Raw genomic sequence first — 57,671 nt, 5'->3', positions numbered from 1 at the left:
TGCCGGCCGGCGGGGGCAGGGGTGTCCCGGTGGCGGGGGTTGAGCAGCATGGACCACCGCTACCAGCGCCCGCCCGCCGTACGGCGGCGACGCGCGCCCGGCCCACCCGAACGGATTGCCCGCGGTGAGCGGGTGCCGGAACGTACGGCCCGCCGCTCGCGGGCCGCCCGGACGTACGGCCCGCCGGGGGGACCGGGGTACCGGTGCCCGGTCGTCCGTCAGGGGAGCCTCGGGGCCAGTGCCTGGTGCCGGGTGCGGCTCACGTCGTAGACGCCCGGGACGTCCCGCATGGCGCGCATCAGGGACGGCAGGTCCGCGGCGTCCGGGAGCCGGAGGGTGTAGGTGTGGCGCACCCGCTGCTCGCTCGGTGGCTCCACCGTGGCGGAGACGATGTCGCCGCCCGCCAGCGCGATGGCCTCGGTGAGGTCGGCGAGCAGCCCCCGGCGGCCGAACGATTCGGCGACCAGGGTGACCCGGCACGCGGTGCTCTCCCCCCAGCGCACTCCGATCTCCGTGCGCCCCCGGCTCTTCATGTGCGCCACCGCGGCGCACTCCGCCCGGTGCACGGTCACCACTCCCCCGCGTACCGGGAAGCCGGTGATCTCGTCGGGCGGCACGGGCGTGCAGCATCCGGCGAGGCGTACCGCGGCGCCGGGGCGGTCGGTGCGGACGTCGGCGCTCCGGGGGCGTCCTCCGGGCCGGGTCTCGTGGGCACGACGTTCGCGGAAGTCCGCGTCGGCGCGGTAGCCGGCCGGCTCGTCGGCCGGGGTGCCACCACCGGGGTGCGTGGTCAGCCAGCGCTGGATGGCGATGCGGGCGGCCGGGGTGTGGGCGTGCTCCAGCCACTCGCGGGAGGGCTCCGAGGCGGGGTCCTGGCCCATGAGGAGTTCGACGGTGTCGCCGTCCTTCAGGACCGTGCTCAGCCTGGCCAGGCGGCCGTTGACGCGGGCGCCGATGCAGGCGTGCGCGTCCTCGCCGTACTGCCCGTAGGCCGCGTCCACGCAGCTGGCGCCCTCGGGCAGGCCCAGGGTGCCGCCGTCCGGGCGGAAGACGGTGATCTCGCGGTCCTGGGCGAGGTCCTCGCGCAGGGTCGACCAGAAGGTGTCCGGGTCGGGCGCGGCCTGCTGCCACTCCAGGAGGCGGGAGAGCCAGCCGGGCCGGGTGGGGTCGGCGCGCTCGCCGTCGGCGGGCTCGTCGGCACCGGGGGCGTCGGTGGCGGAGGCGTAGGGGTTGCCGAGCGCGACGACGCCGGCCTCGGCGACCTTGTGCATCTGGTGGGTGCGGATGAGGACTTCGACCACCTGGCCGTCGGGGCGGGCGACGGCGGTGTGCAGCGACTGGTACAGGTTGAACTTGGGAACGGCGATGAAGTCCTTGAACTCCGAGACCACCGGTGTCATACAGGTGTGCAGTTCGCCCAGCACGCCGTAGCAGTCGGCGTCCTCGCCCACCAGCACCAGCAGCCGGCCGAAGTCGGTGCCGCGCAGCTTCCCGCGCTTGCGGGCCACTCGGTGCACGGAGACGAAGTGGCGCGGGCGGATGAGGACTTCGGCGGAGATGCCGGCCTCGCGCAGCACCCCGCGCATCTCCTCGGCGACGGCGGCGAGCGGGTCGGCGGCGCGGGCGGCGTTCTCCGCGATGAGTTCCCTGGTGTGCTCGTACTCCTCGGGGTGCAGGATGCCGAAGACCAGGTCCTCCAGTTCGGTCTTCAGGGCCTGGACGCCGAGGCGTTCGGCGAGCGGGATGAGGACGTCGCGGGTGACACCCGCGATGCGCGCCTGTTTCTCGGGGCGCATCACGCCGAGGGTGCGCATGTTGTGCAGCCGGTCGGCGAGTTTGATCGACATCACGCGCACGTCACTGCCGGTGGCGACGAGCATCTTGCGGAAGGTCTCGGGCTCGGCGGCGGCCCCGTAGTCGACCTTCTCCAGCTTGGTGACGCCGTCGACCAGGTAGCGGACCTCCTCGCCGAACTGCTCGCGCACCTGATCCAGCGTCACCTCGGTGTCCTCGACGGTGTCGTGCAGCAGCGAGGCCGTCAACGTCGTTGTCTCGGCGCCGAGTTCGGCGAGGATGAGGGTCACGGCGAGCGGGTGGGTGATGTACGGCTCGCCGCTCTTGCGCGTCTGGCCGCGGTGCGAGGACTCGGCCAGTACGTAGGCGCGGCGCAGGGGTTCGAGGTCCGCCTCGGGATGGTGGGCGCGGTGCGCCTCCACCACGTGACCGATCGCGTCGGGCAGTCTGTCCCGGGCGGTCGGCCCGAGCAGCGCGGCCCGGCCGAGCCGGCGCAGGTCGATCCTGGGCCGGGACTTCCGGCGCACCGACGCGGGTGCCACCGCGGCCGTCGCGGCCGTGGGCACTACCGGGACCGGGGTCGAAGGGTTCGTGGCCTCCGCACTCATGGGCACCTCCGGCTCGTGGACCGGCGGACGGATCCCCAGGGCATGCGCGGCTCAGGTTGCCGACGCTCCCCCGTCCGTGCCGGTGCTTGATGCTACCGAGCCCACCACGTGCGACAGACCGCCTCTCGCCGAGCGTGAAACGGATCACCCAATCGAGCGACGAAAAGGAGGTTTAAGTTTTGCGCCACCTGCCCTGGCATCGCCCGTGGATTCGATCCGGCCCCGGGCCCGGGAACCGCTGCTCCGGGTGCCCGAGGCCGTTCCGAGGGCGACTTCGGCAGGTCAGCGAAGGGCGTTTTCCAGCCACTCGCCGTCGATCGTGCCTTCGGCGACGATCACCGCGGGGCCGGTCATCTCGATCTGCCCGTCCGGCCGTTCGGTGATGACCAGGCGGCCGCCGGGCACGTCCACGGTGTACGTGGCGGGGGTGCCGGTGACGGCCGGGTCGGCGCCGTCGCGGCGGGCGGTGGCCACGGCGACGGCGCAGGCACCGGTGCCGCAGGAGCGGGTCTCGCCGGAGCCGCGCTCGTGCACCCGCATCGCCACGTGGCGGGGGCCGCGGTCCACGACGAACTCCACGTTGACCCCCTCCGGGTAGGCGCCCTCGGGGCTGACCGGCGGCGGGGTGTACAGGTCGCCCGCGTGCGCGAGGTCGGCCACGAAGGCGACCGCGTGCGGGTTGCCCATGTTGACGTTGCGCGCGGGCCAGCTGCGCTCGCCGACGCGCACCGTGACGTCCCCCTCGGGGAGGCGGGAGCCGCCCATGCCGACGGTCACGTCCCCGTCCTTGGCGATGTGCGCGCGCTTGACACCGCCGCGGGTGGCGATGGCGAGGTCGCCCTCGGCGACATGCCCGGCGTGCTGGAGGTAGCGGGCGAAGACGCGGACGCCGTTGCCGCACATCTCCGCGATCGAGCCGTCGCTGTTGCGGTAGTCCATGAACCACTCGGCCTCGCCGGCCATCCGCCGTGCCTCGGGGTGCGCGGCGGAGCGCACCACGTGCAGTACTCCGTCGCCGCCGATGCCGGCCCGGCGGTCGCACAGGGCGGCCACGGCGGCCGGGGACAGCTCGATGGCGTTGTCGGGGTCCGGCAGGATCACGAAGTCGTTCTCCGTGCCGTGCCCCTTGAGGAAGGCGATCCGCGTGCTCATTCCTCGATCGTACGGGGTCGGTACGACAGCGGTTCGACGGCGACCACGGGGCACGGGCCACGGGGGCTCGGCGGGTTTCTCCGGCGCGGTCAGCGCAGCCGGGCCACGCGCCCCACGGCGAGTACGGCCACCACGGCGACCAGCAGGACGTAGCCGAGGACGACGCGCCAGTCCGGGCGGCGGCCCGAGCCGCGCGGGGGCAGGCCGGGCCAGGTGTAGCCCACGCGGCGGGCGGCCATCATGCCCCAGCCGGCGGCGCAGCAGCAGATCAGCAGGCCGAGCATGGCGATGACCGCGCCGCTGTCGCCGTCGAAGGCGAGCGGGAAGGCGAACATCAGGGAGCCGACGGCGGAGAGGCCCACGATGGGCGCGAGCTGCCAGATGCGCAGCCGGCGCTGCGGGCGCAGCTCGACCTCGACCTCGGGACCGCTGGTGTACATCTCCTCGGGCGCCGGACCGTCCTCGGTCACGCCGTCCGTGCTCTCGTCGGGCCCGTCGTCGGCGAGCCGGTCCTCGGCCTCGGTCACGAGACCGTCGTCGAGGTCGTCCTGGGGACCTTCTCCGAGGTCCTCCCGACGATCTTCCCGACGGTCCTCCCGGAGGTCTTCCCGACGGTCCTCTTGAAGTCCCTCGCCCTGGTCCGGTCGCTCACCCTCGGTGGTGACGCGCTCGGCACCCGGTGCGGTGTCGCGAGGGCCGGCCTCCATCGCCACGCGCCCTCCCAACTAGGACTCCACTTGGTCGATCGAAGCACGATGATGGCACGGCGCCGGAGGCGCCGATGACCGGCGGCGCATCCCGATGCCATCACGTGATCAGGCTGTGACCGGTCGTTCGACCAACGTCAGGGCCTGCCGCGGAAGTTCCCCGCGGTCGGCCGCGGCGCCGCTCAGCCAGTGCACACGGGGGTCGCGCCGGAACCAGGAATCCTGCCGGCGCGCGAAGCGCTTGGTGGCGCGCACGGTCTCGGCACGCGCCTCCGCTTCGGTGCATTCACCGGCCAGCGCCGCGAGCACCTGCTGGTATCCCAGCGCACGCGAGGCCGTGCGCCCCTCGCGCAACCCCCGCGCCTCCAGCGCGCGCACCTCGTCCACCAGACCGTCGTCCCACATCCGGTCGACGCGGCGCGTGATCCGGTCGTCCAGCTCCGGGCGGGCCACGTCGACGCCGATCTGGACGGTGTCGTAGACCGAGTCATGACCGGGGAGGTTGGCGGTGAAGGGCTGCCCGGTGATCTCGATCACCTCGAGGGCGCGGACGATACGGCGGCCGTTGCCGGGCAGGATCGCGCGGGCGGCCTCGGGGTCGGCGGCGGCCAGGCGGGCGTGCAGGGCGCCGGAGCCGCGCAGGGCCAGCTCCTCCTCCAGGCGGGCGCGGACCTCGGGGTCGGTGCCGGGGAACTCCAGGTTGTCGACGGCGCCGCGGACGTACAGCCCGGAGCCGCCGACGAGGATCGGCCAGCGGCCCTCGGCGAGCAGCGCGTCGATGTGGCCGCGGGCCAGCTTCTGGTACTCGGCGACCGAGGCGGTGACCGTGACGTCCCAGACGTCCAGGAGGTGGTGCGGCACGCCGCCGCGCTCCTCGGGTGTCAGCTTGGCGGTGCCGATGTCCATCCCCTGGTAGAGCTGCATCGAGTCGGCGTTGACGACTTCGCCGCCGAGTCGCTGGGCCAGGAAGACGCCGAGATCTGACTTTCCGGCCGCGGTGGGTCCGACGACGGCGATGACGCGGGGGGCGGGGGATGCGCTGCTCACCGCACCAGTCTCGCAAACCTCGCGGCGCGGTCTCGAACGAGTTACGTGACGGAGCCGGCCGCCGGGTCGTTGCCCGAGGTGAGGTGTCCTGTACGGGCCGTCCGACGCGGTGACCCGGGCGGCGTGGCCGTACGCACCGCGTGACGCGGGAAATCGCCCGCGCGAGTACCGTATGGAGTGGATATGGGCATGATTTCACGGCTCCTGGGCAGGTCGAGGACGATTCGGCGGACGTCGGCGGAGGCGGCCGGGGCGGAGGAACCGGAGCCGGCGAGGACGACCGGTGCGCAGGAGTCGTCCGAGGCCACCCAGATCCCCCGGCAGCAGTCCGCCAAGGGCGTCCGCGAATAACCCCCGACGGAAGGTGGACCATGGGTCTGTTCGACAACATGAAGGCCAGGCTCGGCCCGGCCAAGGACAAGGTGTCCGACCTGGCGCGCCAGCACGGCGGCAAGGTGTCGCAGGGCCTCGACAAGGCGGCCAAGGCCGTCGACGAGCGCACCAAGCACAAGTACAGCGACAAGATCCAGGCGGGCACGGGCAAGGCGAAGGACGCCATGGACCGCCTGGCGCAGAAGGACGAGCATCCGGACGGCACGCCGGGCGCCCGGCCGAATCCCCCCGCGCCGCCGCAGGGACCGCCGCCGGCCTCGTGAGCCGGCGGCCGGGCGCGCGTCCCCGCCGGTACGCCAGGGCCTCTCCGGAAGAGAGGTCCTGCTAGGACCAGGTGGCGACCATGTATCCCACGCCGTACGGCGCGTCCTCGTACAGCAGGTCGCCGTCGAGGTCCGCACCCTCGGCGGCGCCGGCCAGGATCTGCCAGGGGGCGCGGCCCGACGACTTCAGGGCGCGGGCGAGGGCGGCGTCCAGGGAGAGCAGGGCGGGGAGGTCGGCCGCGGCCAGGGCGCGGGCGGCCGCGGCGTCGTAGGGGGCCGCGCGTTCGTCCAGGTAGCCGGGGGCCTTGACCGTGCGGCACGCGCTGCCGTCGCCCAGGACCAGCAGGGCCACGCGGTCGGCGCGGCCCCCGAGTTCCCGGCCGGTCCCGGCGCACCGCTCGGGCGCGAGCGTCTCCTCGGCGCCGAGCCCCTCCACCGGGGCGTCCGCCCAGCCGGTCCGCTCCAGCAGCCAGGCGCCGACGGCCAGCGAGGACGGCAGCTCGCGCTCCGCCGCCGCGGCCTGGGCGGCGGCCCCCAGACGGACGTCCAGGTCGACGCCGTACCCCTTGAAGGAACCCCGGGTGCCCTGCGGGAACGTCCCGCCGTCGCCCGGCCCCGCGGGTCCGACGACGACCAGCAGCTCCGGGCGGGCGGCCGCGAGCACGCCGAGCGCGTCCGTGCAGGCCGCGCGCGCGGTGTCCATCTCGGGAGCGGCACCCGCGGCGACCTCGGGCACGAGCAGCGGCGGGCAGGGGCAGACGGCGGCGGCGAGAAGCATGATCGGCAGGGTAACCCGGCACCGCCGCGACCGGGCGGCCCGGGATCCAGGGACCCCCCGGAGCCGGCACGGCTCATGGGGGCGGCCACCGGGGGCCGGCGCCACCTCGGCACCCGGCCTAGGCGCGACCGCTCACGCCAGCCCCCTCGGCACCGGCGTAGCTTCACGACCGGTGCCCCACGAGGGCCGGCGCCGCCTCACCGAGCCGCTCCCGCCGGCCGGGAGCGGCTCGGTCGGTCCGCTCGCTCCCGTCAGTCGCAGCCGCAGCCGCTGGTCGCCGCCAGCAGCGGCGCCGGGACGCCGACCTTCGGCAGGCCCAGCATGACGCCGGCCGGCTCGGCGGCGGCCACGGCCGTGCGCTTCTCCCAGGCGTCGCCGGCGCGCGTACGGCGCACCGCGAGGACCTCGCCCTCGGCGAGCAGGTGGTGCGGGGCGGCGTACGTCACCTCGACGGTGACCACGTCACCGGGCCGCACCTCCTGCTCCGGCTTGGTGAAGTGGACCAGCCGGTTGTCGGGGGCGCGTCCGGAGAGCCGGTGCGTGGCACCGTCCTTGCGGCCCTCGCCCTCGGCGACCATCAGCTCCAGCGTGCGGCCGACCTGCTTCTTGTTCTCCTCCCAGGAGATCTCCTCCTGGAGGGCGACGAGCCGCTCGTAGCGCGCCTGCACGACCTCCTTGGGGATCTGGTCGTCCATGGTCGCGGCCGGCGTCCCGGGCCGCTTGGAGTACTGGAAGGTGAAGGCCTGCGCGAACCGCGCCTCGCGCACGACGTGCAGCGTCTCCTCGAAGTCCGCCTCGGTCTCGCCGGGGAAGCCCACGATGACGTCGGTGGTGATCGCCGCGTGCGGGATCGCCGCGCGCACCTTCTCGATGATCCCGAGGTAGCGCTCCTGCCGGTAGGAGCGGCGCATCGCCTTGAGGACCTGGTCCGAGCCGGACTGGAGCGGCATGTGCAGCTGCGGCATCACGTTCGGCGTCTCGGCCATGGCGGCGATGACGTCGTCGGTGAAGTCGCGCGGGTGCGGGGAGGTGAAGCGGACCCGCTCCAGACCGTCGATGGCCCCGCAGGCGCGCAGCAGCTTGCTGAAGGCCTCTCGGTCGCCGATGTCGGAGCCGTACGCGTTGACGTTCTGACCAAGGAGCGTGATCTCCGAGACGCCCTCGGCGACCAGCGCCTCGACCTCGGCGAGGATGTCGCCGGGCCGGCGGTCCTTCTCCTTGCCGCGCAGCGCCGGGACGATGCAGAAGGTGCAGGTGTTGTTGCAGCCGACGGAGATCGAGACCCAGGCGGCGTACGCGCTCTCGCGGCGCGTCGGCAGCGTGGAGGGGAACGCCTCCAGCGACTCGGCGATCTCGACCTGCGCCTCCTCCTGGACGCGGGCGCGCTCCAGCAGCACCGGAAGGCTGCCGATGTTGTGCGTGCCGAAGACGACGTCCACCCAGGGCGCCTTGCGCACGATGGTGTCGCGGTCCTTCTGCGCGAGGCAGCCGCCGACCGCGATCTGCATGCCGGGCCGGGACGCCTTGCGCGGCGCGAGCCGGCCCAGGTTGCCGTACAGCCGGTTGTCGGCGTTCTCCCGTACCGCGCACGTGTTGAAGACGACGACGTCCGCGTCGCCGTCGGCGTCCTCCGGCGCCCGTACGTACCCGGCTTCTTCCAGCAGCCCGGCCAATCGCTCGGAATCGTGGACGTTCATCTGGCACCCGTAGGTGCGGACTTCGTACGTCTTAGATGATCGAACGTCCACTGCCGGGCTCCGGTCACTGCTGCTGGTCATGCCCTCAAGGGTAGGCGGTCCGCGGAGACCGTCGTCCCGGCGCCCCTGTCCGTCGCACGGCACCCGCCGCGGCGGCGATTCCGGAGGGCCTCCTTCCAGGCGCGTCCGCGGGACTGCCGCTCCGTGGGGCCGGGACCGCGGAGGGTGCGAGGGCCCGGGGTGCGCCCCGCGCGAGGGGAGGGGAGGCGCGCCTTCTGTCCGCGCCGGGTGCCCGTCCGGGTACGCGGCGCGGTCGCCGACCGTGCCGGCGGGCGGACGCCACCTGGCGCGCCGCACGGAAACCCGCTCGATCGAGCTACGCACGGCATCCGGAGCAATGCGGCCGGGTGAGGCGGGCTCCGGAAGCCCCCCGGTGTTTGGGTGAGCGAGGACGGCTCACCACACTGGGAGGACCTCACGGTGGACGATCGGGCAGACCACGCGTGCACGCACCCGGCACGCCCCCCGCGCGGCGGGGCCGCCGTGCGCGGAGCCGGGTGCCGCCGGTGAACGGGGTGGTGGAACTGCTGGCCCAGGAGCCGGCGCAGCTGCTGCCGGCAAGGGAACTGATGGCCTTCAGCCTCGGTGTCCACATCCTGATGGTGCCCTTCGGCGTCGCCCTGCCCTTCATCACCCTGCTGATGCACTTCCGGGCCCTGCGCACCGGCGACCCGGTGGCCTGGCTGCTGGCCCGCCGCTGGTCGGCGGTGATGGCCGTGCAGTTCGCGGTGGGCGTGGTGACGGGGACGGTGCTGTCCTTCGAGTTCGGGCTGCTCTGGCCCGGAATGATGGGACGCTGGGGAGACGTCTTCGGCCTCGGGTTCGGTGTCGAGGCGTGGGCCTTCTTCCTGGAGGCCGTGCTGATCTCGGTGTACCTCTACGGATGGCGCCGCCTGGGGCGGTGGACCCACTTCGCCCTCGGTGTGCCGCTGCCCCTGGTCGCCCTGCTGGGCGCGTTCGGCATCCTGGCCGCGAACTCCTGGATGAACTCCCCCCGGGGTTTCCGGCTCGGCGCGAACGGCGACCCCGTGGGGGTGGACGTGCGCAAGGCCGTGTTCACCCCGATGTTCGGCCCCGAGTACTGGCACTTCGTGGTGGCGATGTTCATGACCGCGGGTTTCGTGGTGGGCGGCGTGTACGCCACCGGTCTGTGGCGGGGGCGGCGGGACCGCTACCACCGGCTGGGCTTCACCGTCCCGTTCACGGCCGGCGCGGTGCTCGCCCCGGTCCAGCTCTTCCTCGGCGACTTCATCGCCCGGTCCGTCTTCCACCAGCAGGCGGTGAAGTTCGCGGCGATGGAGCTGGTCTGGAAGACCGACACGCACGTCCCCGAGTACATCTTCGGACGGCTGAACCCGGACGGCTCGGTCTCCGGCGGCATCAAAATCCCCCAACTCGACTCCGTGCTCGCCGGGTTCCGCCCGAGCACCCGGGTGACGGGTCTGACCTCGGTAGCGGCCGACGACCGGCCGACCGCGAGCCAGGCGACCATCGCGCACACGGCCTTCGACGTGATGGTCGTCCTCGGCAGTCTGCTGCTGCTCCTCGCGCTCTGGTACGCCTGGGCCTGGTGGCGCCACCGCGACCTGCCTCGCTCCCGCTGGTTCCTGCGCGCGGCGGCGGGGGCGGGCATCGCCTGTCTGATCGCCGTCGAGGCCGGCTGGGTGACCACCGAGGTGGGCCGCCAGCCCTGGATCGTCTACGGGTACATGCGGGTCTCCGAGGCGGTCACCGCCACCTCCGCCGGCACCCTGTGGGCGGTGCTGGGGGTGGTCGTCCTCGGCTACGCCACGGTGCTGACGGTGTTCGTCGTCGTCCTGCTGCGGATGCGTACCCGGTGGCGCGACCAGGACGAGCGGAACGGGGCACGGCAGGGCGCCCGGCCCTCCGCCGGCGAACCGCCGGAGAGCGCGACACCCTACGGGCCGCGCCCGCATCGTGTCCCGGGCGGCCGCCGATGACCGCCGATGTCGTCGCCTGGGTGCTGCTGCTGGCCGTGGTCGCCTACGCCTGCGGGGGCGGGGCCGACTACGGCGCCGGGTTCTGGGACCTGCTCGCCGGCGGAGCGCGCCGCGGGAGCCGTCCGCGCGAGCTGATCGACCACGCCATGGCACCGGTGTGGGAGGTCAACAACGTCTGGCTGATCTTCGTCCTGGTGGTCATGTGGACCGGTTTCCCGGTGATGTTCCAGACGGTGTTCACCGTGCTGTGGCTTCCGCTGACGCTGGCCGCCTCGGGACTGGTGCTGCGCGGGGCGGGCTTCGCCTTCCGCAAACCGACCCGGCGGCTCGCCGAGCGGCGCGTCTACGGGGCCGCCTTCGCCGTCGCCTCGGTCCTGACGCCGTACTTCCTCGGCGCGGCGGTGGGCGGTGTCGCCTCGGGCCGGGTGGCACCGGGCGCCGCCGCCTCGGTGTCCGCCTGGACCAACCCCACCTCGGTGCTGTCGGGGCTGATGACGGTGGCCGCCGCCGCCTTCCTCGGTGCCGTCTTCCTGTCCGGGGACGCCCGCGCCTACGGGGCCCCGGACCTGGTCGACTACTTCCGCCGGCGCGCGCTGTGCACGCTGGTGGCGCTGGCGGTGCTGGCCGGCATCGGCCTCGTGCTGACCCGGCATGACGCGCGTTACGTGCACGAGCGGCTGACCGGCGGGGCGGGGCTGGCCCTGGTGTGCGTCGCGGCGGTCTGCGCGCTGGCCGCGGTCTGGCTGCTGGTGCGCGGCGCGCCCACCCAGTTCACCCGGGCCGCCGCCGTGGGCTCCGTCGGGGCGGTGGTCGTCGCCTGGGGCCTGGCCCAGCGCCCCTACCTGCTGCCCACCTCGCTGACCGTGGCCGAGGGGGCGGGCGCGCGGGCCACGATGTTCTGGCTGATGATCGTCTCGGTGGTGGCCGTGGCGCTGGTGGGTCCGGCCCTGGTGCTGCTCTACCGTCTGGAGAGCCTGGGTGAGCTGGTGCCGGACCCGCTGGTCAGTGAGGGTCCGGAAGACTCCACCGGTACGGAGCGATGAGCTGCCGGATCCGGTCGGGCCCCCAGGAGCCGGGGGCGTAGGGCTCGACGGGCGGCGGCTCCCGCAGCAGGGGGGTGGCCACCTCCCACAGCCGTTCGATGCCGTCCGAGCGGGTGAACAGGGACTGGTCCCCCAGCATGGCGTCCAGGATCAGCCGCTCGTAACCCTCCAGCGCGTGCTCCTCGTTGTACGAGCCGGCGTAGTGGAAGACCATCTCGGCGTTCTCCAGCCGCATCGCGGGTCCGGGTTCCTTGGTGAGGAATCGGGCCGTGATGCCGCCGGGATCGTCGAAGTCGATCACCAGTCCGTTGCCGCGCAGGTCGGAGCCGCGGTGGGCGTCCAGCGGGAACATGCGCAGCACCGGCTCGCGGAAGCCCAGGGTGACGAGGTGCCGGCCCTGGGCGAGGGACTTGCCGGACCGCAGGAAGAAGGGCACGCCGGACCACCGCCAGTTGTCCAGTTCGGCGCGCAGGGCCACGAAGGTCTCGGTGTCCGAGTGCGGGTCCACTCCCGGTTCGTCGCGGTATCCCGTGTACTGGCCGCGGACGACGTGGGCCGGGTCCAGCGGCCGCAGGGACTGGTAGACCTTTTCCTTCTCGTCGCGCAGGGCGTGCGCCTCCAGCGTGGTCGGGGGTTCCATCGCCACGAACCCCATGAGCTGGAAGAGATGGGTGACGACCATGTCCCGGAAGGTGCCGGTCCCTTCGAAGAAGCGGGACCGGCCCTCGATCCCGATCTCCTCCGGTACGTCGATCTGGACATGGCTGATGTGGTCCCGGTTCCAGATGGGCTCGAACAGGCCGTTGGCGAACCTCAGGGCCAGGATGTTGTCCACCGACTCCTTGCCCAGGAAGTGGTCGATGCGGAAGACCTCCGACTCGTCGAAGACGGCGTGGAGCGTGGCGTTCAGGGCCTGAGCCGACGGCAGGTCGGTGCCGAAGGGCTTCTCCACGATCACGCGCGCGTTCCGCGCGAGACCCGTGTCCCCGAGCAGCCCGACGACGGAGGCGAAGGCGGCCGGGGGCACGGCGAGATGGAAGAGCCGGCGTGGCCGGCCGCCGAGCGCCTGCTCCGCCGCGCGTACGGCGTCCAGCAGTGGCTGCGGGTCCTCCGGGTCCGCGGCACCAAAGCCGAGCGTCTTCTCGAACGCGTCCCACGCCTCGCCCCGGGGTTCCAGCCGGCTGAACTCGCCGATCGCGTCGCGGGCGTGGGCGCGGAACTCCTCGTCGCCGAGGGCCTCGGCGGCGGGTGCGGATCCCACCACCCGGTAGTGCTCGGGCATCAGCCCGGCGACGGCCAGATGGAAGAGTCCCGGCAGCAGCTTGCGGCGGGCCAGGTCACCGGTCGCGCCGAAGAGCACGATCACATGGGGGTCCGGGCGCCGCTCCGGGGGCGTGGCCGCAGACACGGCCGGGGACGGGTCCGGGTTCGGCTGCGACACGGTTCAGCCCGCCTTCTCGGCGTGCCCGCCGAACTCACCGCGCATCGCCGACAGCAGTTGGTCGGTGAACTCGCCAAGCCCTCGGGAGTCGTACCGCTGGTAGAGGGCCGCGGTGATCACCGGAGCGGGCACGCTCTCGTCGACCGCGGCCAGCACCGTCCACCGGCCCTCGCCGGAATCGGAGACCCGGCCCGCGAACCCGTCGAGCCCCGGCGAGCGGGCCAGCGCGTCGGCGACCAGGTCGACCAGCCAGGAGCCGACCACGGAACCGCGCCGCCACACCTCGGCGACCTCCGCGACGTCGATCTCGTAGGCGTAGGCGTCGGGGTCGCGCAGCGGGGCGGTCTCGGCGTCGACCGACCGGTCGCGCAGCCCCGCGTCGGCGTGCCTGATGATGCTCAGGCCCTCGGCGATGGCGGCCATCATCCCGTACTCCACCCCGTTGTGGACCATCTTCACGAAGTGGCCGGCTCCGCTGGGCCCGCAGTGCAGGTAGCCGTCCGGGGCGGTGCCGGTGGTCGCGGTCCGGCCGGGGGTGGGCTCGGCGGCTCCGGCACCCGGGGCGATCGTGCGCAGGAGCGGGTCGAGGCGCAGGACGGCCTCGCGGTCTCCGCCGACCATCAGGCAGTATCCGCGTTCCAGACCCCAGACGCCGCCGGAGGTGCCGCAGTCCACGTAGTGGACACCACTGGGCGCGAGTTGCCGGGCGCGGGCGATGTCGTCCCGGTAGTAGGAGTTGCCGCCGTCGATCAGGACGTCCTCGGGCGCGAGCAGGCCGGCCAGTTCGTCGACGGTGCGCCCCACCACGCCGGCGGGCAGCATCAGCCAGATGTTCCGCGGCCGGTCGAGCTTGCCGACCAGGTCCTCCAGCGAGGTCGCCGCGGTGGCGCCCTCCTTCTCCAGCTCCCCCACGGCGTCGGCGTCCAGGTCGTACACCACGCAGGTGTGGCCGTCGCGCATGAGCCGGCGCACCAGGTTGGCGCCCATGCGGCCGAGCCCGACCATGCCGAGGTGCATCGGGGTGTCAGTCGGCACGGTCCACCTCCGCGTCGCGCGGGGTGTCCCGGCGGGTGCCGGGGTCCGGGTGGCGTCGCTCGGGCGTGCGCCGGGCGGGGTGCTCGTGAATGGGTGTGGGCATGGTGGCGCTCCTCCGTTCACTGCGCGGCGAGCCGGGTGGAGACGTCAGGCGACGGTCTCCGGTACCCTCCGGCCGGCCGGAGACGTGCCGGCCGGCCGGTACGGCAGCGGCCGCGGCGGCGCGGAGGCACGTTCCCCGGACAGGAGGAAGGGATCCCGGTCGGGCCGGACGGGGTGGTGCGGGTCGCGGCCCTGGAGTTCCCGCAGCGGGGCGTACCCCTGCCACAGGGCTGACGCGACGGGGCCGGTCCCCGGGGGCGTGGCGGCGTGTCCTGGCTCCGCCCGCCGGACGGCGTCCACGCGCGGGCCGCGGACGGTGTCCGCCGGCGGAGTGTCCTGATCGGTCATGGGCAGCGGTCCGCTCCCTTCGAGACTCCTGCCCTCCCAGTACACGACACACCGCCGCTCCCCGCAGCCCAGCACGCGGCGGCCGCCGTCGCCACGGGGTGCCGGCGGGTCAGGAGTGCGGGACGACGGCGACCGGGCAGGCCGCGTGGTGGATGACCGCGTGGGTGACGGCGCCGAGGTGGCTGCCCGACCGCGCGCGGCGTCGGCCCACGACCACGAGCCCGGCTCCGATCGCGGCCTCGACCAGGTGCTCGGCCGCCCGTCCGGCGGTGGCCTCCTCCACCACGTACACCTGGGGGAAGCGCTCGCGATAGGGCCGCACCGCCTCCTTCAGCGCCGCCGCTCCCGCCTCCGCCCCCTCGCTGCCCGCGCCGTGCGGGTGCCAGGGGTGGTGCAGGGCGGTCAGATGCCAGGTGTGCACCACCTGGACGGGTACGGAGCGCCGTGCGGCGAAGTCGAAGGCGAACTGGAGCAGTTCCTCGCCGGGAGAGCGGACGTCCAGGCCCACGACGACGCGGCCGTCCCCGTCCGGTTCGGTCCCGCGGACCAGTACGACCGGGCTGTGCGACTCCCCGGCCACCTCCTGTCCCACGGAGCCGGCCGTGAAGCCGGTGCCGGCGCCGAAGCCGTGCGAACCGAGCACCACGAGCCCGGCGTCGGCGGAGGCGGCCACCAGCACGCTGCTCGGCGCGTCCTCCACCTCCTGGTCGCTGACGGTGATCCCGCTGTGGCGGGACCGGACCCGAGCCGCCGTCTCGGCCAGCAGGCCCTGCGCGCGTTCGGCCAGGACGTCCCGGGCCGGACGGACCGCCACGAGTGCGTGCTCCTGCCAGAGCGAGGCGTTCACCAGGCGCAACTCGGCGCCCCGGAGCGCGGCTTCGTCCGCGGCCCAGTCGACCGCCGCCACGCTCTCCTCGGAGCCGTCCACTCCCACCACGACGCGTCCCGACATATCCGCTTCTCCTCGTGTAGGGGTCATCCGTGGGCGGCCGCCCGGAACCCGGCCCGGAGGATTCTGCGCACCCATATCATGATGCACAACAAAAGCTTCCATTCCGGTCATATCGAGCAAGGTGTCCAGCGCCCTCCCGAGGGAGGAGCGGTCGCGCCCGGCCACCCGGACACGCCCGCCCGGAGCGTCACGAACGGCACGGCACCGAGGCGGCTCCCGAACGGAGCGTCCCGCCGCGGCCCGTGAAGGCCCTGGACCACCCGGCGGCGCTCGGCGCGGACGGACCGGGCCGCGCCCGCCCGGACGCGCGGACCGGCCGGGCGCTCCGCGCCGAAGTGCCGTGCGTCGCGCGCCGGTTCGCCCTCCCTCCGGCGCACCCCGCGCGCGGGGCCACGCACACCCCGCTCCCCGTCGCACGCCCGCCGTCGGCCGCGACCACGGGTCCGCATCGAACAGGCCCGCGGGGCCGCGGCGAAAAGCCGGTGGAGAACCGGACCCCGGCACGCCTAAGGTCGCCGGATGGACACCCGAACCTTCCGCATCACCGTGCGCGGCGCCTTCGACGGCCTCACCGACGACCAACGCGCCGCCCTGCTCGCCGACGCCGCCGCTCATGACGTGCTGCGCGCCGCCTTCACCCCCGAGGGCAGCCTGACCTACGACATCGCCGCCCGGCCGGCCTTCGTCTTCCGCTTCTCGGCCACCGGGAAGGAGGAGGAAGACATCCTGGAGGCCACCGAACACGCCGAGGCGGCGGCCGGGGCATGGCTGGCCGAACGGGGCTACGGATTCAAGAACCTCCGCTCCTCCGCCGAGGACCTCTCCCAGGCCCCCCTGAGCAAACGCCAGCGCCGGGCGGCACGGACGTCCGACGCGTGACGCCGTCATGCTCATCCGTGCCATAAACTTGAGCACTCAAGGAAATGTCAAGGAAACCTCCAGGAGCTGCTTCCGGATGGACATGGACCATGAGTGACGCCCTGGACGCCGCCCTGCGCCTCGTGCGGGCCCAGGCCGCGCTCGTACGGCGGTTCGACGCCCGGCTCGGTGGGCTGCACGGAGTGAGCCTCGCCGATTTCACCCTGCTGCTACGGCTGGGGCAGGCACCCGGCAACCGGATGCGGCGGGTCGACCTCGCCGAGGCCCTGGGGCTGACGGCCTCCGGGGTCACCCGCGCGCTGGCTCCCCTGGAGCGGATCGGGCTGGTGACCCGGGAGCCGGACGCCCGGGACGCGCGCGTGGCCTACGCGTCGCTCACCGGCACGGGCCGGGCCCGCCTGAAGGAGATGCGGGCCACGGCCGAGGAGACCGCCGGGGACCTCTTCGCCGCCCCGGCCTGGGGGGAGGAGGAAGTCCCGCTGCTCGCCGCCCTGTTGACCCGGGTGGGCGGTACCGGCCCGCGGGCCTGACCCGGGGCAGGCCACGCGGGCGCGGTCGGCAGCGCCCGCCGGACACCCGCCCGCTCCCTGGTCCGGCACGCCCGAACGGGAGGCCCTAGGCTCCCGTCTCCGCCCCGCCGTCCCGCGCCGCCGGCACCCAGCCCTGGCGGCGCAGGACCGACGACACGTCCGGTGCCCGGTAGTGCTCGCCCTTGAGGACCTTGCCGTCGGCACGGCGGCTGACCTGTCCGTCGGGGCCGATCTTGCTCATGTTGGCGCGATGGACCTCGGCGATCACCTGGTCCAGGTCGATGCCGTGGACCAGGGCGGTGCCGTACGCCACGTACACCACGTCCGCCAGCTCGTGCGCCAGCTCGTCCAGCGGGCCCCCGACCGAGACCTCGCCGACTTCGGCGGCCTCCTCGGCGAGCATGTCCCAGCGGTGGGCGGCCAGTTCGGGGGAGACCTCGGTGGGGGTGCTGCGGGCGTCGAGGCCGAAGGCGCGGTGGAACTCACGGACGAGATCGACGGGCGAAGTGCTCATGCGTCGACCCTAACGGCCACCACCGACGGCGCCCGTCGCCCGGCGGCCTCCCGGCCGCGGACCGGCCCGCGGCCCACCTCACAGCCCCGGACCTGGTCAGCGCCGTGCCTCGCCTGGCAGGATCGCCGCATGTCCAAGCTCTTCCCCCGCGCCGGCGGACGCCGGGCGCTGCCGGCCGCGGCCGCCGGTGCCGTCGCCCTCGGTCTGCTGCTGTGGTGGCTGCTGCCGCTGGGCGAGAAGCCGCCGAGCGGGACGATCGTCTTCAGCACCGGCACCTCCAAGGGCGTCTACCAGGAGTACGGCGAGCGGCTGCGCACCGAGCTGGCCAGGGACATGCCCGGCCTGAAGGTGAAGCTCCTCAACAGCGCGGGCTCCCAGGAGAACGTGCGGCGGGTGGCGACCGGGAAGGCCGACTTCACCATCGCGGCGGCCGACGCGGTGCAGGCGTACGGGCTGGCGCACGGCCGCGGGGCCGGGAACCTGCGCGGGGTGGCCCGGCTCTACGACGACTACGTGCACCTCGTGGTGCGCGGCGACTCGGACATCCACGGCATCGAGGACCTGCGGCACAAGCGGGTGGCGACCGGACTGCCCAACTCGGGGGTGAGGCTGATCGCCGACCGGGTGCTGCGGGCCGCCGGCATCGATCCCCACACGGACATCACCCCCGCCGCCGACGGCATAGACACCGGGCCCGACCGGCTGGAGCGGGGCGGGATCGACGCGTTCTTCTGGTCGGGCGGCCTGCCCACCAAGGGTCTGGCGGCGCCGGCCGAGAAGGGTGCCTTCCGATTCGTCCCGCTCGACGGCGACCTCGTCACCGAGCTGCACGCGCAGGGCGAGGAGACGCGGTACTACCGGGCCACCAACATGCCCGAGTCGGCCTACCCGGACGTCCAGCACGGCGTCGAGGTACCGACGATCGCGGTGGCCAACCTGCTGATGACCCGCGCGGACATGGACCCCCGGCTCACCGAGTGGGTGACCCGCACCGTGATCAAGAGCCGCGACGGCATCGGCGCCCACGTCCACTCCGCCCAGCTTGTGGACCTGCGCACCGCCATCTACACCGACCCCCTCCCGCTCCAGGAGGGCGCCCGCCGCTACTACCGCTCGGTCAAGCCCTGAACCTCGGCACCGACACCGTCACCCGCAGCCCCCGCGGCTCGTGCGGGCCGTAGGCTATCGAGCCGCCGCCCGCCTCCAGGAGGGCGCGGGTTATGGACAGCCCGAGCCCGGAGCCCTTGACGTTCTGATGGCGGCCGCTGCGCCAGAAACGGTCGCCGACACGCGCGAGTTCCTCCTCGGTGAGGCCGGGCCCGGTGTCGGTGACGACGATCCTGGAGGTGTCCCCCTCGAAGGAGACGGCGACGTCCACCGCGCCTCCCTCGGGGGTGAACTTCACCGCGTTGTCGATCACCGCGTCCAGCGCGCTGGACAGGGTGATCGGATCGGCCCAGCCGGTGGTGGCCGGGCAGTCACCGGTCAGCCGGACCCCCTGGGCCTCGGCGGCCGGAGACCAGGCGGCCAGCCGCTCCTCGGCGAGGGCGCCGATGTCGGTCAGGCTCAGATCGGCCTCGGCGTGCTCGGCGAGCGCCAGGTCCAGCAGGTCGTCCAGGACCTGGGCGAGGCGCTTGCCCTCGGTGCGCACCGAGGCGATCTCCTCGTTTCCCTCCGGGAGTTCGAGCGCGAGCAGTTCGATGCGCAGCAGCAGCGCGGACAGCGGGTTGCGCAGCTGGTGGGAGGCGTCCGCGACGAAGGCGCGCTGCTGTTCCAGCACCTCCTGGACGTGGTCCGCCATCTCGTTGAACGAGTGGGCGAGGCGCCGGAGTTCCGGGGGCCCGCCGGCGGCCGCCACCCGGGACTTCAGGCGTCCGGTGGCGATGTCGTGGGTGGTGGCGTCCAGGACCCGTACCGGCCGCAGCACCCAGCCGGTCAGCCGCAGCGCCGCGGCGACGGCGAGCAGCATGGCGGCGATCTCGCCGACCCCGATCAGCAGGCAGTCGTGCAGGATCCGCAGGCGCAGCGGTCCGGTGGGCGAGTCGGTGACGACGACCGCGATCACGTCTCCGTCCCGGATCACCGGCGAGGCGACCACCAGCCGGCTGTGCTGCCAGGGCCACGCCTGCGGGGAATCGTGGCTGCGCCGGCTGAGCAGCGCCTCGTCGAACGCCTCCCGGACCTCCCCCGACCGCGGTACGAACCAGTCGCCGGGCGCGTTGGCCATGGCGGAACCGTTGCGGTAGAAGACGCCGGCGCGGATGCCGTAGACGCCGTGGTAGCTGTCGAGTTCGCTGCGCAGGGCCTCCCAGCGCTCGTCCGTACCGGTGCGCCGGGAGCCGCCGGGGCCCTCGGTGACGAACTGGGCGAGCGCGGCGAAGCGGGCCGTGTCGTCGATCCGGTCGACCACGACCCGCTGCTGCTCGGAGGCGGCCATGCTGACGGCGAGCGGGACGCCGAGGGCGAGGAGTACGGCCGCCATCAGGACGATGAGCAGCGGCAGCAGCCGTGTGCGCACCCGTCCCCGCTAGGCGGCCGGGGCGACGAGCCGGTAGCCGACGCCGCGGACGGTCTCGATGAGCGCGGGCAGGCGCAGCTTGGCGCGCAGGGAGGCGACATGCACCTCCAGGGTGCGTCCGGTGCCCTCCCAACTGGTCTGCCACACCTCGCTGATGATCTGCTCCCGCCGGAAGACCACGCCGGGGCGCTGGGCGAGCAGCGCCAGCAGGTCGAACTCCTTGCGGGTCAGCTGGACGACCGAGCCGTCCACGCTGACCTGGCGGGTGGGCAGTTCGACCCGCACCGGACCGAGGCGCAGCAGGCCCTCGCCGGTCTGGGCGGGGTCCTCGTGGGTGGTGCGCCGGCTCACGGCGTGGATCCGGGCGAGCAGTTCCCCGGTGTCGTACGGCTTCACCACGTAGTCGTCGGCGCCCAGGTTGAGCCCGTGGATGCGGGAGCGGACGTCGGAGCGGGCGGTGACCATGATCACCGGGGTGCTGGTGCGCTTGCGGATCTTGCCGCAGACCTCGTAGCCGTCCTGGTCGGGCAGCCCCAGGTCGAGCAGGACCACGCCGAAGCCGTCGCTCTCCGGGACGAGCGCGCGCAGGGCCTCCTCGCCGTTGCGCGCGTGGGTGACGTCGAATCCGTGCCTGGTCAGCACGGCGGACAGGGCCGCGGCGACGTGGTTGTCGTCCTCGACGAGCAGCAGTCTCATTCCGGCCCCCTCCGGTTCAGTGGTCGTACGGACATCGTTTATCCGCCTCGCAGATCATCTGCCCGCACGCGGGCACCATGGCAGTGACGCCGATGGAGCAGGACGCCGTCAAGTGGCTTCCGGTTGCCCGTCGCTTCCGTTATGCGGCCGATACGCATCCTGAGGGTTACCGCTACGACATGTGTACGGCGGCTGCCGGATCGTGATGCTCAGATCTCCCTCAGATGTGATGACGCAGGTCACAGGCCGTCATTACTGTCCTCCGAAACCGAGGAGGACGGAGCCGTGAAGCGATGACCGAAGTATCGGTGGCCAAGGAGGACAGGGCCGCGTCCGACGAACTGGTCGTCCTGAAGAGCGTCAACAAGCACTTCGGCGCGTTGCACGTGCTCCAGGACATCGACCTGACGATCGACCGCGGCGAGGTCGTGGTCGTCATCGGGCCCTCCGGGTCCGGCAAGTCGACCCTGTGCCGCACCATCAACCGCCTGGAGACGATCGACTCGGGCACCATCACGATCGACGGCAGACCCCTGCCGCACGAGGGCCGGGAGCTGGCGCGACTGCGCGCCGACGTCGGGATGGTCTTCCAGTCCTTCAATCTCTTCGCGCACAAGACCGTGCTCGAGAACGTGATGCTGGGCCAGATCAAGGTCCGCAGGGCCGACAAGAAGGCGGCCGAGGAGAAGGCGCGGGCCCTGCTGGACCGGGTCGGCGTGGGCACCCAGGCCGACAAGTACCCCGCCCAGCTGTCCGGCGGCCAGCAGCAGCGTGTCGCCATCGCGCGGGCGCTGGCGATGAACCCGAAGGTCATGCTCTTCGACGAGCCGACCTCGGCACTCGACCCCGAGATGATCAACGAGGTCCTGGACGTCATGCGGCAGCTGGCGAGCGAGGGCATGACGATGATCGTCGTCACCCATGAGATGGGCTTCGCACGCTCCGCCGCCAACCGGGTGGTCTTCATGGCGGACGGCCGGATCGTCGAACAGGCCGCGCCCGAGCAGTTCTTCAACAACCCGCGCAGCGACCGGGCCAAGGACTTCCTGTCCAAGATCCTGCACCACTGAGACCGCGGACGGCTCTCGCCGGCGCCTGGATCGCTTTTCCCGACGGGCCTCGTCCCGCACCACTTCGAAGGATGTTCAGCATGCAGCTCCGCAAGGTCACCGCCGCCTCGGCCGCCGTCCTCGCCCTCAGCCTCGCCGCCACCGCGTGCGGCGGCGGCAAGAAGGACGACAACGGGTCCTCCGGTGGCAAGAAGATCGCCATCGGCATCAAGTTCGACCAGCCCGGCCTCGGCCAGAAGACGCCCCAGGGCTACGCGGGTTTCGATGTCGACGTGGCCACCTATGTCGCCAAGAAGCTCGGCTACAGCCCGGACCAGATCGAGTGGAAGGAGTCGAAGAGCGCCGACCGCGAGACCATGCTCCAGCGCGGTGACGTCGACTTCATCGCCGCCACGTACTCGATCACCCCGGAGCGCGAGCAGAAGGTCGACTTCGCCGGCCCGTACCTGCTGGCCCACCAGGACGTGCTGCTGCGCGCCGACGAGACCGCCATCAAGGCGCCGGCGGACCTGAACAACAAGAAGCTGTGTTCGGTCGCCGGTTCGACCTCGGCGCAGAACGTCAAGGCCAAGCTGGCCCCGAAGGCCGACCTCCAGACGTACCCGACGTACTCGGCCTGCCTGTCCGGCCTTCAGAGCGGCGCGATCGACGCCCTCACCACGGACGACTCCATCCTCGCCGGTTACGCCGCCCAGACCCAGTTCAAGGGCAAGTTCAAGCTCGGCGGCTTCAAGATGACCAACGAGAACTACGGGATCGGCGTCAAGAAGGGCAGCGACCTCAAGGCGAAGATCAACAAGGCCCTGGAGTCGATGGTCTCCGACGGCTCCTGGACGGCCGCCGTGAAGAAGAACTTCGGCCCGGCCGAGTACAAGAACGAGCCCGCGCCGCACATCGGCGACGTCAAGAGCTGAGGCAACGCCCCGCCGGTGCGCCGCCCTTCACGACGGCGGCGCACCGTGGGCATCCCTACACGCGGAAGCGCGGGAGATCGTGTTCGACTTTCTTGGACATTACGACGTACTGGGCGCCTTCTGGACGACGGTGCAGCTCACCCTGCTGTCGGCCCTGGGCTCCCTGGTCTGGGGCACCCTGCTGGCCGCCATGCGGGTGGGCCCGGTACCGCTGATGCGCGGTTTCGGCACCGCCTACGTGAACATCGTGCGGAACATCCCGCTCACGGTGATCATTCTGTTCTCCTCGCTGGGTCTGAACCAGACGCTGGGCGTCAGCCTGGGCGCCAAGGGCTTCGACGCGATCAACTTCCGGCTGGCCGTACTCGGCCTGGTCGTCTACACCTCGGCCTTCGTGTGCGAGGCGATCCGCGCCGGCATCAACACGGTGCCGGTCGGCCAGGCGGAGGCGGCACGGGCCATCGGCCTCGGCTTCTCCCAGGTGCTGGGTCTGGTCGTGCTCCCGCAGGCCTTCCGCGCGACCGTCGCACCGCTGACCAACGTGCTGATCGCGCTGACGAAGAACACGACGGTGGCCGCCGCGATCAGCGTGGCGGAGGCGGCCCTGCTGATGAAGAAGATGATCGAGAACGAGGCGCAGCTGATGTCGATCTCGGCGGTCATCGCCTTCGGCTTCGTCTGCCTGACCCTGCCGACCGGCCTGATCCTCGGCTGGGTGGGCAAGAAGGTGGCGGTGAAGCGATGACTTCCGTCCTGTACGACACTCCGGGACCCCGCGCCAAGCGGCGCAACGTCCTCTACACGGCGGCCTTCCTGGTCGTCCTCGCGGCCCTCGTCTGGTGGGTCTACCGCGCCCTGAACGACAAGGGCCAGCTGGACTGGGCCCTGTGGAAGCCCTTCTTCTCCGGTTCCGAGGCGTACACGACGTACATCTGGCCGGGGCTGCAGAAGACCCTCGAGGCGGCGGCGCTGGCGATGGTCGTCGCGCTTCCGCTGGGCGCGGTCCTCGGTATCGCAAGGCTCTCGGACCACGTCTGGGTGCGGGTGATCGCCGCGGTGCTGGTCGAGTTCTTCCGCGCGATCCCCGTGCTGGTCCTGATGATCTTCGGGCTCGCGCTGTTCGCCGAGTACACCGGTGTCAGCTCGGACGACCGGCCGTTCTACGCGGTCGTCACCGGCCTGGTGCTGTACAACGCGTCGGTGCTCGCGGAGATCGTCCGTGCGGGCATCCTCTCGCTGCCCAAAGGGCAGTCCGAGGCGTCCCTGGCGATCGGCCTGCGCAAGGGCCAGATGATGCGGCTCGTGCTGCTGCCGCAGTCGGTCACCGTGATGCTCCCGGCGATCGTCAGCCAGTTGGTGGTCATCGTGAAGGACACCGCCCTCGGCGGCGCGGTCCTCACCTTCCCCGAAATGCTGGCCTCGGCCAACACGATGAGCGGCTACTACGGCAACTTCATCGCCTCGCTCACCGTCGTGGCCGTGATCTACGTGGCCATCAACTTCTCGCTGACCTCCTTCGCGCACTGGCTGGAGGGCCGGCTGCGGCGGGGCAAGAGGTCGGCCGGTGCGGTGCTGGGCGCGCAGGACGTCGCGGACGTCGCGGGTACGGCGGCGACCGGCGCGGATCCGTCGGGCTCCCTCTCCGGCATCGGCGACATCACCGGCACCAAGAAGTGACGATCATTTAATTCGCATGATTCGGCCGGGGGCGGTGGCATGATCGCCACTGCCCCCGAGGGTCACTTGACGCATACTCTGCCAATGGGTTGCATACGTTCTGTGATCGTGCACCCGGCCTCACCCTGCTGTTCACCCACCGCCGTCGAGGCATCGCCGCGGACGGGGGGCGCCGCGCCGTGGACCCGGTGATCATCGTCGGAGCGGGGCCCGTCGGGCTCACGCTCGCCCTGGCGCTGGCCCGCCAGGAGGTACCGACCGTCGTCCTGGACGAGGGCCCCGGCAAGGAGGACGCCCGCCCGGCGCGCACCGTCGTACTGCGCGCGGACACGGCCGCGCTGCTGGAACGGCTGACCGGCGCGGCGCTCGGCCACCACGGCGTGCGCTGGACCGGCTGGCGCTCGTTGCGCCGCCGGCAGGTGGTGAGCGAGATCGCCTTCGCCCCGGACGAACCCGCCCCGGTGCACATCGCCCAGCACGTGGTCTCGGGCCTGCTGCGGGCGGCCGCCGCCGATCAGCCACTGGTGGAGATCGCCACCGACAGCCGCCTGGACTCGATCGAGCAGGAGCCCTCCGGCGTCACCGCGCACACCCGGGGAACCAAGGGCACCTGGTGGCGCGGCAGTTACCTGGTGGGCTGCGACGGCACCCGCTCGACCGTGCGCAAACTCCAGGACATCCGCTTCCCCGGCCGTACGGCGGTGGAGCGGCACGCGGTCGCCGCGCTGCGCACGGAACTTCCCTGGGAGGACCAGGCCCTGCTGCACCGGATGCCGCCGTGGCGGTCGTCCGGGCCCTTCGCCGGGGAGGTGACCGCCCGCCCGCTGCCGGACGGCGCCTGGCGCCTGGACTGGCTGCTGCCGCCGGGCAAGGACCTGGTCACGCCCGAACTCCTGGTGGCCCGGATCCGGGAGACCCTCGCGGGCTGGACCGACAGCTCGACACCGGCGTACGACCTGCTCGACACCGGCGTCCACACGGTGCACCACCGGCTGGCCCGGCGGTGGCGGGACGGCCGTGTCTTCCTCGCCGGCGACGCGGCGCATCTGCTCGGCGCGCTGGGCACACAGGGTCTTGACGAGGGGCTGCGGGACGCCGACAACCTCTCCTGGAAACTGGCCTCCGCCTGGCACCACGGCCCGCACGAGGCGCTGCTCGACAGCTACCAGGCGGAGCGGCGCGCGGTGGTCGCCGCCCGGCTGCGCGCCACCGACCAGGCGCTGCCGGGGCTGCGCGGCGGGGGCGGACTGCGCAACATCGTCCCGGGCACGGCCCGGGGCCACGACGCCCTCCTTGCCGACGGCCACCTGGGCCGCGGGTCGCTCGGCGCGCCGGGCGCCTACACCGCCTCCCCGCTCACGCCCCGCCACCTCCAGGGCGAGATCCCCGTCGACACCCCGCGCGGCGCACCGGTGACGGACGTCCGCGTCACGGCGGAGGACGGCTCCTTCGTCCGCCTGCGCGACCGTCTCGGCCGCGGCACGCTGCTCGTCCTGCTGATCGCCCCCGGCACCGGCGTCTGGGACCGCAAGCACTGGGTCTCCGCGGGCCTGATGCCCCGCCTGGCCGCCGCCGTGACGGCCCTGCCGCACCCCGCGGAACTGCTGGTCGCCGAGAGCTACCCGGGCGCCCCGGCCCACAGCGTGCTCCTCGTACGCCCCGACGGCCACCTGGTCACCGCCCTGACCGGCGTCCGCCCCGCCGACCTCTACGCGGCGGCGGAGGCGACGGTGGGGGGAGCGGTGAAGGAGGAGGTGGAGGCGGGGGCAGGGGTGCGTTGACCGGGGCGGGTGTCGCCGGGCACGGGTTCCGGGGCACTCACCGGCAACGGGAAGCCCGACACGGTCCCGCCCCGCACCCTTCGTCCCGCGCGCCGCTCCACCGGTTCCCCGTCCGGCGCGTCGTCAGAGATCGGACTCCCCCGAAAAGTCCGTCTCCTCCCCCTCTTCCTCCAAAGCCCGGCGCACGACGCGCAGGGACATCCCTTCGGAATAGCCCTTGCGGGCGAGCATGCCGGCGAGGCGGCGGATGCGCTTGTCGCGGTCGAGGCCCCGGGTGGCGCGCAGCTTGCGGGCGACGAGTTCCCGGGCGGTCTCCTCCTCCTGGTCGGAGTCGAGCTGTCCGACGGCCTCCTCGATCAGCGTCGAGTCGACCCCCTTGGTACGCAGCTCCCGGGCGAGGGCCCGCCGGGCCAGGCCACGGCCGTGGTGCCGGGACTCCACCCAGGCGTCCGCGAACGCGCCGTCGTCGATCAGCCCGACCTCCTCGAACCGCGACAGCACCTCCTCGGCCACGTCCTCGGGGATCTCCCGCTTGCGCAGGGCGTCCGCGAGCTGCTTGCGGGTGCGCGGGGTACCGGTGAGCAGGCGCAGGCAGATCGCCCGTGCCCGCTCGGCCGGGTCCCCCGAGGACTCCCCCCGCTCGGTCATCGGCGAGGAGCTGGCGCCTTCGTCCGCACCGGACGGCTCTCCGAAGCCGCGCCGTCGGCGGCCCCGCCCCCGGCCGCCCCGTGCGCCGTCGGCATCCCGGGAGCCGGGACCGGTCGAGCCGCCCCCGTACGGCTCACCGCCCTCGTCACCCGGCCAGGCGCCGCCCCCGCGAGCGCCGTCCCCGTATCCGTCGCCCCCGTCCCAGCCGTCGCCGTGTCCGTCGTCCCCGTGTCCGTGGTCTCCACCGGTCCCGTACCCGTTGTCACCGCCCGGGACGTGCGCCGGGCGGCTCCCGGTGCCCCTCCCCCGTGAGGCACCGGGTGTGGCGTACTCGTACTCGGACCAGTCGGTTCGTCGTGTCACGGTCAGCTCTTGGCAGCGGCGGCCTTGGGCTTGGTGGCCTTGGCGGCCGGGGCGGCCGTCTTGGCGGTGTCCTCGGCCGGGGCGGCACCCGCGGCGTCCGCACCGGGCTCGGCCGACGGCTCCTCCGGCCGGACGCCCACGCCCAGCTTCTCCTTGATCTTCTTCTCGATCTCGTTGGCCAGGTCGGGGTTGTCCTTGAGGAAGTTGCGCGCGTTCTCCTTGCCCTGGCCGAGCTGGTCGCCCTCGTACGTGTACCAGGCGCCGGCCTTGCGGACGAAGCCGTGCTCCACGCCCATGTCGATCAGCCCGCCCTCGCGGCTGATGCCCTGGCCGTAGAGGATGTCGAACTCGGCCTGCTTGAAGGGGGGCGCGACCTTGTTCTTGACGACCTTGCAGCGGGTGCGGTTGCCGACCGCCTCGGTGCCGTCCTTCAGGGTCTCGATGCGGCGGATGTCGATGCGCACCGAGGCGTAGAACTTCAGCGCCCGGCCACCGGTCGTGGTCTCCGGGGAGCCGAACATGACGCCGATCTTCTCGCGGAGCTGGTTGATGAAGATGGCGGTGGTCTTGGACTGGTTGAGCGCGCTGGTGATCTTCCGCAGCGCCTGGCTCATCAGACGGGCCTGGAGACCGACGTGGCTGTCGCCCATCTCGCCCTCGATCTCGGCGCGCGGCACGAGCGCGGCGACGGAGTCGATGACGATCAGGTCGAGCGCGCCGGAGCGGACCAGCATGTCCACGATCTCCAGCGCCTGCTCGCCGTTGTCCGGCTGCGACAGGATCAGGTTGTCGATGTCGACGCCCAGCTTGCGCGCGTACTCGGGGTCGAGGGCGTGCTCGGCGTCCACGAACGCGACCTGGCCGCCGGCCTTCTGCGCGTTCGCCACGGCGTGCAGCGTCAGGGTCGTCTTACCGGAGGACTCCGGTCCGTAGATCTCCACGACACGGCCGCGCGGCAGACCGCCGACGCCGAGGGCCACGTCGAGCGCGGTCGAGCCGGTCGAGATGACCTCGATGGGCTCCTTCGACCGGTCGCCCATGCGCATGACCGCGCCCTTGCCGAATTGTCGTTCAATCTGTGCGAGTGCGGCGTCGAGCGCCTTCTCGCGGTCGGTTCCTGCCATGGGTTCCACCCGGTTTGCTTGAGTCGATCGCTTCACGTCAAAGACGCTAACGCCTGCCACTGACAATGCGCCCCGACGCCGGCCCGGCCTGTGGATAACCGGGGTGCATATCTACCAAAAACGTGACCAAACCCCCGGTCCGCGGCCTCGCCGGAGCTTTCATGAGAATGGATGTTCGATTTTCGTGTCAAGCGACACCCGTCGTGTCGGAGTGCCCTTCGAGAGCCGCGCCGCTCGGGCGGAGCGCTACCGCCGGACCCGGGCGGCCCTGATCCGCGCGAGCACGCCCGGGGCGCCCCCGGTCCGCACCCGATGCCCGTTCACCCGGGGGTCGTCGGTGACGTCGTACCGCTTCACGTAGGCGCCCAGGAACGCCTGGAGGGTGGCCACCGCGGGGATGGAGATCAGCGCGCCGACGGCACCCAGCAGCGCCGTGCCCACGATGACCGAGCCGAAGGCGACGGCGGGGTGGATGTCGACGCTCTTGGCGGTCAGCTTGGGCTGGAGCATGTAGTTCTCGAACTGCTGGTAGACCACGACGAAGACCAGCACCCACACCGCGTACCAGGGGGCGACGGTGAACGCGATCAGCATCGGCAGCGCGCCCGCGAGATAGGTGCCGATGGTGGGGATGAACTGCGAGACCAGCCCCACCCAGACGCCCAGCACGGGCGCGTACGGCACGCCCAGGGCCTGCAGCAGGATGTAGTGCGCCACGCCGGAGACGAGTGCCATCAGGCCGCGCGAGTAGAGGTAGCCGCCCGTCTTGTCGACGGCTATCTCCCAGGCGCGCAGCACCTCGGACTGGCGCGCGGGCGGCAGCACCGAGCACAGGGCGCGGCGCAGCCGGGGGCCGTCGGCGGCGAAGTAGAACGAGAACAGCGCGACGGTGAGCAGTTGGAAGAGGCCACCGAGCACCTGCTGGGACACGTCGAGGACACCGGCCGCGCTGTTCTGCGCGTACTTGCGCAGCCAGTCGGAGTGCAGCAGCCCCTCCTGGACGTCGACCCGTTTGAGATGGGCGTGGAAGGTCTGGTTGATCCAGTTGATGAGCGAGTCCAGGTAGTCCGGGAAGCCCTCGATCATCTTGATGATCTGGCCGGCCAGCATCGATCCGAGCAGGGTGACGAACCCCGCGGCGGCGACGGTCAGGACGAAGAAGACCAGGAAGGTGGCGAGCCCCCTGCGCATGCCGCGGGCGGCCATCCGGCTCACGGCGGGCTCGATCGCCAGGGCCAGGAAGAACGCGATCAGGATGTTGACCAGCAGCCCGGTGAGCTGGTGGAAGGCCCAGTTGCCCAGCTGGAAGGCGGCGACCAGCGCGAGCGCGAGGACCATGGCGCGCGGCAGCCAGCGCGGCATACGGCCGTCGGGCGTGCGGCCGTCCGGTGCGGCGGCTCCGGCGACCGGCGGCCGGTCGGTCGTCGCCGTCGGGCCGGCCGGTTCCGCGCGCCGGGTCAGCTGCTCGGTGTCCTCGTCAGTGCGTGCCACGCGCCAAGTCTCGCCCACTCCACCGGCAAACAGCGCCCACCTGCGGCTTTCGTGACCGATCGGTGCCGTGGCGTCGACTTCACATCGGACGTACGGGGCATTCGACCCCATGGCGGGCGGGGAGCCGGAGGCCCCTCAGCGCCGTTCCCCCGGCACGTCCATGACCGTGCACACCACGCGCCACACGTCCTTGGCCGCCCAGCCGGCGTCCAGCGCCTCGTTGACCGTGCGTCCGCCCAGCTCCGACATCACATGATCGCGTGCGAAGGTCTCGGCGTACCCCGGACCGAAGTGTTCCGCCATCCGCTGCCAGAAGTCCGTCAACCGCATGAATCCCGCTCCATACCCGCTATGACCTGCACGTTGTCCGCCTGTCGCACCTGGTGTGCGCCCGCGCCGGGCGGGAAGCGTGTGTACACACGCAGCGTAGGACCAGAGCGGGCGTGCCCGAGCGGGCGGGCGAGGAAGGAGTGAGGAGGGGGAGAAGGGGTGAGCCCCCGTCCGAAGAGACCGTCAACCGCGTGAAGCCGGCATCCCGCCCCTGAGAGTGGGGCCCGCCCGGGACCGCTTGCCAAGGCGGCATTCCGTCCTACGGTCTGACGCATGGCCGAAACCGGAGCTTCCCCACTCCCCTGCACGCCCCCGGCGCGCTCCCCGCTCTTCAGCGCCGAACAGTTCATGTGGCTCACCGCACGCGTGCTGGAACAGCGCCTTTTCGCGTACCACTTCCTGCGCGGCGCACCGGACGCGGTGGAGGCGGCGCTGGACGCCTATCGCAACGAGGACGGCGGGTACGGGCATGCCCTGGAGCCCGATCTGCGCGGGCCCGTGAGCCAGCCCCTGCACACCGCGCACGCGCTGCGCGTCCTGGACGCCGTCGGTCGCTGCGGCGGGCAGCGGGTGGAGCGCGTGTGCCGCTATCTGACCTCCGTCTCCACGGCGGACGGCGCGCTGCCGGCGGTCCATCCCGGCGGGCGCGGGTATCCGGCGGCGCCGCTCGTCCAGGGCTCTCCCACCGCCTCGGGCGTGTCCGCCCACGCGGGCTCCCGCGGCTCGCTGCCGGCCACCGGGCCGGTGGTGGGACTGCTGCACCGCAACGAGGTGTGGCACGCCTGGCTGTTCCGGGCCACCGACTTCTGCTGGCAGGCCGTGGCGGACCTGGAGGATCCGCATCCTCACGAGGTGCTGGCCGCCGTGGCCTTCCTGGACTCCGTTCCCGACCGACCGCGCGCGGAGGCCGCCGCGGACCGGCTCGGCCGCCTGGTGCGCGCGCGGCGGCTCGTCGTGCTGGACCCGGACCGCCCGGTGCCCTCCGGCCAGGCCGCGGGCATGCGCCAGGTCCCGCAGCAGGCGGCACGCCGGGGTGATCCGGGCGCCCGCCACTTTCCGCACGATCTCGCCGGGAGCCCCGCCTCGCTCGCGCGCGCGTGGTTCACCGACGACGAGATGGCCCGCTCCCTGGACCACCTGGCCGCCGGGCAGCAGGAGGACGGCGGCTGGCCGGTCCGCCGCCGGTCATGGGCACCGGTCCCCACGCTGGAGGCGCGCGCCCTGGTGACGATCGAGGCACTGTGCACCCTGCGGGCCCACGGCCGCTTCGTGGGCTGATCCGGTTCAGTCCCCTGCCGGGTGGCGACCCGATGCCGGTTTTGAACCCGCTGCCGGTTTTGAAACCCGTGTACGACGGCTCAGCCGCCGAGGGCCCGGACGCCCGCCGTCACGAGTACGGCCGCGCCGACGACCACCAGGAACGGTGCCCGCAGCACCAGGGCCGCGGCGGCCGCCCCGAGCCCCGCGGCCCTGGCGTCCAGCATCAGCGCGTGCCCCTGGGCGAACGTCTGCTGTGCGGTGAGCGCGGCGAGGAGGGCGACGGGCAGCAGCGCGGCGAGCCGCCGTACGACGGGGCGCTCGATGACATGGGCGACGGCGGCCTCGGCGGGCCTGGTGCCGGTGTCCAGGAGGAGTCGCGCGCGGCGCACCCGGGCGTCGGTCAGCCAGGCGTGCGGTGGCATGCCGTAGCTGTCGCGGAAGGCCCGCAGCAGCGCGAACGGGCTGGTCCCGAGTTCGGTGGCGAGCCGTTCGGGAGCACGGCCCGCGCGCGGGCCGCGATCCGCGCCCCGGCCGTGCGCGGCCGCCGCTCGGGCAGCATGCCGCCGTTCAGCCTGAGCAACCGCGTCACGGCGACCCGGAGCAGGGTGTCGGCGGACAGCGCGTCGCCCTCCTCCACGGCGCGGAGCACCTCGTGGACGAGGTGGACGGTGGCGGGGTCGTCGAGGACGGGGCTGACGAAGCCGGGGCGCCGCGCAGGGTGCTGGTCTCCGCCGCTATCGCCGCCACCACCTCGGGCGCGGGGTAGACCGCCCCGTACCGCCAGCCCTCCGGGACCCCGGCCCGGCCGGTGTGCGGGGTGTCCGGGTTGACCAGCGCGAGGGCCCCCGCGCCCGCGCGGACGTCGGAGCCGGCGTGGTGGAACACCTCCACGCCGTCGGCGATGGCGGCGATCACGAAGTTCTCGTGGGTGTGCCGGACGAAGGTCTTGCGGACGTACCGGGCGCGCAGCAGATCGACACCGGGCAGTTCCTCGTACTGCCAGTGCCGCGCGCGCTCCACCGCCCGTCCCGCCCGGTCGCGGGGCGGGCGGTCGTCCTGCCGTCCGACCGAGCCTGCCATGGGTCCATTGTCCGCCGCGACGGTCTCGTCCGGCTCCTCACCCCATCGCGACGGCGGGGCATTTGCCCAGGTCAGCACGATTGTCAGTGATGCGGTGCAGGATGGACGCATGGTCAGCTCCGCACACCGGGCCCTCGACGGCTTCTCCCCCGCGACCCGCGGCTGGTTCACGGGGGCGTTCTCCGCGCCCACCGCCGCCCAGTCCGGCGCGTGGGACGCCATCCGGGCTGGTTCGGACGTGCTGGTGGTCGCGCCGACCGGCTCCGGCAAGACGCTGGCCGCCTTCCTCGCCGCCCTGGACCAGTTGGCCTCGGCCCCGCCCCCGGCCGACCCGAGGAAGCGCTGCCGGGTGCTGTACGTCTCACCGCTGAAGGCCCTGGCGGTCGACGTCGAACGCAATCTGCGCAGCCCGCTGACCGGTATCCGCCAGGAGTCCGTCCGCCTCGGCCTGCCGGAACCCGAGGTCAAGGTCGGCATCCGCTCCGGCGACACCCCGCCCGCCGAGCGCCGCGCGCTGTCCACGCGGCCGCCGGACATCCTGATCACCACCCCCGAGTCGCTCTTCCTGATGCTGACCTCGGCCACCCGCGACGCGCTCACGGGCGTGGAGACGGTGATCCTGGACGAGGTGCACGCGGTCGCGGGCACCAAACGCGGCGCACACCTCGCGCTCTCCCTGGAGCGCCTCGACGAACTGCTCCCCGGACCGGCCCGCCGGATCGGCCTGTCGGCGACCGTGCGCCCGGTGGACGAGATCGCCCGCTATCTCTCGCCGCGCCGCAAGGTGGAGATCGTCCAGCCGGAGTCCGGAAAGGAGTTCGACCTCTCGGTCGTCGTACCGGTGGAGGACATGGGCGAGCTGGGCGGCTCCCCGGCCACCGAGGCGGCCGACGACGGCGAACGGCCGTCGATCTGGCCGCACGTGGAGGAGCGGATCGCCGACCTGGTGCAGTCGCACCGCTCCACCATCGTCTTCGCCAACTCCCGCCGCCTGGCCGAGCGCCTGTGCAACCGGCTCAACGAGATCGCCTACGAGCGCGCGACGGGCGAGCCACTGGCGGAGCACCACTCCCCGGCCCAGCTGATGGGCGGCTCGGGCGCGGCCCAGGGCGCGCCCCCGGTGATCGCCCGCGCCCACCACGGCTCGGTGTCCAAGGAGCAGCGCGCGCTGGTGGAGGAGGACCTGAAGGCGGGCCGGCTGCCCGCCGTGGTGGCCACCTCCAGCCTGGAGCTGGGCATCGACATGGGCGCCGTCGACCTCGTCGTCCAGGTGGAGTCCCCGCCCTCGGTGGCCTCCGGGCTCCAGCGCGTCGGCCGCGCCGGACACCAGGTGGGCGCCGTCTCCACCGGCGTGGTCTTCCCCAAGTACCGGGGCGACCTGGTGCAGGCGGCCGTGGTGACCGAGCGGATGCGTTCGGGCGCCATCGAGTCCCTGAGGGTGCCCGCGAACCCCCTGGACGTACTCGCCCAGCAACTCGTCGCCATGACGGCCCTGGACACCTGGCAGTTCGACGACCTGCTCGCCATGGTCCGCCGCGCCGCCCCCTTCGCCTCGCTCCCGGAGTCGGCGTTCACCGCGGTCCTCGACATGCTCGCGGGCCGCTACCCCTCGGACGCGTTCGCGGAACTTCGCCCGCGGGTGGTGTGGGACCGCGTGGCCGGCACCGTCACCGGCCGCCCCGGCGCCCAGCGGCTGGCCGTCACCTCCGGTGGCACCATCCCGGACCGCGGCCTGTTCGGGGTCTTCCTCGCCGGCAGCGATCCCAGGAAGGGCGGCGGCCGGGTCGGCGAGCTGGACGAGGAGATGGTCTACGAGTCCCGGGTGGGCGACGTCTTCACGCTGGGCACGAGTTCCTGGCGCATCGAGGACATCACCCGCGACCGGGTCCTGGTCTCGCCCGCTCCGGGCGTGCCGGGCCGGCTTCCGTTCTGGAAGGGCGACCAGCTGGGCCGCCCGCTCGAACTGGGCCGCGCGGTCGGCGCGTTCCTGCGCGAGGTCGGTTCGATGTCCGAGGAGGACGCCCGGCCGCGGCTGCTCGCCGCGGGCCTGGACGCGTGGGCGGCGGACAACGTACTGGCGTATCTGCGGGAGCAGCGCGAGTCCTGCGGCCATGTCCCGGACGACCGCACGATCGTCGTGGAGCGCTTCCGCGACGAACTGGGCGACTGGCGGGTCGTCGTCCACTCCCCCTTCGGCGCCCAGGTGCACGCCCCCTGGGCACTCGCGCTCGGCGCCCGGCTGTCCGAGCGCTACGGCATGGACGCCCAGGTGATGCACGCCGACGACGGCATCGTGCTGCGCCTGCCCGACGCCGACCTGATGAGCCTGGACCTCCTCGACCAGGAGCCCGTGAAGGCGGGCGCGCCCTTCTCCACGGACGGCGAGCAGCCGCCGGTGGGCGCGGCGGACGTCGCCTTCGACAAGGGCGAGGTCGACCAGGTGGTCACCGAGCAGGTCGGCGGTTCGGCCCTGTTCGCCTCCCGGTTCCGCGAGTGCGCCGCGCGCGCCCTGCTGCTGCCGCGCCGCAACCCGGGCAAGCGCACCCCGCTGTGGCAGCAGCGCCAGCGCGCGGCCCAGCTCCTCCAGGTGGCAAGCGAGTTCGGCTCGTTCCCGATCGTCCTGGAGGCCGTCCGCGAATGCCTCCAGGACGTCTTCGACGTGCCCGGCCTGGCCGAGCTGATGGGCGACATCGAGTCCCGCAAGGTGCGCCTGGTCGAGGTCACCACCCCGGAGCCGTCCCCCTTCGCCCGCTCCCTGCTGTTCGGGTACGTCGCCCAGTTCCTGTACGAGGGTGACTCCCCGCTGGCCGAGCGCCGGGCCGCCGCGCTCTCCCTGGACTCCCGGCTGCTGGCCGAACTGCTCGGTCAGGCGGAACTGCGCGAGCTGCTCGACGCCGATGTGCTCACCGAGCTGGAGCGCGAACTCCAGTGGCTCGCCGAGGACCGCCGGATCAAGGACGTGGAGGGCGTCGCCGACGTGCTGCGGCTGCTCGGCCCGCTCACCGAGGCCGAGTTGGTCGCGCGGGGCGCCGACCCGCACTGGGTGCGTGAGCTGGCCGGCGCCCGCCGGGCGATCAGGGTCCGGATCTCCGGTGCCGACCAGTGGGCGGCGATCGAGGACGCGGGCCGGCTGCGCGACGCGCTCGGCACCGCGCTGCCCGTCGGCGTCCCCGAGGCCTTCACCGAACCGGTCAAGGACCCCCTGGGCGACCTCCTCGCGCGCTACGCCCGTACGCACGGCCCGTTCACCTCGGCCACCGCCGCGAACCGCTTCGGCCTCGGCGTGGCGGTCACCGAGGGCGCCCTCCAGCGGCTCGCCGCGGGGGGCCGGGTGGTGCAGGGCGAGTTCCATCCGGCGGGTATCGGCCAGGAGTGGTGCGACGCCACGGTGCTCCGGCGACTGCGCCGCCGCTCCCTGGCGGCCCTGCGGCACGAGCTGGAACCCGTACCGCCCGCCGCGCTCGGCCAGTTCCTGCCGCAGTGGCAGCACATCGGCAAGGGACACGGTCTGCGCGGCGTGGACGGACTGGTGCGCGCCGTCGAGCAGTTGCAGGGCGCCTCGGTGCCCGCGTCCGCGCTGGAGAAGCTGGTCCTGCCGTCCCGGGTGGCGAACTACACGCCGGCGATGCTGGACGAGCTGACCGCGGCCGGCGAGGTGGTGTGGGCCGGCGCGGGCGCCCTGCCCGGCAAGGACGGCTGGGTCTCCCTCTATCTGGCGGACGCGGCACCCCTGTTGCTGCCGTCGCCGCACCCGCTGGAGCCGACCGCACTCCACCAGTCCGTGCTGGACGCGCTGTCCGGTGGCTACGGCCTGTTCTTCCGGCAGATCGCCGACCAGGTCCGCGCCACCACGCACCCGGACGCCACCGATCCCCAACTGGCCGACGCCCTCTGGGACCTGGCCTGGTCGGGCCGGCTCACCAACGACACGCTGGCGCCGATGCGTTCCCTGCTGGGCTCGGGCCGTACGGCGGGTTCGACCGCCCACCGTGCCAAGCGTGCCGTGCCGCGCGGGCGCTACGGCTCCCTGACGGCCGCGGCGCGTACGGCCTCCCGCACCGGCCCCCCGACGGTCGCGGGACGCTGGTCCCTGCTGCCCCCGGCCGAGCCGGACGCCACCGTGCGCGCGCACGCGCTGGCCCGCACCCTGCTGGACCGGCACGGCGTGGTGACCCGGGGAGCGGTCGCCGCGGAAGGCGTGGAGGGCGGCTTCTCGGCGGTGTACCGGGTGCTGTCCGTCTTCGAGGACAGCGGCCAGGCCAGACGCGGCTATGTCGTCGAAGGGCTCGGCGCCGCCCAGTTCGCCATGGACGGCGCGGTGGACCGGCTGCGCGCGGTGTCCAACGCGCGGGACCGGGGCGAGTCCCCGCCCGCCCCGGTGGGCGGCTTCCCGGCAGCGGGATTCACCGCTGCGGAGGGCTTCCCCGGCATCGACGGCGGCCCGCACGCGCACAGCCCGTCCCCTTACGGCACCGACGCGGGCTTCGCCCACCCCGGGCTCGACGGCGACTTCACCTGGCCACCGACCGACGCCGGCGGCGGCCACGACTCGCCCCGCGAGCTCGCCGACCCCCTCTCCGCCCCCGGCTACGGCGGCCTACGGGGCGGCGGCGGATCCACCGGCTACGGCTCGGGCACCTCCTGGGGGGACCGGAGCCCGCGGCGGGGCCACGGCCGGGACCGTTCCCCCGACTCCCGTGCCGTCGTCCTCGCCGCGGCCGACCCGGCGAACGCCTACGGCGCGGCCTTGTCCTGGCCCGAACCGCCGACCGGCGCCGGACACAAGCCGGGCCGCAAGGCGGGTTCCCTGGTCGTCCTGGTGGAGGGCGAGCTGACGCTGTACATGGAGCGCGGCGGCAAGACCCTCCTCGCCTGGCCGGCCACCCCGGACACCGGAGCCATGGACGACCCCCGCCTGCGGACGGCCGCCGAGACCTTGGCCGCCGCCGCCCGTGCCGGCTCCCTCGGCACGGTCACCGTGGAACGGATCAACGGCGCCCCGGCCCTGACCTCCCCCATAGGAACCCTGTTGGAGGCAGCGGGCTTCGTGGCCACCCCACGGGGGCTGCGCCTGAGGGCGTGAGCCAGAGCGTGCGGGACGGGGATGGGGGTGTGGGACGGAGTGTGCGGCCGGTGGACCCGGTCGGCCGCCCATGGGCCGCCGGGCCGAGGAGGCCGGGGCTGCCCGGCATGCGGCCGGACCGAGGGGCCCGTCGTGCCGAGGGCCCGGGGCTACCGCTCCACCGAGCCGTCCCCGGCTCCCCGCGCCTCCCCCGACTCCCCAGGCTCCCTCCGCGTCCTCCGACACCTCCGCTCGGGCGACGTCCGCTTTCCCTCCCCCCTCCCCCGCCATGGCACCCTTGACCCATGCCCGAAGGTGACACGGTCTGGCGGGCCGCGCGGCGGTTGCACGAGGCGCTCACGGGTGAGGTGCTGACCCGCAGCGACTTCCGGGTGCCGAAGTACGCGACCGTCGACCTCACCGGTCGCCGGGTGCTGGGCACGGTTCCGCGCGGCAAGCACCTGCTCACCCGCTTCGAGGACGGCCTGACCCTGCACACGCATCTGCGCATGGAGGGCGCCTGGAAGATCTACGGCGCGGGCGAGCGCTGGCGCGGCGGCCCCGGGCACCAGATCCGCGCGATCCTGGGCACCCCCGACCGCGCGGCCGTCGGGTACCGGCTCCAAGTGCTCGAACTGCTGCGCACCACCGAGGAGGATCGAGTGGTCGGCCATCTCGGTCCCGACCTGCTCGGCCCCGGCTGGGACCCGGAACTCGCGCTCGCCAATCTGCGCACGGACCCCGCCCGCCCCCTCGGCGAGGCCCTCCTCGACCAGCGCAATCTGGCCGGAATCGGCAACGTCTACAAGAGCGAGCTGTGCTTCCTGCTCGGTGCCACCCCCTGGCTGCCGGTCGGCGCGCTGCCCGCGGACCGCGCCGAGAAACTGCCCGGTCTCGCGCACCGGCTGCTGGAGGCCAACCGCGACCGCCCGGTCCGCCGGACCACGGGCCTGCCCCACCAGGACCTGTTCGTGTACGGCCGCGCGCTCCGCCCCTGTCTGCGCTGCCACACCCCGGTCCGCGTGGCCGACCAGGGCGACGGTTCCCAGGACCGCCCCACCTACTGGTGTCCCACCTGTCAGTCCGGCCCCGCCCCGGCGCCGGACGCCCCGCGGCGCCGGCGCGAGCGACACCGCCGTACCCCCACCTGACGCACCCGCCGGACCCGGCGCCTCAGGGAGCGGGGATCTCCTCCGAACGGCCTTGCGGGGCCGGCCCGCCGGCGTCGGCTCCGGCCTTCTCCGCCCGCCATGCCGCCACCCACCGCCCGGCCACCAGCACTCCCAGCGCCTTGCCCTTCGGCGCGCAGTGCACCGGCAGCACGCTGAGGCCCCATCCGCCGGCCGCGACGGCGGCTTCCAGCACGCCCGTATCCCGGCCGAGGGCGAGCCGCAGTACGGCCCACCACCAGACTGCGCCGCATACCAGCGCCAGCGTCCAGCGCACCGCCCGCCCCGTCATGCCCACCACCTCCCGCCGGACACCGGCTCGCGGCCGCTCCCCGGCGGCACCGGCGGACGCTACGCGTTCTCCGCCTGGAACATCCAGTGATGCTTCTCCAGGTCCGCGGTGATCTGGATGAAGATGTCCTGGGACACCGGGTCGGGCTCCTCGGTCGCGTGCACGCGCTCCCGCATCCGGGTGATGACGGAGCCGAGGGCGTCCACCATCGCCCCCACCGCGTCCCCGTCCTTGATCCAGCCCGCCGGGGTGGTCTTGATGCCGCTCGTCGAGGACACCGTGGCGGCGCGACCGTCGGGCGGGACGCCCAGCGCCGAGGCGCGCTCGGCCACCGTGTCGGAGTGGGTGCGGGCGGAGGCGACGACCTCGTCCAGCTGGAGGTGGATGGAGCGGAAGCGGGGCCCGACGACGTTCCAGTGGATCTGCTTGGCGACCAGCGACAGATCCACCAGATCGACCAGGGCTCCTTGCAGCGCCTCGGCCACGGTCTTCAGGTCCGCGTCGGCCAACGGGCTCTTCACGACGTACATCCGCTTCCTCCGGCGCTCCGGCGGCCCTGACGGCCGTCATGTCCCTCCACCATGACCGCCCCGCCCAAACCCGGCAAACGGACGCATGAGGCGGCATATATACACACATACGGAGGTACAGCACCAGGCATATGCGGGCGCACGGCACGAGGCCCCGGCCACGCTCCCCGGGTTCGTCCCGAGAAGCCCGGCCGGGGCCTCATCCATATCCGGCTGTGTCTGGCTGTGCCCGTCAGGCGTGGTGCCGCGTACGTCAGGCGGCGACCACGTCCACCGCCTTCGCGGGTGCCTTGATGGTCACCCGTTCCGGTGGCACACCGGTCACCGAGACGGAACCCAGCATCGGACGGACCGGCGCGGGTACGGGCTCGGTGGCCGCGGCGGACTGGGCCAGCTCGGCGAGCGCCAGTTCGTCGCTCACTTCACGCATGAGTTCCGACATCCGTACGTCCAGCGCGTCGCAGATGGCGGAGAGCAGCTCGGAGGAAGCCTCCTTCTGCCCCCGCTCCACCTCGGAGAGATAGCCGAGTGAGACTCGGGCGGACGAGGAGACTTCGCGCAGAGTACGGCCCTGGCGCTGGCGCTGCCGACGCAGCACGTCACCCAGCAGGCGACGGAGCAGAATCATCGGTGGCTCCCTCCTCGGACCGCGTAGCCGCATCCTTCACGCCCCACCGTACCGCCTCGCGCTGCGGCCGTGCGGGGAGCGATGTCGTGTTCACTCAGGGCTGCAAACATCAAAACCCCCCGTTCCGTTCCGTATCCTGTGCCCGCTCATTCCCGAACTGTTCGCCCGCAATCCGCTCGAGGAGCAGTGCGAGTACGCTCCGTACACTCTCTCTACGGATTTCCGTACGACTGCCGTTCAACCGCAGGGCCTCCACTTTTCCGCCACCGGCGGAGGGAGCGGGGGCCGTCAGCGGTCCGTCAGCGGCCACGAAGACCGTGCCGACGGGTTGGCCGTCCTGCGGGTCGGGGCCCGCGACCCCGGTGGTCGCGATGCCCCAATCTGCATCCAGAGCCTTGCGCACCCCGGCCGCCATCTGGGCCGCGACCTGCGGATCCACCGCTCCGCACCGCTCCAGCAGGGCCGCGTCGACGCCCAGCAGCCGGTGCTTGAGTTCCGTGGCGTAAGCGGTCACCGAGCCTCGGAACACCTTGGAGGCTCCGGGTACCGCCGTGATCTCCGCCGCCACCAGGCCACCCGTGAGCGACTCGGCGACCGCGAGGGTCTCGCCCCTCACTGTCAGTAGTCGCACCAGTTCGGTGGCCGGGGAACTCACGCTTCCGTCTCCTCCAACGCCGCCGCGCGCTCGGCGATTCCCTGCCTGCGCAGCACAATGGCTTGTCTTACGTAGTCAAGACCGGTGACAACGGTCAGGATGACCGCCGCGGCCATCACCCAGAACCGCAGGGTGGCCAGCCACCCGGTGAGCGGCAGCACATACATGCCGACGGCGACGCCCTGGGTCAGGGTCTTCAGCTTGCCGCCGCGACTGGCCGGGATCACGCCGTAGCGAATGACCAGAAAACGCATCAGTGTGATGCCGAGTTCCCGGCCGAGGATCACGATCGTCACCCACCACGGCAGATCGCCGAGGAAGGAGAGACAGATCAGCGCCGCCCCCATGATCGCCTTGTCGGCGATGGGGTCGGCGATCTTGCCGAAGTCGGTGACCAGGTTGTAGGTGCGCGCGAGATGACCGTCGAACAGGTCGGTGATCATGGCGACGGCGAAGGCCGCCCAGGCCAGCGAACGCCAGGCCGGGTCGTAGCCGCCGTTCGCCAGCATCAGCGCCACGAAGCCGGGCACCAGGACCAGGCGCAGCATGGTCAGCAGATTGGCGACGTTCCATACGCTCGCCTGGTTGACCGCTGCGGCCGTGATCTTGCCACCACGCGCGGGACGGCCCTCGGCCGTCGCCTCGGCGCCGGCGGCGGACCGGCCGGAACCGGGCCGGCCGGACGCGGCCTCACCCGGGGCGGACGCGGAACCGGAGACCTCGGACGCAACGCCGTCGGCAGCGGCGGCGCTGCCCCGTGCGCCGTGCGCACCGGAGGAGCCGCCCGCGGCGGATGCCGGGACTCCGGTCATCTGCCCGCCTCCTCACCACACCCGAGCGAGCCGGTCAGCGGCTCGGCCACCAGGTCGACACCCTCCGTACCGACCACCTTCGCCTCGACCATACGTCCCACGGTGAGGCCCTCGCCGCTCGTGAGCAGCACCTGGCCGTCGGTCTCGGGCGCCTGGTGCGCGGCGCGGCCGTACACACCCTCTTCCTCGTCCACCGACTCCACCATGACGTGCACGCTCTCGCCGACGCGCTCCTCGGCGCGCTGCGAGACCAGCTGCTCGGCGAGCCGGGAGATGTGGGCCAGCCTCTCGGCCACGACGTCCTCGTCCAGCTTGTTGCCGTACGTGGCCGCCTCGGTGCCCTCCTCGTCCGAGTAGCCGAAGACGCCGATGGCGTCCAGGCGGGCGCCGTTCAGGAACCGCTCCAGCTCGGCGAGGTCCGCCTCGCTCTCGCCGGGGAAGCCGACGATGAAGTTGGAGCGCACGCCGGCCTCGGGGGCCTTGGCGCGGATGGTGTCGAGCAGCTCCAGGAAGCTGTCGGTGTCGCCGAAGCGGCGCATGGAACGCAGCACACCGGGCGCCGAGTGCTGGAAGGAGAGGTCGAAGTACGGCGCGATCCCGGGCGTCGAGGTCAGTACGTCGATCAGCCCGGGACGCATCTCGGCCGGCTGGAGGTAGCTCACCCGGACCCGCTCGATGCCGTCGATCCCGGCCAGCTCGGGCAGCAGGGACTCCAGCAGGCGGATGTCGCCCAGGTCCTTGCCGTACGACGTGTTGTTCTCGGAGACCAGCATGATCTCCTTCACGCCCTGCTCGGCCAGCCAGCGCGACTCGTTGAGCACGTCGCTGGGGCGGCGGGAGATGAAGGAGCCGCGGAAGGACGGGATGGCGCAGAAGGTGCACCGCCGGTCGCAACCGGAGGCGAGCTTCACCGAGGCGACCGGGGAGCCGTCCAGCCGGCGGCGCAGGGGCGCGCGGGGGCCGGAGGCGGGCGCCAGCCCCTCGGGCAGGTCGGTGGGGCCGTGGCCGGGCAGCGCGACCGAGGCGGCCGAGTCCTGGCGCTCCGCCGGGCTGATCGGCAGCAGCTTGCGGCGGTCGCGCGGGGTGTGCGAGGCGTGGATGCCGCCGGACAGGATGGTCTGGAGGCGGTCGGAGATGTCGGAGTAGTCGTCGAACCCGAGCACACCGTCGGCCTCGGGCAGCGCCTCGGCCAGTTCCTTGCCGTACCGCTCGGCCATGCAGCCCACCGCCACGACGGCCTGGGTTCTGCCATGGCCCTTGAGGTCGTTGGCCTCCAGGAGGGCGTCGACGGAGTCCTTCTTGGCGGCCTCGACGAAGCCACAGGTGTTCACGACGGCGACGTCGGCGTCCTCGGCGTCCTCGACCAGCTGCCAGCCGTCCGCCTCCAAACGGCCTGCGAGCTCCTCGGAATCCACCTCGTTACGAGCGCAGCCGAGAGTGACGAGTGCGACGGTACGGCGTTCAGGCATGGGCTCAAGAGTACTTTGTCTCACCGACAGCCCATGTCGACGGGGTTGGCCGGACCCGGCCGACCCCGTCGGCCGGGTCCGCGACGGGCCGGTTCAGCCCGCGACGGGGTCGCCCTTGGTGTACGTCAGGCGCTCCACGGCGCCGGGCCGGAAGCTGTCCTCGATCTTCTTGCCGTTGACGTACAGCTCGATCGCGCCGGCGTCACCGAGGATCAGGTTGATCTTGGTGCTGTCCTGGAAGGTCTTGGACTGGCCCTTGTCCAGCAGGCCGTCGAAGAGCATCCGCCCGTTGTGGTCCTTGGCCGAGATCCAGCTGCGTCCGTTGGGCGCGCTGACCTGGACGGTGACCTTGTCCTGGGGGGCGGCCGCGATGGCGCTGTCGGTGGGCTCGGGCGCGGGGTCGGCGGGCTTGTCCTTGGTGGGCGCGGGCGAGGCCGCCTTGCTGGTGGCGGGGGTGGAGCTCTCGGCGAGCGACTTGGAGTCGCTTCCGCCGCCGCTGCCCTTGACCGCGGTGAAGCCCACGAAACCGATCACCACGACGATCGCGGCGACCATCGCCGCGGTCCAGTTGGGACCCCGGCGCTCGGGGCGGATCCGCTCGGCCTCGAACAGGGGTGCGGCCGGAGTGGGCGCGGGCCGGCCGCCGTGCTCGGCGTCGTACTGGGCGACCAACGGCTCGGGATCGAGATGGACGGCCCTGGCCAGGTTCCGGATGTGACCGCGCGCGTACACGGCGCCGCCGCAGGGGCCGAAGTCGTCCGCCTCGATGGCGTGCACGATGGCGAGCCGGACACGAGTGGCGCTGCTGACGTCGTCCGCGGTGAGCCCGGCCGCGATCCGCGCCTGCTTGAGGGCACGGCCCACGGAGATTCGGGCTTCCTGGGACTCGTCTGGGAAGGGACGCTCGTCTTCAGGGGAGTTGCCGATGGACACGGGGGCGCCTTTCGAGCGTGTAGCCACCTGTGCTGGAAGCTCAGTCTAGGGGGGGTACGAAAGGGTGGGGCAACCGGGCGGTAGGAACTTCTACGCCATCGGAATGGCCCGTCACTCCGAGGGCTGGACAGGCGAATACCCCGGGACGGGACGCTTACCTGTCCTCTCGCTCAACTTGACGTAGGACAAAGGGAAACGGTTGCCCGCCGCTCTCTAACGGGTGGATCACGGCGGGCACGGACGCAGCACGACGGCACGGCTCGATCACGTCGGAGACGGGCGCATCGCGACAGACCTCCGCCCGGCGTTCGTCGTGCGGAACCGGGCGGCTCTTATTACTATCCCTCGGATTCGCCCCGAATCACGGCGAGCACGCCGTCCAGGTCGTCGGGTTTCACCAGAACGTCACGCGCCTTGGATCCCTCGCTGGGCCCCACGATGCCGCGGGACTCCATGAGGTCCATCAACCGGCCGGCCTTGGCGAAGCCGACGCGCAGCTTGCGCTGGAGCATGGACGTGGACCCGAACTGGGTGGACACGACGAGTTCGGCCGCCTGGCACAGCAGGTCCAGGTCGTCGCCGATGTCCTCGTCGATCTCCTTCTTCTGCTTGGTGCCGACCGTGACGTCTTCCCGGAAGACCGGCGCCATCTGCTCCTTGCAGTGCCGTACGACCTCCGCGACCTCCTCCTCGGTCACGAAGGCGCCCTGCATACGGGTCGGCTTGTTGGCGCCCATCGGCAGGAAGAGGCCGTCGCCCTTGCCGATCAGCTTCTCGGCGCCGGGCTGGTCGAGGATGACGCGGGAGTCGGCCAGCGAGGACGTGGCGAAGGCGAGCCGGGAGGGCACGTTGGCCTTGATCAGACCGGTGACCACGTCGACCGAGGGGCGCTGGGTGGCGAGCACCAGGTGGATGCCGGCGGCGCGCGCGAGCTGGGTGATGCGCACGATCGAGTCCTCGACGTCGCGCGGGGCGACCATCATCAGGTCGGCCAGCTCGTCCACGATCACCAGCAGGTACGGGTACGGCTGGAGCTCGCGCTCGCTGCCCTCCGGCGGCTTGGCCCTGCCCTCGCGCACGGCCCGGTTGAAGTCGTCGATGTGCCGGTAGCCGTAGGCCGCGAGGTCGTCGTAGCGCAGATCCATCTCGCGCACCACCCACTGGAGCGCCTCGGCGGCCCGCTTGGGGTTGGTGATGATCGGCGTGATCAGGTGCGGGATGCCCTCGTACGCGGTCAGCTCGACCCGCTTGGGGTCGACCAGGATCATCCGCACGTCCTCCGGGGTCGCCCGCATCATGATCGAGGTGATCAGACAGTTGATGCAGGACGACTTGCCGGAGCCGGTGGCACCGGCGACCAGCATGTGCGGCATCTTCGCCAGCGAGTGCATGACGTAGCCGCCCTCGACGTCCTTGCCGAAGGCGACCAGCATCGGGTCGTCGTCCTCGGCGGACTCCGCGAGCCGCAGCACGTCGCCGAGGTTGACCATCTCCCGGTCGGTGTTGGGGATCTCGATGCCCACCGCGGACTTGCCGGGGATGGGGCTGATGATCCGCACGTCCGGGCTGGCGACCGCGTAGGCGATGTTCTTGGTGAGCGCGGTGATCCGCTCCACCTTCACGGCCGGGCCGAGCTCGACCTCGTACCGGGTGACCGTCGGACCGCGGGTGAAGCCGGTGACGGCCGCGTCGACCTTGAACTCGGTGAAGACCTGGGTGAGGGAGGCGACTATGGCGTCGTTGGCCTCGCTGCGGACCTTGCCGGGCCCGCCGCGCTGGAGCAGGTCCAGGGCGGGCAGCGAGTAGGTGATGTCACCGGACAACTGCAGCTGCTCCGCGCGCGCGGGCAGCTCACGCGGCTCCTCGGGAGTCTGCTTCGTGAGGTCCGGTACGACGGAGCCCCCGCCCCGTTCGGGGCGGGCGGCCGGGACCGGCCTGGCGGACGGCCGGGCGGCCTTGGCGGGGGCCGGCTCGGGGTCCGCGGCGGCGGGCGCGTCGGGGGCCGGGACCGGGGTGGTCTCCTCGCGGTCGCCGACGCTGACGCCCTGGGTGAGGTCGGCGACCAGCGGGGACGGCGGCAGACCGTGCTGCACGGCGCCGTCGAGCGCGGCGGCGGCAGCGGCGGCCACGTCCACGGCGTCCATCCGGCGGCGGGGATCCGGCTGGGGCACCGCGGAGCGCCTGGGCCGCCCGCGACGGCTCGACAGGGCCTCTTCCTCGGCCTCGTCGGGGTCGTACGACCGGGAGCCACCGGAGCGTACGCGGGAGCGCGCGGGCAGCGCCTCGCGCCACTGCTCCTCGTAGCGCTCGTCGTCCTCGCCGAACTCCTCCGGCTCGTGCTCGTGCAGCACGCCGAGGCGCACCCCGAGGGCGCGCAGCCGCTGCGGGATGGCGTTGACGGGGGTGGCGGTCACCACGAGCAGTCCGAAGACGGTCAGCAGCACCAGCAGCGGCACGGCGAGCATCTCGGTCATGGTGTACGTCAGCGGGGTGGCCGCCGCCCAGCCGATGAGGCCGCCGGCGTCCCTTATGGCCTGCATGCCGTCGCTGCGGGCGGGCGAGCCGCACGCGATGTGGACCTGGCCGAGCACCCCGACCAGGAGCGCGGACAGACCGATCACGATCCGGCCGTTGGCCTCGGGCTTCTCGGGGTGCCGGATGAGCCGTACGGCGATCACCGCGAGCAGTATCGGCACCAGCAGGTCGAGCCGGCCGAAGGCGCCGGTGACCAGGATCTCCACCAGGTCGCCGACGGGGCCCTTGAGGTCGGCCCAGGTACCCGCGGCGACGATCAGCGCGATACCGAACAGCAGCAGTGCCACGCCGTCCTTGCGGTGCGCCGGATCCAGGTTCCTGGCGCCCTGCCCTATGCCGCGGAAGACGGCGCCGACCGCGTGCGCGAGACCGAGCCAGAGGGCGCGCGCCAGGCGGTACACGCCCCCGGTGGGGCTGGGTGCCGGCCTCGGCGGCGCCTTCTTGACCGCGGCCTTGCGGGCCGGCGCCTTCTTGGCGGGCGCCTTCCTGGCCGGGGCCTTCTTCGCGGCGACGGCCTTCTTCGCCGGACCCTTCGCGGGAGCGGCAGCCTTCTTCGCGGGCTGCTTCTTGGCTGCGGAGGGACGTGAGGCCATGGGTGTGAGGTTACCGGGGGAGACGACGACGGACACGTGTGCCCACAGCTTCACCCGTTCGTGTCGCCCCTGCCGGGGCACGGAACTGACGAGGCTTCATGGGCAACCGCGGTCTCCGGGCGCCTCAGTTGGCCGGCGACACCGCGGGACCGCCCGCACCGGTACCCGGCTCCAGGGCGTCGAGCGCGCGGCGCAGTCCGGTGAGTTTGCGCTCCAGATGCGCCGCCGTGGCCACCGCGGCCGCGTCCGCGGAGTCGTCGTCCAGCTGTTTGGACAGCGCCTCCGCCTGCTCCTCGACGGCCGCGAGCCGCGCGGACAGCTCGGCGAGCAGCCCTGCCGACTCCTTGCCGGCGACCGCGCCCTTGCCGCCGCCCTCCAACTGGAGCCGCAGCAGCGCCGCCTGCTCGCGCAGCTGACAGTTCTTCATGTACAGCTCGACGAACACCGAGACCTTGGCGCGCAGCACCCACGGGTCGAACGGCTTGGAGATGTAGTCCACCGCGCCGGCCGCGTAACCCCGGAAGGTGTGGTGCGGGCCGTGGTTGATCGCGGTGAGGAAGATGATCGGGATGTCCCGGGTCCGCTCGCGCCGCTTGATGTGCGCCGCTGTCTCGAATCCGTCCATGCCCGGCATCTGGACATCCAGCAGAATGACCGCGAAATCGTCCGTGAGCAGTGCTTTGAGCGCTTCCTCCCCGCTCGATGCCCGCACCAGCGTCTGATCGAGCGCAGAGAGGATGGCCTCCAGCGCCAGCAGATTCTCCGGCCGGTCATCGACCAGGAGGATCTTGGCCTTCTGCACCATGGCCCGCCCTCCTCGCCCCGGCGGTACACCGGGCGCCGCCCCAGGGGACGACTCCCTTTCGCCGCCCGTCCTTGTGCCGGTCATCGTAGCCGCACCCCGCTTGTCGACACACCCTGTCACCGCGATGTCACCGTGCACACAGCGGAAACGCGGGGGGAACCGGGATGGTTCCCGGAACCCCACGTTCCCATACGTTCCCAACCACCTTAAGCGCACAACTCCGCGCACCGGCCGGGGGTTCCCCGGGTGTTCACACCATGGTCGGCCGATCCGGTCACTTCCCCCCCATCCACTGCTGGAGCACGCCCAGCAGATGGTCCGAGTCGACCGGCTTGGTCACGTAGTCGGAGGCGCCCGCCTCGATCGCCTTCTCCCGGTCGCCCTTCATCGCCTTCGCGGTCAGCGCGATGATCGGCAGCCCGGCGAACTGCGGCATCCTGCGGATCGCCGTGGTCGTCGCATAGCCGTCCATCTCCGGCATCATGATGTCCATCAGGACGACCGCCGCGTCGTCGTGCTGTTCCAGGACCTCGATGCCCTCGCGGCCGTTCTCGGCGTACAGCACCGACAGCCCGTGCTGTTCGAGGACGCTGGTGAGCGCGAAGACGTTGCGGATGTCGTCGTCGACGATCAGCACCTTCTGCCCACCGAAACGCACCCCGTGCACGGACGGCGCGCCGTCCTGCTCGGGCGCCGCCGCCCACTGCTCGGCACGCTGCTCGCCGCCCTGCGGCAGGCTCCGCCTGCGGCGCCGGAAGAGCGCCGCCGGCCCGTTCTGCATCTCCAGGTACGACTTGACCTCGGCCGGCGTCTCGATCTCGGGGGCGGCCAGCTGCGAGGACTGCTCCGCATCGGAGGCCGCCAGGTCACCGGCCTCCAGCGGGGCCACGGACTGCTGGTACCCCTGCGGCGGCAGCTCGCTCGGGTACAGCGGCAGGTAGAGCGTGAACGTGGAGCCGCGGCCCGGTTCGCTCTGCGCGTGGATCTCACCACCGAGCAGCTGCGCGATCTCCCGGGAGATCGACAGACCGAGGCCGGTGCCGCCGTACTTGCGGCTGGTGGTGCCGTCCGCCTGCTTGAACGCCTCGAAGATCACCCGCATCTTGCTGGCCGCGATCCCGATGCCGGTGTCCGTCACCGAGAACGCGATCAGCTCCCCGTCCGGATCGGTGAGCGACCCGGCCTCCAGCAGCTGCTCCCGGATGTGCTGCGGGACATTCGCGCCCGCGGGCCGGATGACCAGCTCCACCGACCCGGAATCGGTGAACTTCACCGCGTTGGACAGCAGGTTGCGCAGCACCTGGAGCAGCCGCTGCTCGTCGGTGTGCAGGGTCGCCGGCAGCTCCGGGGAGACCCGCACCGACAGGTCCAGGCCCTTCTCCGCGGTCAGTGGCCGGAAGGTCGCCTCCACGTAGTCCACGAGCTGCACGAGCGCGATCCGGGTCGGCGAGACGTCCATCTTGCCCGCCTCGACCTTCGCGAGGTCCAGGATGTCGTTGATCAGCTGGAGCAGATCGGATCCGGCGCCGTGGATGGTCTCGGCGAACTCGACCTGCTTGGGCGAGAGGTTGCCCTCGGCGTTGTCGGCGAGCAGCTTGGCCAGGATCAGCAGCGAGTTCAGCGGCGTACGCAGCTCGTGCGACATGTTGGCCAGGAACTCGCTCTTGTAACGCATGGACACGGCGAGTTGCTCGGCACGCTCCTCCAGGACCTGCCGCGCCTCCTCGATCTCGGTGTTCTTCACCTCGATGTCCCGGTTCTGCCGGGCCAGCAGCTCGGCCTTCTCCTCCAGTTCGGCGTTGGAGTCCTGGAGCGCCTTCTGCCGGTTCTCCAACTCGGCCGACCGCTCGCGCAGTTGCTCGGTCAGCTCCTGTGACTGCTCCAGCAGCTGCTCGGTCTTGGTGTTGACCGAGATAGTGTTGACGCTGGTCGCGATCACCTCGGCGATCTGGTTCAGGAAGTCCTTCTGGATCTGTGTGAACGGCGTGAAGGAGGCCAGTTCGATCACACCGAGCACGGTGTCCTCGAACAGCACCGGCAGCACGATCACCTGCGCGGGCGGGGCCTCGCCGAGCCCGGAGGAGATCTTCAGATAGCCGCTCGGCGCGTCCGAGACCAGGATGGTGCGCTTCTCCTGGGCGGCCGTGCCGACCAGCGCCTCACCGGGCCGGAACGACGTCGGCATGGAGCCCATCGAGTAGCCGTACGAACCCAGCATCCGCAGCTCGTAGGCTTCCTTGTCGTCGCCGGTGTCCTTGCCCTCCATGCGCGACATCGCCAGGAAGAACGCGCCGTGCTGCGCGGAGACCACCGGCGTCAGCTCGCTCATGATCAGCGAAGCCACGTCCTGGAGGTCGCGACGGCCCTGCATGAGCGCGGAGATGCGGGCCAGGTTGCCCTTGAGCCAGTCCTGCTCCTTGTTGGCGATCGTGGTGTCCCGCAGGTTCGCGATCATCTTGTTGATGTAGTCCTGGAGCTCCTGGATCTCGCCGGACGCGTCGACGTCGATCTTCAGGTTCAGGTCGCCCCGGGTCACCGCGGTCGCCACCCGCGCGATGGCGCGCACCTGCCGGGTCAGGTTCCCGGCCATCTCGTTCACCGACTCCGTCAGGTCCCGCCAGGTGCCGTCCACGTCCCGCACCCGCGCCTGACCGCCCAGCTGGCCCTCGGTGCCCACCTCACGGGCCACCCGCGTGACCTCCTCGGCGAAACTGGAGAGCTGGTCGACCATCGTGTTGATCGTCGTCTTCAGCTCCAGGATCTCGCCCCGGGCGTCGATGTCGATCTTCTTGGTCAGGTCGCCCTTGGCGATGGCCGTGGTGACCATCGCGATGTTGCGCACCTGGCCGGTCAGGTTGGACGCCATCTGGTTCACCGACTCGGTGAGGTCCTTCCAGGTACCCGCCACGCCCGGCACGTGCGCCTGGCCGCCCAGGATGCCGTCCGTACCCACCTCGCGGGCCACCTTGGTGACCTGGTCGGCGAACGAACTCAGCGTCTTGACCATCGTGTTGATGGTGTCGGCGAGCTGCGCGACCTCACCGCTCGCCTCGATCGTCACCTGCCGCGTCAGATCGCCGTTGGCGACCGCCGCGGCCACCTGGGAGATGTTGCGCACCTGCATGGTCAGGTTGTTGGCCATCAGGTTGACGTTGTTGCTCAGGTCCTTCCAGATGCCCGTGACCCCCGGCACGTGCGCCTGGCCGCCGAGGATGCCCTCGGTGCCCACCTCGCGGGCCACCCGCGTCACCTGCTCGGCGAACGACGACAGCTGGACGACCATCGTGTTGACGGTCGTGACCAGCTCCAGGATCTCGCCCTTGGCGTCGACCGTGATCTTCTTCGACAGGTCGCCCTTGGCGACCGCGGTCGTGACCTCGGCGATGTTGCGCACCTGGATCGTCAGGTTGTTCGCCATGAAGTTCACCGACTGCGTGAGGTCCTTCCAGGTGCCGGAGACCCCCTGCACCTCGGCCTGCCCGCCGAGGATGCCCTCGGTGCCCACCTCACGGGCCACCCTGGTGACCTCCTGGGCGAACGACGACAGCTGGTCCACCATCGTGTTCAGGGTGTTCTTCAGCTCCAGGATCTCGCCGCGCGCGTCCACGGTGATCTTCTGGGAGAGGTCACCGCCCGCCACCGCGGTGGCGACCTGCGCGATGTTGCGCACCTGGGCCGTCAGGTTCCCGGCCATGCCGTTCACCGAGTCCGTCAGGTCCCGCCACACACCGGCGACACCGGGCACCTGCGCCTGGCCGCCGAGCCGGCCCTCCGTACCCACGTCCCGGGCCACCCGGGTCACCTGGTCGGCGAAGGCGGACAGCTGATCGACCATGGTGTTGATCGTGTCCTTCAGCTCCAGGATCTCGCCGCGCGCGTCCACGTCGATCTTCTGCGACAGATCGCCGTTCGCCACCGCCGTCGTCACCTGGGCGATGTTGCGCACCTGGGACGTGAGGTTTCCGGCCATGAAGTTGACGGAGTCCGTCAGTTCCTTCCAGGTGCCCGACACGCCGTCCACCTGCGCCTGGCCGCCGAGCCGGCCCTCCGTACCCACGTCCCGCGCCATCCGCGTCACCTGGTCGGCGAAGCTCGACAGCTGGTCCACCATCGTGTTCACGGTGTTCTTCAGCTTGAGCATCTCGCCGGAGACGTCCACCGTGACCTTCTGCGACAGATCACCGTTCGCCACCGCCGTCGTCACCTGGGCGATGTTGCGCACCTGGCCGGTGAGGTTCCGGAACGCGGTGTTGACGGAGTCCGTCAGGTCCTTCCACGTCCCCGCCGCGCCCGGCACCTGCGCCTGACCGCCCAGCTCGCCCTCGACCCCGATCTCCCGCGCGACCCGCGTCACCTCGGCACCGAAGGACGACAGCTGGTCCACCATCCCGTTGACGGTGTTCTTCAGCTCCAGCATCTCGCCGGCCACGTCCACCGTGACCTTCTGCGACAGATCGCCGTTGGCCACCGCGGTCGTCACGGCGGCGATGTCCCGCACCTGGGTCGTCAGGTTCCGGAACACCGTGTTGACCGAATCCGTCAGGTCCTTCCAGGTACCGGCCGCGCCCGGCACGTTCGCCTGCCCGCCGAGCCGGCCCTCCGCGCCGACCTCGTTGGCCACGCGCGTGACCTCGTCCGCGAAGATCCGCAGCGTCTCGGTCATCTGGTTGATCGTCTCGGCGAGCTGCGCCACCTCACCGCGCGCCTGGACCGTCACCTTCTGCGACAGATCACCGTTCGCCACCGCCGTGGTGACCTGGGAGATCCCCCGCACCTGGGCGGTCAGGTTGCCCGCCATCGTGTTGACGGAATCGGTCAGTTCCTTCCACACGCCGGCCACCTCGGGCACCTGCGCGCGGCCGCCGAGGATGCCCTCGGTACCCACCTCCCGGGCCACCCGCGTGACCTCCGAGGAGAAGGCCGAGAGCTGGTCCACCATCGTGTTGACGGTGTTCTTCAACTCCAGCATCTCGCCCGCGACGTGCACGGTCACCTTGCGCGACAGATCACCCTTGGCGACCGCGGTCGTCACCAGGGCGATGTCCCGCACCTGCGCGGTGAGCCGGTCCGCCATCGTGTTGACGGAGTCCGTCAGGTCCTTCCAGGAACCCGACATGCCCCGCACCCGGGCCTGACCGCCGAGCTTGCCCTCCGTGCCGACCTCGCTGGCCACCCGGGTGACCTCGTCGGTGAACGTCGACAGCTGGTCGACCAGGTTGTTGACGGTACGGCCGACCTTCAGGAACTCGCCCCGCAGCGGATGCCCGGTGCCGCCGTCCGGCGCCTGCGTCCGCAACTCCATGCGCGGCGACAGATCGCCCTCCGCGACCGCGGTGAGCACCCGGCCGACCTCGGAGACCGGTCGTACGAGATCGTCCACCAGCGCGTTGGAGTGGTCGATCGCCGTCGCCCAGGAGCCCTCGCAGGCCCCCGTCTCCAGCCGCTCCGTGAGTTTTCCCTCACGGCCGACCATGCGCCGTACCCGGGCCAGCTCGCCGGTCAGATGCAGATTGCGGTCGGCCACCTCGTTGAAGACCGCCGCGATCTCGGACATCACCCCGTCCCCGGAGACCGTCAGCCGTTTACGGAAGTTCCCGTCACGCATCGACACGAGAGCCGCGAGCAGGCGGTTCAGGGCAGCGGTGTCCACCTCGGTGGTGCCACCGTTCCTGCCCAGGGACGGTCCGCCCTTCGCGCGCGTCTTCCGGCCACGCGTCGCTGCGCCAGACTCCACTGTGTCCCTCCCGGGGGATCGACCCTTACTGCCATGGCGGAACGCTTCCGTCCGGCATACCGGCTTCGGCATACCGGATACTTCCGCGTACCGGTTACTGCTGCGTATTTCTGCCAGACGAGATCCGGCCACACCAAGGGCTGCTGCCCGCCGTTCACGGAACACACGCGGCGCGACCCGACTTTCATCAGAAGCCTGCCCAGTGTTTCACCCTGCCCGAACCAGGCCATAACAGTTCGGCAGCTTCGCACATCGTCCGCACACCCTGGGGGGTAAACACCGGCGACCGGCACCCGCTCGGACGGCGAAGGTAAGTAACCTTGCATCCGGCTGTCCAGCCGCACCGGTCCCGTCCGGCCTGGGCGGTGGCACCAGAACGAGCGGGCATCGGAGGGGCGGCCGCAGACCATGACCACCGGACTGATCCCGGGGGGACAGCCCCCGGAGCCGCAGCCGACCGACGCGCCGATGCCGCAGCAGCGGCTCGACCCGGCCGGCCCGTCCGACCTGCCCGCCGACAACCGGCCGAGGAGTTCTGTGATCACCGCGCGCGCGGCCGCCAGTTTCGAGCCCGTCGGACGATCCGTGGCGACCGCCCGGTCCTTCGTCCGCGACACTCTCCAGGGCTGGGGCTTCGCCGACATCGTCGACGACGCCGTCGTCCTCACGAGCGAGCTGGTGACCAACGCGGTCGTGCACGCCGGCACCCACGCGGAGGTGCTCTGCCTGCGCACCGACGACGGGGTGCGCATCGAGGTCTCCGACCACTACCCCGAGCGCGAGGTCCCGCTCCAGAGCTCCGTCAGTCCCATGGCCAGCCCGGACCGCGAGGGCGGCCGCGGCCTCCAGCTCTGCGCGGCCCTGGCCACCCGCTGGGGCGTCGACTACACGCCGACCCACAAGCACGTCTGGTTCCAGCTGAACCTGCCCGAACGACCGGTCGGCACCCGCACCGCCGGCCCCGCACTCCCCGCCGACCTGCTGCCGGTGGCCGACGGCCGGGTCCGCGTCGCCGTCCTCCAGGTCGACCGCAAGGGCACCGTCACCTCCTGGAACGAGGACGCGGAGGAACTCTTCGGCCACCCGGCCGCCGCGGCCGTCGGCAGGCCGCTGGCCGAACTCGCCGCCTGGCCGCACACCCCGGGCACCAGCACCGGTGTCGCCGAGGCCCTCCAGCTCTCCCGCTGGGAGGGCGGCTACGGCATCCGCGGCGCCGACGGCCGCGTCGTCCAGGTGTACGCCTCCCACCTGCGGGTCCGCGACACCGGCGGCGAGCCCTCCACCGTGTGCCTCCTGGTGCGCGACCACGAGCGCGCCGTGCTCCAGACACCCGCCCGGGTCCCGGCCGGCGACCAGGGCCCCACACAGGACGGCCAGAGCACCGACCCCTTCGAGGTGTTCATCGGCTCCCCTGCCCCCGACGACCTCGACGGCCTGCTCCAGCGCACCGTGGAACGCGCCCGCGACATGCTCGACGGCGACTCCGCGTTCCTGCTGCTGGCCACCGACGACGAGACCGAGCTGGAGGTCCGCGCCTCCACCGGACTGCCCTCCGCCCGCCAGCGCTTCGCCCGCGTCCCCGTGGAGGCCGGCCCCGGCCGCTACGGCTCCGCGCGCATGCCCGCCGTCCACGACGACCTCGCCGCGGTCCCCGGCGCCGTCCCCCTGCTCGGCGGCACCGGCATGCGCTCGGTCGTCACCGTCCCGCTGAAGGTCGAGGGCCGCCTCACCGGCTCCCTCGGCGTCGCGGCGGAGGCATCGGGCAGATACTCCAACGAGGAGGCGCTGCGCCTCCAGTTCGCCGCCGACCGCATCGCCCTGGCCGTGGAATCGGCGCGCCTCGGCGAGCTGGAGCGGCTGCGGCGCGGCTCCCTGAGCTTCCTGGTCGAGGCCTCCGACCTGCTGGCCGGCACCCTGGACCGCGACCAGACGCTGGCCCTCATGGCCCAGATGACGGTGCCCACCCTGGCCACCTGGTGCGCCGTGTACACCATCGCCGACCAGGCCTCGGACCCGTATCTGTCCTACGTGCTGCACGAGGACGAGGAACTCATCGACGGCATCAAGTCGTTGCTGTCGAAGATCGCCCCGCCGGACCCGGTGCCCACGCCCGGCGCCCGCGTGTGGACGACCCCGGGCGAGGTCGCCCACCAGGCCGCCCTGCGCACCTCCATGCGTACCCTGGGCCTGGCCGGCGGCCCCACGCACCGGGTCACCGCGGGCATCGGCCCGACCCTCGCCACAGCCTCCGCGGTCGGCGGGGAGACGGTCGTCCTGCCGCTCGTGGCCCGCAACCGGGTCATCGGCATGCTGGTCCTCGGCAAGCCCACCGACGAGCACTTCCGCCAGGAGATCCTGGAGCTGGCCGAGGACCTGTCCCGCCGGGCCGCCCTCGCCCTGGACAACGCCCGCCTGTACTCGGAGCGCACGGCCATCAGCCAGGCCCTCCAGCGCAGCCTGCTGCCGCCCGGCACCCCGCACATCGACGGCGTCGAGGTGGAGGTCATCTACCGCGCGGCCGGCGAGGGCAACGAGGTGGGCGGCGATTTCTACGACCTCTTCCCCATCGGCAACGGCGCCTACGGCTTCGCCATCGGCGACGTCTGCGGTACGGGACCCAACGCGGCGGCGGTCACGGGCCTCGCCCGGCACGCCCTGCGTCTGCTGGCCCGCGAGGGCCTCAGTGGCCCCGCGGTCCTGGAGCGGCTGAACTCGGCCATTCTCGACGAGGGCGACCGCAGCCGGTTCCTGACGCTCCTTTACGGCGAGCTGCGGCCCCAGCCGGACGGCAGCGCCGAACTGAAGGTGGTCTGCGCCGGCCATCCGCTGCCGCTGCGCCTGCGCCAGGACGGCACGGTCACCCCCGCCGCCGAGCCGCAGCCCCTGCTGGGCGTGATCGAGGACCTGGAGCTGTACGAGGAGAGGGTCACCCTCGACCCCGGCGATGTGCTGCTCTGCGTCACGGACGGCGTCACCGAGCGCCGCGAGGGCTCCCGCATGCTGGGCGACGACGGCCTCGCCGACGTCCTCACCACGTGCACGGGCCTGACGGCGGGCGCGGTCGCGGCCCGCATCATGCGCGCGGTGGAACGCTTCGCGTCCGACGCCCCGTCCGACGACATGGCCATTCTGGCGATGCGGGTCCCGGGCCTCCACCACAACGAAGGCTGATCCGGGGCGGCTTGGAGCCGCCCCGGACCCACTAAAAAGACCCCACCCGAGAGGGTGAGGTCTTTTTCGAGGAGCCCCCAAACGGAATCGAACCGTTGACCTTCTCCTTACCATGGAGACGCTCTACCGACTGAGCTATAGGGGCCTGTCGTTTTCGAGGTTTCCCTCGCGGCGACAAAGAAACTGTACCCCGAACCGGCCCGACTTCCCAAATTCGTTCGGGAGCCGGTCAGAAGGCGGGCTGGAGCAGTCCGCCGAGGGCGTTGCAGGCCGCGGCGACACGCTGCATCTCCCGTTTGGTCAGCGAGGCGTCGACGGGTAGTGCGAGTGTCTCGTCAGCGGCCAGTTCGGTCTGCGGCAGGGACACGCACCGGCGGAACTCGGGCAGCCGGTGGACGGGCGTCTTGACCGGCACCCGGCAGTCGACTCCCTTGGCCCGCAGGGCGCGTGCGAAGGCGTCCCGGTCCGGCCGGCCGTTGCCGGGCACCCGCACCACGTACTGCTGATAGGTGTGCCCGTCCCCGCCGTCCGGTGTCCGCACGCCCTTCAGCTTGGTGTCCAAAAAGGCGGCTCGCTCCCGCCGTTGCGCCGTCTCGTCGTACGGCACCTCGGACTCGCCCTGCTCCAGGACCAGCAGCTCGTGCCGCTGCCCCAGGGCGTGCAACCGCCCGATGTCGGCCTGCCGGCCGAAGCGGTGGACCACGATGACGGCCGCGGTACGGGAAGTCACGGCCGTTTCGACCGCCGCCGGGTCCAGGCAGTAGGTCAGGGGATCTATGTCGGCGAACACAGGGAGCGCGCCGGCCAGCGTCACCGCCTCGGCGACCTCGACGTTCCCGAAGGCCGGTACGACGACCTCGTCACCGACTCCGACACCGGCCGCCCTGAGCATTGCGGAGGTTCCCATGTACGGGATGCTCGGCGCACAGGGTGAACGACACGTTACGCGGAACAAAAAAAGGTCGGATCCTGAACCGAAGTTCAGGATCCGACCTTTTGAAAAATTGTTCGGCGGCGTCCTACTCTC

Annotated in this window: 47 protein-coding genes and 1 tRNA gene (1 of these 48 running past the window's edge); 16 read left to right on the top strand and 32 right to left on the bottom strand. The window is 72.2% G+C overall.

Annotated features, from left to right (window positions below):
- The 5 genes from VT52_RS27310 to miaA form a co-directional block, all read right to left on the bottom strand.
- Positions 1-50, bottom strand: the beginning of a protein-coding gene (locus VT52_RS27310) for a M1 family metallopeptidase (protein WP_046420695.1). Its footprint begins 1,501 nt before the window's first position; only the first 50 of its 1,551 coding nucleotides appear in the window; the start codon lies at positions 48-50; its stop codon lies beyond the left edge, outside the window.
- A 168-nt stretch (positions 51-218) separates the two neighbouring features.
- Complete coding sequence (locus VT52_RS27305; RefSeq protein WP_046420692.1) at positions 219-2,402, bottom strand: RelA/SpoT family protein; 2,184 nt, start codon at positions 2,400-2,402, stop codon at positions 219-221.
- Positions 2,403-2,684: 282 nt separating this feature from the next.
- On the bottom strand, positions 2,685-3,554 hold the full coding sequence (gene dapF, locus VT52_RS27300; RefSeq protein ID WP_046420690.1) for a diaminopimelate epimerase: 870 nt from the start codon (positions 3,552-3,554) through the stop codon (positions 2,685-2,687).
- An 89-nt stretch (positions 3,555-3,643) separates the two neighbouring features.
- Positions 3,644-4,267, bottom strand: a complete 624-nt coding sequence (locus tag VT52_RS27295) for a hypothetical protein (RefSeq protein WP_079175300.1) — start codon at positions 4,265-4,267, stop codon at positions 3,644-3,646.
- 102 nt (positions 4,268-4,369) lie between these two features.
- Entirely contained in the window at positions 4,370-5,308 is a 939-nt protein-coding gene (gene miaA, locus VT52_RS27290) for a tRNA (adenosine(37)-N6)-dimethylallyltransferase MiaA (protein ID WP_046420687.1), read from the bottom strand.
- 189 nt (positions 5,309-5,497) lie between these two features.
- Here miaA and VT52_RS38180 point away from each other — a divergent pair, with 189 nt between their 5' ends.
- On the top strand, positions 5,498-5,659 hold the full coding sequence (locus VT52_RS38180) for a hypothetical protein (RefSeq protein ID WP_167377746.1): 162 nt from the start codon (positions 5,498-5,500) through the stop codon (positions 5,657-5,659).
- A gap of 20 nt (positions 5,660-5,679) precedes the next feature.
- A complete protein-coding gene (locus VT52_RS27285; RefSeq protein ID WP_046420685.1) occupies positions 5,680-5,964 on the top strand; it encodes an antitoxin in 285 nt (94 codons plus the stop codon).
- A 61-nt stretch (positions 5,965-6,025) separates the two neighbouring features.
- Here the strand turns inward: VT52_RS27285 and VT52_RS27280 are convergent, their stop codons facing one another.
- On the bottom strand, positions 6,026-6,742 hold the full coding sequence (locus VT52_RS27280; protein ID WP_046420682.1) for a class III extradiol dioxygenase subunit B-like domain-containing protein: 717 nt from the start codon (positions 6,740-6,742) through the stop codon (positions 6,026-6,028).
- 251 nt (positions 6,743-6,993) lie between these two features.
- On the bottom strand, positions 6,994-8,520 hold the full coding sequence (gene miaB / locus VT52_RS27275) for a tRNA (N6-isopentenyl adenosine(37)-C2)-methylthiotransferase MiaB (RefSeq protein WP_079175299.1): 1,527 nt from the start codon (positions 8,518-8,520) through the stop codon (positions 6,994-6,996).
- Positions 8,521-9,068: 548 nt separating this feature from the next.
- On the opposite strand from miaB, the gene VT52_RS27270 reads away from it, so the two are divergent.
- Both VT52_RS27270 and VT52_RS27265 read left to right on the top strand, forming a co-directional pair.
- Positions 9,069-10,460, top strand: coding sequence for a cytochrome ubiquinol oxidase subunit I (locus VT52_RS27270; RefSeq protein WP_079175301.1), 1,392 nt, complete (start codon positions 9,069-9,071; stop codon positions 10,458-10,460).
- The gene (locus VT52_RS27265) at positions 10,457-11,503 is read left to right on the top strand and encodes a cytochrome d ubiquinol oxidase subunit II (RefSeq protein WP_046420676.1); all 1,047 of its coding nucleotides are present in this window, start codon (positions 10,457-10,459) and stop codon (positions 11,501-11,503) included. Before VT52_RS27270 ends, VT52_RS27265 begins: the two co-directional genes overlap by 4 nt.
- Here VT52_RS27265 and zwf read toward each other — a convergent pair.
- The 4 genes from zwf to VT52_RS27245 form a co-directional block, all read right to left on the bottom strand.
- Positions 11,463-12,944, bottom strand: a complete 1,482-nt coding sequence (gene zwf, locus VT52_RS27260) for a glucose-6-phosphate dehydrogenase (RefSeq protein ID WP_420856312.1) — start codon at positions 12,942-12,944, stop codon at positions 11,463-11,465. The two genes, VT52_RS27265 and zwf, sit on opposite strands and share 41 nt — an antisense overlap.
- Before the next feature lie 3 nt (positions 12,945-12,947).
- Positions 12,948-13,979: a phosphogluconate dehydrogenase (NAD(+)-dependent, decarboxylating) gene (gene gnd, locus VT52_RS27255; RefSeq protein ID WP_046420673.1), complete on the bottom strand. Its 1,032-nt coding sequence runs from the start codon at positions 13,977-13,979 to the stop codon at positions 12,948-12,950.
- A 147-nt stretch (positions 13,980-14,126) separates the two neighbouring features.
- Positions 14,127-14,429: a hypothetical protein gene (locus VT52_RS27250; RefSeq protein ID WP_046420671.1), complete on the bottom strand. Its 303-nt coding sequence runs from the start codon at positions 14,427-14,429 to the stop codon at positions 14,127-14,129.
- A gap of 109 nt (positions 14,430-14,538) precedes the next feature.
- A complete protein-coding gene (locus tag VT52_RS27245) occupies positions 14,539-15,381 on the bottom strand; it encodes a universal stress protein (RefSeq protein ID WP_046420668.1) in 843 nt (280 codons plus the stop codon).
- A gap of 519 nt (positions 15,382-15,900) precedes the next feature.
- On the opposite strand from VT52_RS27245, the gene VT52_RS27240 reads away from it, so the two are divergent.
- Both VT52_RS27240 and VT52_RS27235 read left to right on the top strand, forming a co-directional pair.
- A complete protein-coding gene (locus VT52_RS27240) occupies positions 15,901-16,260 on the top strand; it encodes a DUF6204 family protein (RefSeq protein WP_046420666.1) in 360 nt (119 codons plus the stop codon).
- Positions 16,261-16,349: 89 nt separating this feature from the next.
- Positions 16,350-16,790, top strand: a complete 441-nt coding sequence (locus VT52_RS27235) for a MarR family winged helix-turn-helix transcriptional regulator (protein ID WP_046420664.1) — start codon at positions 16,350-16,352, stop codon at positions 16,788-16,790.
- A gap of 85 nt (positions 16,791-16,875) precedes the next feature.
- Here VT52_RS27235 and VT52_RS27230 read toward each other — a convergent pair whose 3' ends face one another.
- A complete protein-coding gene (locus VT52_RS27230) occupies positions 16,876-17,304 on the bottom strand; it encodes a pyrophosphohydrolase domain-containing protein (RefSeq protein WP_046420661.1) in 429 nt (142 codons plus the stop codon).
- A 129-nt stretch (positions 17,305-17,433) separates the two neighbouring features.
- Between VT52_RS27230 and VT52_RS27225 the strand changes: the two genes are divergently transcribed.
- A complete protein-coding gene (locus VT52_RS27225; RefSeq protein ID WP_046420660.1) occupies positions 17,434-18,432 on the top strand; it encodes a TAXI family TRAP transporter solute-binding subunit in 999 nt (332 codons plus the stop codon).
- On the opposite strand, the gene VT52_RS27220 is transcribed toward VT52_RS27225, so the two are convergent.
- Together VT52_RS27220 and VT52_RS27215 are read right to left on the bottom strand one after the other, a co-directional pair.
- Complete coding sequence (locus tag VT52_RS27220) at positions 18,422-19,822, bottom strand: sensor histidine kinase (RefSeq protein WP_046420658.1); 1,401 nt, start codon at positions 19,820-19,822, stop codon at positions 18,422-18,424. The genes VT52_RS27225 and VT52_RS27220 overlap by 11 nt on opposite strands.
- Before the next feature lie 9 nt (positions 19,823-19,831).
- Positions 19,832-20,518 (bottom strand): response regulator transcription factor, encoded by a 687-nt coding sequence (locus VT52_RS27215; RefSeq protein WP_046420656.1) that lies wholly within the window; start codon positions 20,516-20,518, stop codon positions 19,832-19,834.
- Between the two features lie 293 nt (positions 20,519-20,811).
- On the opposite strand from VT52_RS27215, the gene VT52_RS27210 reads away from it, so the two are divergent.
- From VT52_RS27210 to VT52_RS27190, 5 genes are all read left to right on the top strand, one after another.
- A complete protein-coding gene (locus VT52_RS27210) occupies positions 20,812-21,588 on the top strand; it encodes an amino acid ABC transporter ATP-binding protein (RefSeq protein WP_046420654.1) in 777 nt (258 codons plus the stop codon).
- Between the two features lie 80 nt (positions 21,589-21,668).
- Entirely contained in the window at positions 21,669-22,502 is an 834-nt protein-coding gene (locus tag VT52_RS27205; protein ID WP_046420651.1) for a glutamate ABC transporter substrate-binding protein, read from the top strand.
- 79 nt (positions 22,503-22,581) lie between these two features.
- A complete protein-coding gene (locus VT52_RS27200) occupies positions 22,582-23,247 on the top strand; it encodes an amino acid ABC transporter permease (RefSeq protein ID WP_046420649.1) in 666 nt (221 codons plus the stop codon).
- On the top strand, positions 23,244-24,179 hold the full coding sequence (locus tag VT52_RS27195) for an amino acid ABC transporter permease (protein WP_046420646.1): 936 nt from the start codon (positions 23,244-23,246) through the stop codon (positions 24,177-24,179). Before VT52_RS27200 ends, VT52_RS27195 begins: the two co-directional genes overlap by 4 nt.
- A gap of 179 nt (positions 24,180-24,358) precedes the next feature.
- Positions 24,359-25,960 carry an FAD-dependent monooxygenase gene (locus tag VT52_RS27190; RefSeq protein ID WP_046420643.1) on the top strand — a complete coding sequence of 534 codons (1,602 nt, stop codon included), beginning with the start codon at positions 24,359-24,361 and terminating at the stop codon, positions 25,958-25,960.
- Positions 25,961-26,083: 123 nt separating this feature from the next.
- Here the strand turns inward: VT52_RS27190 and recX are convergent, their stop codons facing one another.
- The 4 genes from recX to VT52_RS27170 form a co-directional block, all read right to left on the bottom strand.
- Positions 26,084-26,971, bottom strand: a complete 888-nt coding sequence (gene recX, locus VT52_RS27185; protein ID WP_046420642.1) for a recombination regulator RecX — start codon at positions 26,969-26,971, stop codon at positions 26,084-26,086.
- Between the two features lie 2 nt (positions 26,972-26,973).
- Positions 26,974-28,095 carry a recombinase RecA gene (gene recA, locus VT52_RS27180; protein ID WP_046420638.1) on the bottom strand — a complete coding sequence of 374 codons (1,122 nt, stop codon included), beginning with the start codon at positions 28,093-28,095 and terminating at the stop codon, positions 26,974-26,976.
- A 246-nt stretch (positions 28,096-28,341) separates the two neighbouring features.
- Positions 28,342-29,586, bottom strand: a complete 1,245-nt coding sequence (locus tag VT52_RS27175; RefSeq protein ID WP_107481461.1) for an AI-2E family transporter — start codon at positions 29,584-29,586, stop codon at positions 28,342-28,344.
- A gap of 135 nt (positions 29,587-29,721) precedes the next feature.
- Positions 29,722-29,916 (bottom strand): DUF3046 domain-containing protein, encoded by a 195-nt coding sequence (locus tag VT52_RS27170; protein ID WP_046420636.1) that lies wholly within the window; start codon positions 29,914-29,916, stop codon positions 29,722-29,724.
- A gap of 273 nt (positions 29,917-30,189) precedes the next feature.
- On the opposite strand from VT52_RS27170, the gene VT52_RS27165 reads away from it, so the two are divergent.
- On the top strand, positions 30,190-31,194 hold the full coding sequence (locus VT52_RS27165) for a hypothetical protein (protein WP_206306612.1): 1,005 nt from the start codon (positions 30,190-30,192) through the stop codon (positions 31,192-31,194).
- An 80-nt stretch (positions 31,195-31,274) separates the two neighbouring features.
- Here the strand turns inward: VT52_RS27165 and VT52_RS38175 are convergent, their stop codons facing one another.
- Both VT52_RS38175 and VT52_RS36095 read right to left on the bottom strand, forming a co-directional pair.
- Positions 31,275-31,625, bottom strand: a complete 351-nt coding sequence (locus tag VT52_RS38175; protein WP_079175297.1) for an AzlD domain-containing protein — start codon at positions 31,623-31,625, stop codon at positions 31,275-31,277.
- 136 nt (positions 31,626-31,761) lie between these two features.
- Positions 31,762-32,256 (bottom strand): AraC family ligand binding domain-containing protein, encoded by a 495-nt coding sequence (locus VT52_RS36095; RefSeq protein WP_167377745.1) that lies wholly within the window; start codon positions 32,254-32,256, stop codon positions 31,762-31,764.
- Positions 32,257-32,365: 109 nt separating this feature from the next.
- Here VT52_RS36095 and VT52_RS27150 point away from each other — a divergent pair, with 109 nt between their 5' ends.
- Positions 32,366-37,339, top strand: coding sequence for an ATP-dependent helicase (locus tag VT52_RS27150; protein ID WP_046420631.1), 4,974 nt, complete (start codon positions 32,366-32,368; stop codon positions 37,337-37,339).
- A 284-nt stretch (positions 37,340-37,623) separates the two neighbouring features.
- Positions 37,624-38,469 (top strand): Fpg/Nei family DNA glycosylase, encoded by an 846-nt coding sequence (locus VT52_RS27145; RefSeq protein ID WP_046420630.1) that lies wholly within the window; start codon positions 37,624-37,626, stop codon positions 38,467-38,469.
- A 22-nt stretch (positions 38,470-38,491) separates the two neighbouring features.
- Here VT52_RS27145 and VT52_RS27140 read toward each other — a convergent pair whose 3' ends face one another.
- The 10 genes from VT52_RS27140 to VT52_RS27095 form a co-directional block, all read right to left on the bottom strand.
- Positions 38,492-38,779, bottom strand: coding sequence for a hypothetical protein (locus VT52_RS27140; protein WP_046420628.1), 288 nt, complete (start codon positions 38,777-38,779; stop codon positions 38,492-38,494).
- A gap of 59 nt (positions 38,780-38,838) precedes the next feature.
- Positions 38,839-39,309, bottom strand: a complete 471-nt coding sequence (locus VT52_RS27135; RefSeq protein ID WP_046420625.1) for a Dps family protein — start codon at positions 39,307-39,309, stop codon at positions 38,839-38,841.
- Between the two features lie 253 nt (positions 39,310-39,562).
- A complete protein-coding gene (locus VT52_RS27130) occupies positions 39,563-39,937 on the bottom strand; it encodes a helix-turn-helix domain-containing protein (RefSeq protein WP_046420624.1) in 375 nt (124 codons plus the stop codon).
- A gap of 109 nt (positions 39,938-40,046) precedes the next feature.
- On the bottom strand, positions 40,047-40,592 hold the full coding sequence (locus VT52_RS27125; protein WP_046420622.1) for a CinA family protein: 546 nt from the start codon (positions 40,590-40,592) through the stop codon (positions 40,047-40,049).
- Entirely contained in the window at positions 40,589-41,404 is an 816-nt protein-coding gene (gene pgsA / locus VT52_RS27120) for a CDP-diacylglycerol--glycerol-3-phosphate 3-phosphatidyltransferase (RefSeq protein WP_046420619.1), read from the bottom strand. The genes VT52_RS27125 and pgsA overlap by 4 nt, the downstream gene beginning before the upstream one ends.
- Positions 41,401-42,873: a 30S ribosomal protein S12 methylthiotransferase RimO gene (rimO, locus tag VT52_RS27115; protein WP_079175295.1), complete on the bottom strand. Its 1,473-nt coding sequence runs from the start codon at positions 42,871-42,873 to the stop codon at positions 41,401-41,403. Before rimO ends, pgsA begins: the two co-directional genes overlap by 4 nt.
- A 93-nt stretch (positions 42,874-42,966) precedes the next feature.
- Positions 42,967-43,806: a helix-turn-helix domain-containing protein gene (locus tag VT52_RS27110; RefSeq protein WP_046420614.1), complete on the bottom strand. Its 840-nt coding sequence runs from the start codon at positions 43,804-43,806 to the stop codon at positions 42,967-42,969.
- A gap of 338 nt (positions 43,807-44,144) precedes the next feature.
- Positions 44,145-46,934: a DNA translocase FtsK gene (locus VT52_RS27105; protein WP_206306611.1), complete on the bottom strand. Its 2,790-nt coding sequence runs from the start codon at positions 46,932-46,934 to the stop codon at positions 44,145-44,147.
- Between the two features lie 124 nt (positions 46,935-47,058).
- Positions 47,059-47,739 (bottom strand): response regulator, encoded by a 681-nt coding sequence (locus VT52_RS27100; RefSeq protein ID WP_046420612.1) that lies wholly within the window; start codon positions 47,737-47,739, stop codon positions 47,059-47,061.
- A gap of 274 nt (positions 47,740-48,013) precedes the next feature.
- Positions 48,014-53,473, bottom strand: a complete 5,460-nt coding sequence (locus VT52_RS27095; protein WP_107481460.1) for a HAMP domain-containing protein — start codon at positions 53,471-53,473, stop codon at positions 48,014-48,016.
- Positions 53,474-53,881: 408 nt separating this feature from the next.
- Between VT52_RS27095 and VT52_RS27090 the strand changes: the two genes are divergently transcribed.
- Positions 53,882-56,644, top strand: coding sequence for a SpoIIE family protein phosphatase (locus VT52_RS27090; protein WP_046420607.1), 2,763 nt, complete (start codon positions 53,882-53,884; stop codon positions 56,642-56,644).
- Between the two features lie 72 nt (positions 56,645-56,716).
- Here VT52_RS27090 and VT52_RS27085 read toward each other — a convergent pair.
- A tRNA-Thr gene (locus VT52_RS27085) sits at positions 56,717-56,789 on the bottom strand.
- An 84-nt stretch (positions 56,790-56,873) separates the two neighbouring features.
- Positions 56,874-57,536, bottom strand: coding sequence for a DegT/DnrJ/EryC1/StrS family aminotransferase (locus tag VT52_RS27080; RefSeq protein WP_046420605.1), 663 nt, complete (start codon positions 57,534-57,536; stop codon positions 56,874-56,876).
- Positions 57,537-57,671 lie beyond the last annotated feature (135 nt).

It is taken from the genome of Streptomyces malaysiense (assembly GCF_000980885.2).
Taxonomy (GTDB): Bacteria; Actinomycetota; Actinomycetes; order Streptomycetales; family Streptomycetaceae; genus Streptomyces; species Streptomyces malaysiense.
The sequence above is the reverse complement of the archived record's forward strand: the minus strand, read 5'-3'. Positions and strand labels throughout refer to the sequence as shown.

Excerpts from the sequence above, each read along its gene's own strand:
- VT52_RS27105 (WP_206306611.1), bottom strand. The coding sequence starts at position 46,934 with ATGGCCTCACGTCCCTCCGCAGCCAAGAAGCAGCCCGCGAAGAAGGCT.
- recA (WP_046420638.1), bottom strand. The coding sequence starts at position 28,095 with ATGGCAGGAACCGACCGCGAGAAGGCGCTCGACGCCGCACTCGCACAG.
- VT52_RS27210 (WP_046420654.1), top strand. The coding sequence starts at position 20,812 with ATGACCGAAGTATCGGTGGCCAAGGAGGACAGGGCCGCGTCCGACGAA.
- VT52_RS27270 (WP_079175301.1), top strand. The coding sequence starts at position 9,069 with ATGGCCTTCAGCCTCGGTGTCCACATCCTGATGGTGCCCTTCGGCGTC.
- VT52_RS27265 (WP_046420676.1), top strand. The coding sequence starts at position 10,457 with ATGACCGCCGATGTCGTCGCCTGGGTGCTGCTGCTGGCCGTGGTCGCC.
- VT52_RS27235 (WP_046420664.1), top strand. The coding sequence starts at position 16,350 with ATGAGTGACGCCCTGGACGCCGCCCTGCGCCTCGTGCGGGCCCAGGCC.
- VT52_RS27240 (WP_046420666.1), top strand. The coding sequence starts at position 15,901 with ATGGACACCCGAACCTTCCGCATCACCGTGCGCGGCGCCTTCGACGGC.
- VT52_RS27100 (WP_046420612.1), bottom strand. The coding sequence starts at position 47,739 with ATGGTGCAGAAGGCCAAGATCCTCCTGGTCGATGACCGGCCGGAGAAT.
- VT52_RS27195 (WP_046420646.1), top strand. The coding sequence starts at position 23,244 with ATGACTTCCGTCCTGTACGACACTCCGGGACCCCGCGCCAAGCGGCGC.
- VT52_RS27130 (WP_046420624.1), bottom strand. The coding sequence starts at position 39,937 with ATGATTCTGCTCCGTCGCCTGCTGGGTGACGTGCTGCGTCGGCAGCGC.
- VT52_RS27250 (WP_046420671.1), bottom strand. The coding sequence starts at position 14,429 with ATGACCGATCAGGACACTCCGCCGGCGGACACCGTCCGCGGCCCGCGC.
- VT52_RS27205 (WP_046420651.1), top strand. The coding sequence starts at position 21,669 with ATGCAGCTCCGCAAGGTCACCGCCGCCTCGGCCGCCGTCCTCGCCCTC.
- VT52_RS27140 (WP_046420628.1), bottom strand. The coding sequence starts at position 38,779 with ATGACGGGGCGGGCGGTGCGCTGGACGCTGGCGCTGGTATGCGGCGCA.
- pgsA (WP_046420619.1), bottom strand. The coding sequence starts at position 41,404 with ATGACCGGAGTCCCGGCATCCGCCGCGGGCGGCTCCTCCGGTGCGCAC.
- VT52_RS27150 (WP_046420631.1), top strand. The coding sequence starts at position 32,366 with ATGGTCAGCTCCGCACACCGGGCCCTCGACGGCTTCTCCCCCGCGACC.
- VT52_RS27135 (WP_046420625.1), bottom strand. The coding sequence starts at position 39,309 with ATGTACGTCGTGAAGAGCCCGTTGGCCGACGCGGACCTGAAGACCGTG.
- miaB (WP_079175299.1), bottom strand. The coding sequence starts at position 8,520 with ATGACCAGCAGCAGTGACCGGAGCCCGGCAGTGGACGTTCGATCATCT.
- VT52_RS27215 (WP_046420656.1), bottom strand. The coding sequence starts at position 20,518 with ATGAGACTGCTGCTCGTCGAGGACGACAACCACGTCGCCGCGGCCCTG.
- VT52_RS27165 (WP_206306612.1), top strand. The coding sequence starts at position 30,190 with ATGGCCGAAACCGGAGCTTCCCCACTCCCCTGCACGCCCCCGGCGCGC.
- VT52_RS38180 (WP_167377746.1), top strand. The coding sequence starts at position 5,498 with ATGATTTCACGGCTCCTGGGCAGGTCGAGGACGATTCGGCGGACGTCG.
- VT52_RS27230 (WP_046420661.1), bottom strand. The coding sequence starts at position 17,304 with ATGAGCACTTCGCCCGTCGATCTCGTCCGTGAGTTCCACCGCGCCTTC.
- VT52_RS27080 (WP_046420605.1), bottom strand. The coding sequence starts at position 57,536 with ATGCTCAGGGCGGCCGGTGTCGGAGTCGGTGACGAGGTCGTCGTACCG.
- dapF (WP_046420690.1), bottom strand. The coding sequence starts at position 3,554 with ATGAGCACGCGGATCGCCTTCCTCAAGGGGCACGGCACGGAGAACGAC.
- VT52_RS27285 (WP_046420685.1), top strand. The coding sequence starts at position 5,680 with ATGGGTCTGTTCGACAACATGAAGGCCAGGCTCGGCCCGGCCAAGGAC.
- VT52_RS36095 (WP_167377745.1), bottom strand. The coding sequence starts at position 32,256 with ATGGCAGGCTCGGTCGGACGGCAGGACGACCGCCCGCCCCGCGACCGG.
- rimO (WP_079175295.1), bottom strand. The coding sequence starts at position 42,873 with ATGCCTGAACGCCGTACCGTCGCACTCGTCACTCTCGGCTGCGCTCGT.
- VT52_RS27245 (WP_046420668.1), bottom strand. The coding sequence starts at position 15,381 with ATGTCGGGACGCGTCGTGGTGGGAGTGGACGGCTCCGAGGAGAGCGTG.
- VT52_RS27145 (WP_046420630.1), top strand. The coding sequence starts at position 37,624 with ATGCCCGAAGGTGACACGGTCTGGCGGGCCGCGCGGCGGTTGCACGAG.
- VT52_RS27305 (WP_046420692.1), bottom strand. The coding sequence starts at position 2,402 with ATGAGTGCGGAGGCCACGAACCCTTCGACCCCGGTCCCGGTAGTGCCC.
- VT52_RS27170 (WP_046420636.1), bottom strand. The coding sequence starts at position 29,916 with ATGCGGTTGACGGACTTCTGGCAGCGGATGGCGGAACACTTCGGTCCG.
- VT52_RS27225 (WP_046420660.1), top strand. The coding sequence starts at position 17,434 with ATGTCCAAGCTCTTCCCCCGCGCCGGCGGACGCCGGGCGCTGCCGGCC.
- VT52_RS27090 (WP_046420607.1), top strand. The coding sequence starts at position 53,882 with ATGACCACCGGACTGATCCCGGGGGGACAGCCCCCGGAGCCGCAGCCG.
- VT52_RS27280 (WP_046420682.1), bottom strand. The coding sequence starts at position 6,742 with ATGCTTCTCGCCGCCGCCGTCTGCCCCTGCCCGCCGCTGCTCGTGCCC.